The 57,671-nt window shown below is 49.5% G+C and carries 44 protein-coding genes (2 of these 44 running past the window's edge); 15 read left to right on the top strand and 29 right to left on the bottom strand.

Annotation, left to right across the window (positions count from 1 at the left end; all coding sequences use genetic code 11):
- Window positions 1-51: the 3' portion of a GntP family permease gene (locus J7619_RS05975; protein WP_291195486.1), read on the top strand. The gene continues 1,284 nt to the left of window position 1, outside the view; 51 of the gene's 1,335 nt are visible here — the last part of the coding sequence; the start codon falls outside the window, past its left edge; its stop codon occupies window positions 49-51.
- A gap of 589 nt (window positions 52-640) precedes the next feature.
- Here J7619_RS05975 and sucC read toward each other — a convergent pair.
- Complete coding sequence (sucC, locus tag J7619_RS05970; RefSeq protein WP_106597429.1) at window positions 641-1,864, bottom strand: ADP-forming succinate--CoA ligase subunit beta; 1,224 nt, start codon at window positions 1,862-1,864, stop codon at window positions 641-643.
- Between the two features lie 85 nt (window positions 1,865-1,949).
- Between sucC and J7619_RS05965 the strand changes: the two genes are divergently transcribed.
- Window positions 1,950-2,621: an ABC transporter ATP-binding protein gene (locus J7619_RS05965; protein WP_291195482.1), complete on the top strand. Its 672-nt coding sequence runs from the start codon at window positions 1,950-1,952 to the stop codon at window positions 2,619-2,621.
- Window positions 2,622-2,761: 140 nt separating this feature from the next.
- Here J7619_RS05965 and groL read toward each other — a convergent pair whose 3' ends face one another.
- Both groL and groES read right to left on the bottom strand, forming a co-directional pair.
- Window positions 2,762-4,393: a chaperonin GroEL gene (gene groL, locus J7619_RS05960; RefSeq protein ID WP_291195479.1), complete on the bottom strand. Its 1,632-nt coding sequence runs from the start codon at window positions 4,391-4,393 to the stop codon at window positions 2,762-2,764.
- 56 nt (window positions 4,394-4,449) lie between these two features.
- Window positions 4,450-4,746, bottom strand: coding sequence for a co-chaperone GroES (groES, locus tag J7619_RS05955; RefSeq protein ID WP_015812198.1), 297 nt, complete (start codon window positions 4,744-4,746; stop codon window positions 4,450-4,452).
- 227 nt (window positions 4,747-4,973) lie between these two features.
- Between groES and J7619_RS05950 the strand changes: the two genes are divergently transcribed.
- Window positions 4,974-5,681: a hypothetical protein gene (locus J7619_RS05950; protein WP_291195476.1), complete on the top strand. Its 708-nt coding sequence runs from the start codon at window positions 4,974-4,976 to the stop codon at window positions 5,679-5,681.
- A gap of 77 nt (window positions 5,682-5,758) precedes the next feature.
- Here J7619_RS05950 and secG read toward each other — a convergent pair whose 3' ends face one another.
- The 6 genes from secG to J7619_RS05920 form a co-directional block, all read right to left on the bottom strand.
- Window positions 5,759-6,166 (bottom strand): preprotein translocase subunit SecG, encoded by a 408-nt coding sequence (secG, locus tag J7619_RS05945; RefSeq protein WP_291195474.1) that lies wholly within the window; start codon window positions 6,164-6,166, stop codon window positions 5,759-5,761.
- 143 nt (window positions 6,167-6,309) lie between these two features.
- A complete protein-coding gene (locus J7619_RS05940; protein ID WP_291195471.1) occupies window positions 6,310-6,966 on the bottom strand; it encodes a hypothetical protein in 657 nt (218 codons plus the stop codon).
- Window positions 6,967-7,026: 60 nt separating this feature from the next.
- Window positions 7,027-7,548 carry an LptE family protein gene (locus J7619_RS05935; protein ID WP_291195468.1) on the bottom strand — a complete coding sequence of 174 codons (522 nt, stop codon included), beginning with the start codon at window positions 7,546-7,548 and terminating at the stop codon, window positions 7,027-7,029.
- Window positions 7,538-8,833: a sigma-54-dependent Fis family transcriptional regulator gene (locus tag J7619_RS05930; protein ID WP_291195465.1), complete on the bottom strand. Its 1,296-nt coding sequence runs from the start codon at window positions 8,831-8,833 to the stop codon at window positions 7,538-7,540. Before J7619_RS05930 ends, J7619_RS05935 begins: the two co-directional genes overlap by 11 nt.
- 83 nt (window positions 8,834-8,916) lie before the next feature.
- Window positions 8,917-10,380 (bottom strand): tRNA (N6-isopentenyl adenosine(37)-C2)-methylthiotransferase MiaB, encoded by a 1,464-nt coding sequence (gene miaB, locus J7619_RS05925; protein ID WP_291195462.1) that lies wholly within the window; start codon window positions 10,378-10,380, stop codon window positions 8,917-8,919.
- 93 nt (window positions 10,381-10,473) lie between these two features.
- Entirely contained in the window at window positions 10,474-12,936 is a 2,463-nt protein-coding gene (locus J7619_RS05920) for a BamA/TamA family outer membrane protein (protein WP_291195460.1), read from the bottom strand.
- Here J7619_RS05920 and J7619_RS05915 point away from each other — a divergent pair.
- A complete protein-coding gene (locus tag J7619_RS05915) occupies window positions 12,936-13,697 on the top strand; it encodes an RNA methyltransferase (RefSeq protein WP_291195457.1) in 762 nt (253 codons plus the stop codon). The two genes, J7619_RS05920 and J7619_RS05915, sit on opposite strands and share 1 nt — an antisense overlap.
- 4 nt (window positions 13,698-13,701) lie before the next feature.
- Here the strand turns inward: J7619_RS05915 and J7619_RS05910 are convergent, their stop codons facing one another.
- The 6 genes from J7619_RS05910 to J7619_RS05885 all read right to left on the bottom strand — a co-directional run bounded on the left by J7619_RS05910 (window position 13,702) and on the right by J7619_RS05885 (window position 25,540).
- The gene (locus tag J7619_RS05910; protein ID WP_291195454.1) at window positions 13,702-14,490 is read right to left on the bottom strand and encodes a queuosine precursor transporter; all 789 of its coding nucleotides are present in this window, start codon (window positions 14,488-14,490) and stop codon (window positions 13,702-13,704) included.
- 43 nt (window positions 14,491-14,533) lie between these two features.
- Window positions 14,534-15,778 carry a pyridoxal phosphate-dependent aminotransferase gene (locus tag J7619_RS05905; RefSeq protein ID WP_291195451.1) on the bottom strand — a complete coding sequence of 415 codons (1,245 nt, stop codon included), beginning with the start codon at window positions 15,776-15,778 and terminating at the stop codon, window positions 14,534-14,536.
- A gap of 164 nt (window positions 15,779-15,942) precedes the next feature.
- On the bottom strand, window positions 15,943-17,391 hold the full coding sequence (locus J7619_RS05900; RefSeq protein WP_291195448.1) for a SusD/RagB family nutrient-binding outer membrane lipoprotein: 1,449 nt from the start codon (window positions 17,389-17,391) through the stop codon (window positions 15,943-15,945).
- Window positions 17,392-17,420: 29 nt separating this feature from the next.
- Window positions 17,421-20,639, bottom strand: a complete 3,219-nt coding sequence (locus J7619_RS05895; RefSeq protein ID WP_291195445.1) for a SusC/RagA family TonB-linked outer membrane protein — start codon at window positions 20,637-20,639, stop codon at window positions 17,421-17,423.
- A 204-nt stretch (window positions 20,640-20,843) separates the two neighbouring features.
- Window positions 20,844-22,280, bottom strand: coding sequence for a SusD/RagB family nutrient-binding outer membrane lipoprotein (locus tag J7619_RS05890; protein WP_291195442.1), 1,437 nt, complete (start codon window positions 22,278-22,280; stop codon window positions 20,844-20,846).
- Between the two features lie 5 nt (window positions 22,281-22,285).
- Complete coding sequence (locus J7619_RS05885) at window positions 22,286-25,540, bottom strand: SusC/RagA family TonB-linked outer membrane protein (protein WP_291195439.1); 3,255 nt, start codon at window positions 25,538-25,540, stop codon at window positions 22,286-22,288.
- Between the two features lie 777 nt (window positions 25,541-26,317).
- On the opposite strand from J7619_RS05885, the gene J7619_RS05880 reads away from it, so the two are divergent.
- The 5 genes from J7619_RS05880 (at window position 26,318) to J7619_RS05860 (ending at window position 33,668) form a co-directional block, all read left to right on the top strand.
- Window positions 26,318-29,524: a SusC/RagA family TonB-linked outer membrane protein gene (locus J7619_RS05880; protein WP_291195436.1), complete on the top strand. Its 3,207-nt coding sequence runs from the start codon at window positions 26,318-26,320 to the stop codon at window positions 29,522-29,524.
- 11 nt (window positions 29,525-29,535) lie between these two features.
- Window positions 29,536-31,014 (top strand): SusD/RagB family nutrient-binding outer membrane lipoprotein, encoded by a 1,479-nt coding sequence (locus J7619_RS05875; protein WP_291195433.1) that lies wholly within the window; start codon window positions 29,536-29,538, stop codon window positions 31,012-31,014.
- A 25-nt stretch (window positions 31,015-31,039) separates the two neighbouring features.
- Window positions 31,040-31,672, top strand: coding sequence for a DUF5011 domain-containing protein (locus J7619_RS05870; RefSeq protein WP_291195430.1), 633 nt, complete (start codon window positions 31,040-31,042; stop codon window positions 31,670-31,672).
- 11 nt (window positions 31,673-31,683) lie between these two features.
- Window positions 31,684-32,166 (top strand): lipid-binding protein, encoded by a 483-nt coding sequence (locus tag J7619_RS05865; protein WP_291195427.1) that lies wholly within the window; start codon window positions 31,684-31,686, stop codon window positions 32,164-32,166.
- A 209-nt stretch (window positions 32,167-32,375) separates the two neighbouring features.
- Complete coding sequence (locus tag J7619_RS05860; RefSeq protein ID WP_291195424.1) at window positions 32,376-33,668, top strand: amidohydrolase; 1,293 nt, start codon at window positions 32,376-32,378, stop codon at window positions 33,666-33,668.
- Between the two features lie 45 nt (window positions 33,669-33,713).
- Here the strand turns inward: J7619_RS05860 and J7619_RS05855 are convergent, their stop codons facing one another.
- The 10 genes from J7619_RS05855 to J7619_RS05810 form a co-directional block, all read right to left on the bottom strand.
- A complete protein-coding gene (locus J7619_RS05855) occupies window positions 33,714-34,514 on the bottom strand; it encodes an SDR family oxidoreductase (protein WP_291195421.1) in 801 nt (266 codons plus the stop codon).
- Window positions 34,515-34,523: 9 nt separating this feature from the next.
- Window positions 34,524-35,456, bottom strand: a complete 933-nt coding sequence (locus J7619_RS05850; RefSeq protein WP_291195418.1) for an LD-carboxypeptidase — start codon at window positions 35,454-35,456, stop codon at window positions 34,524-34,526.
- An 83-nt stretch (window positions 35,457-35,539) separates the two neighbouring features.
- On the bottom strand, window positions 35,540-35,797 hold the full coding sequence (locus tag J7619_RS05845) for a Txe/YoeB family addiction module toxin (RefSeq protein WP_291195415.1): 258 nt from the start codon (window positions 35,795-35,797) through the stop codon (window positions 35,540-35,542).
- A complete protein-coding gene (locus J7619_RS05840) occupies window positions 35,788-35,982 on the bottom strand; it encodes a DUF2683 family protein (RefSeq protein ID WP_291195412.1) in 195 nt (64 codons plus the stop codon). Before J7619_RS05840 ends, J7619_RS05845 begins: the two co-directional genes overlap by 10 nt.
- Window positions 35,983-36,047: 65 nt before the next feature.
- Entirely contained in the window at window positions 36,048-36,368 is a 321-nt protein-coding gene (locus J7619_RS05835; RefSeq protein ID WP_291195409.1) for a DUF721 domain-containing protein, read from the bottom strand.
- 66 nt (window positions 36,369-36,434) lie between these two features.
- Window positions 36,435-39,413, bottom strand: coding sequence for a glycoside hydrolase family 3 N-terminal domain-containing protein (locus J7619_RS05830; protein ID WP_291195406.1), 2,979 nt, complete (start codon window positions 39,411-39,413; stop codon window positions 36,435-36,437).
- A gap of 33 nt (window positions 39,414-39,446) precedes the next feature.
- Window positions 39,447-39,923: a DUF3368 domain-containing protein gene (locus J7619_RS05825; RefSeq protein WP_291195403.1), complete on the bottom strand. Its 477-nt coding sequence runs from the start codon at window positions 39,921-39,923 to the stop codon at window positions 39,447-39,449.
- Window positions 39,907-40,161 carry a UPF0175 family protein gene (locus J7619_RS05820; RefSeq protein ID WP_291195400.1) on the bottom strand — a complete coding sequence of 85 codons (255 nt, stop codon included), beginning with the start codon at window positions 40,159-40,161 and terminating at the stop codon, window positions 39,907-39,909. Before J7619_RS05820 ends, J7619_RS05825 begins: the two co-directional genes overlap by 17 nt.
- A 75-nt stretch (window positions 40,162-40,236) precedes the next feature.
- Entirely contained in the window at window positions 40,237-41,379 is a 1,143-nt protein-coding gene (chrA, locus tag J7619_RS05815; protein WP_291195396.1) for a chromate efflux transporter, read from the bottom strand.
- Between the two features lie 58 nt (window positions 41,380-41,437).
- Window positions 41,438-42,394, bottom strand: a complete 957-nt coding sequence (locus J7619_RS05810; protein ID WP_291195393.1) for an isopenicillin N synthase family oxygenase — start codon at window positions 42,392-42,394, stop codon at window positions 41,438-41,440.
- Window positions 42,395-42,582: 188 nt separating this feature from the next.
- On the opposite strand from J7619_RS05810, the gene J7619_RS05805 reads away from it, so the two are divergent.
- The 4 genes from J7619_RS05805 to J7619_RS05790 all read left to right on the top strand — a co-directional run bounded on the left by J7619_RS05805 (window position 42,583) and on the right by J7619_RS05790 (window position 49,976).
- Complete coding sequence (locus J7619_RS05805; protein ID WP_291195390.1) at window positions 42,583-43,170, top strand: RNA polymerase sigma factor; 588 nt, start codon at window positions 42,583-42,585, stop codon at window positions 43,168-43,170.
- Between the two features lie 92 nt (window positions 43,171-43,262).
- Window positions 43,263-44,402 (top strand): FecR family protein, encoded by a 1,140-nt coding sequence (locus tag J7619_RS05800; RefSeq protein WP_291195387.1) that lies wholly within the window; start codon window positions 43,263-43,265, stop codon window positions 44,400-44,402.
- A 165-nt stretch (window positions 44,403-44,567) separates the two neighbouring features.
- Complete coding sequence (locus tag J7619_RS05795) at window positions 44,568-48,065, top strand: TonB-dependent receptor (protein WP_291195384.1); 3,498 nt, start codon at window positions 44,568-44,570, stop codon at window positions 48,063-48,065.
- A gap of 15 nt (window positions 48,066-48,080) precedes the next feature.
- Entirely contained in the window at window positions 48,081-49,976 is a 1,896-nt protein-coding gene (locus J7619_RS05790; RefSeq protein WP_291195381.1) for a RagB/SusD family nutrient uptake outer membrane protein, read from the top strand.
- A gap of 121 nt (window positions 49,977-50,097) precedes the next feature.
- On the opposite strand, the gene J7619_RS05785 is transcribed toward J7619_RS05790, so the two are convergent.
- Genes J7619_RS05785 through J7619_RS05775 form a run of 3 tightly spaced genes read right to left on the bottom strand, consistent with a single transcriptional unit; the run spans window position 50,098 to window position 53,738 of the window.
- On the bottom strand, window positions 50,098-50,955 hold the full coding sequence (locus J7619_RS05785) for a sugar phosphate isomerase/epimerase (protein WP_291195378.1): 858 nt from the start codon (window positions 50,953-50,955) through the stop codon (window positions 50,098-50,100).
- 60 nt (window positions 50,956-51,015) lie between these two features.
- Window positions 51,016-52,392, bottom strand: coding sequence for a pitrilysin family protein (locus tag J7619_RS05780; RefSeq protein WP_291195375.1), 1,377 nt, complete (start codon window positions 52,390-52,392; stop codon window positions 51,016-51,018).
- 23 nt (window positions 52,393-52,415) lie between these two features.
- Window positions 52,416-53,738 (bottom strand): pitrilysin family protein, encoded by a 1,323-nt coding sequence (locus J7619_RS05775; RefSeq protein ID WP_291195372.1) that lies wholly within the window; start codon window positions 53,736-53,738, stop codon window positions 52,416-52,418.
- A gap of 159 nt (window positions 53,739-53,897) precedes the next feature.
- Between J7619_RS05775 and J7619_RS05770 the strand changes: the two genes are divergently transcribed.
- A complete protein-coding gene (locus J7619_RS05770; RefSeq protein ID WP_291195369.1) occupies window positions 53,898-54,695 on the top strand; it encodes an endonuclease/exonuclease/phosphatase family protein in 798 nt (265 codons plus the stop codon).
- On the opposite strand, the gene J7619_RS05765 is transcribed toward J7619_RS05770, so the two are convergent.
- Entirely contained in the window at window positions 54,682-56,409 is a 1,728-nt protein-coding gene (locus J7619_RS05765; protein WP_291195366.1) for a VRR-NUC domain-containing protein, read from the bottom strand. The two genes, J7619_RS05770 and J7619_RS05765, sit on opposite strands and share 14 nt — an antisense overlap.
- A 299-nt stretch (window positions 56,410-56,708) precedes the next feature.
- Between J7619_RS05765 and J7619_RS05760 the strand changes: the two genes are divergently transcribed.
- Window positions 56,709-57,671, top strand: partial view of a phosphoglycerate kinase gene (locus tag J7619_RS05760; RefSeq protein ID WP_291195363.1) — the 5' portion only. Its footprint extends 228 nt past the window's final position; the window shows 963 of its 1,191 coding nt (coding positions 1-963); the start codon lies at window positions 56,709-56,711; its stop codon lies beyond the right edge, outside the window.

The raw sequence follows: 57,671 nt of genomic DNA, 5'->3' as shown, positions 1-57,671 counted from the left end.
GGCGTTGCAAGTTTTGCGGCGACGATGGTTTTGTACTTTATTATCGGATAGGACACGGGAGGCAGGAGGTTAGGTATTGTCGGGCATGGTCGGATGTTGCTTTCTTGCGGTGCGCTGCACCTGGGCGTTGGGGTTAATGATTGGCGTCTACAATTATTACGGTGCGCTGCACCTGGGCGTTGGGGTTAATGATTGGCGTCTACAATTATTGCGGTGCTCTGCACCTGGGCGTTGGGGTTAATGATTGGCGTCTACAATTATTGCGGTGCGCTGTACCTGTGCCTCGGGGTTAATGATTGGCGTCTACAATTATTACGGTGCTCTGCACCTGGGCGTTGGGGTTAATGATTGGCGTCTACAATTATTGCGGTGCTCTGCACCTGGGCCTCGGGGTTAATGATTGCCGTCTGTTATTGTACAAATATTGTGGCGCGCAGTACCTTCATGCATGACGAAAAGGTGCAGAGCACCATAATATTTGTAGAAATGGGATGATTGTTGGTTTTTTGGAGAAGTTGCAGGCACACCGTGAGAATGGTAACCAAAAAATATGTGCGAAGACATTTAAAGCAAATGTCCCCTGAGCACAATGGCGCCAGGGGACATAAACATTTGCACTTATCAGCCGAAGCTCTGTTTCTTAAACGCCCAGCTCAGCCAGCACCTCAGAAACCTTTGCAGCAGCTTCTTTGAATTCGATCGCTGAATATACTTTCAGGCCGGATTCGTTGATGATGCGTGCGCCTTCTTCTGCATTGGTTCCTTGCAGACGAACGATGATAGGTACAGGAATTTCGCCGATAGCTTTATAAGCTTCTACCACGCCCGCAGCAACACGGTCGCAACGAACGATACCACCGAAGATGTTGATCAGGATCGCTTTTACGTTCGGGTCTTTGAGGATGATACGGAAACCGGCTTCTACCGTGCGTGCATTCGCGCCACCGCCTACGTCGAGGAAGTTGGCGGGCTCACCGCCCGAAAGCTTGATCAAGTCCATGGTAGCCATCGCCAGACCGGCTCCGTTTACCATACAACCTACGTTTCCGTCCAGTTTTACGTAGTTCAGGTTGTTGGCGCCTGCTTCTACCTCCAAAGGATCTTCTTCGTTGGTGTCGCGCATTTCAGCCAGTTCAGGGTGACGGTACAATGCATTGTCGTCGAGGTCAACCTTGGCATCTACGGCGAGGATTTTGTTGTCAGATGTTTTCAAAACCGGGTTGATTTCGAACATCGACGAGTCGCTTTCCGCGTAAGCTCTGTATAGTGCAGAAATGAATTTCACCATTTCCTTGAACGCGTCACCTTCCAGACCCAGCGCGAATGCCACTTTACGTGCCTGGAACGGCTGCAATCCAACCTTAGGATCGATCCATTCTTTGATGATTTTCTCAGGAGTATGCTCTGCTACTTCTTCAATGTCCATACCGCCTTCGGTGCTGGCCATGATCACGTTGCAGTTTCTGCCACGATCCAACAGGATCGACAGGTAATATTCTTTCGGCTCGGTTGGGCCTGGATAGTATACGTCTTCTGCAATCAGGACTTTGTTTACTCGCTTGCCTTCTGCACCGGTTTGGTGCGTTACCAATACTTTGCCCAGGATGTTGTTGGAGATGGTCCTGACATCTTCAACCGACTTAGCCAACGCCACACCGCGCTGCTCGCTGCCGACGATACGGCCTTTACCGCGACCGCCTGCGTGGATTTGGGATTTTACAACATACCACTTGGTGCCTGTCTGCTGGCTGAGCTCACGTGCAACTTCTACCGCCTTATCCGGAGTGTCGGCTACGAGGCCTTCCTGAATACGCACACCGTATTTTTTAAGAACGCTTTTGCCTTGATATTCGTGAATATTCATGAGTATAAAAGTAAATTGGTATTTTCACGGCAAATTAAGGAATTAATCAAAACGGGCGAGTTTTCGACGCAATTATCTTTTCAATATGGAGCTACTTCGGGCGAGCGGGATCAGGCGTACTTATGGGTCATTGCAGGTTTTGAAAGGCATAGATCTGGAAGTTAAAAAGGGGGAAGTAGTGGCAATTGTAGGACCATCGGGAGCGGGGAAGAGCACCTTTCTGCACATCCTCGGAACACTCGACCGACCGGAGCAGGGAGAGGTGTTCATCGAAGGTGAAAATGTCTTCAAACAAAAGGATAAAGAGCTCGCGCGCTTCCGAAATGAGAAGATCGGTTTCATTTTCCAGTTCCATAACCTGCTCGCAGAATTCACCGCATTGGAAAATGTATGTATGCCGGGTTATATCAATGGAAATGTGAATGAAAAGGATATTCAAAAGCGTGCGAAAGAATTGCTCGAACTGCTCGGACTAGGCGGGCGAATGGACCATTTGCCTTCACAACTCTCCGGTGGCGAACAGCAACGCGTCGCCGTCGCCCGTGCATTGTTGAATCGGCCCGCCATCGTACTAGCCGACGAACCGAGCGGTAACCTTGATTCACATAATGCATTGGATTTGCATCAGTTATTCTTCAAGTTGCGTGATGAGACGGGGCAGACGTTCGTGATCGTGACGCACAATGAAGAGTTGGCAGAAATGGCTGACCGGAGGTTGGTGATGCAGGATGGGTTAATGGTCCAGCATTCTGTTTAGGAGGGCACTCTGTGGCCGCGTTGACCAAAATCAAACATCCTATCTCTACTAACAGAGGGCCGCTGTGCGGCCATATAAAAAACGGGTTGCCAGTTTCCTGACAACCCGTTTTTTATATGTTCCGAAGAAACGGAGGCTGATTACATCATGCCGCCCATTCCGCCGCCGTGGCTGTGGCCACCTGCCGCAGGAGCTTCTTCTGGTTCGTCAGCGATCACGCATTCTGTTGTCAACAACAGACCAGCGATAGATGCTGCGTTTTCAAGAGCCAGACGAGATACTTTCTTAGGATCGATGATACCAGCTTCCAAAAGGTCTTGGTAAGTGTTGTCTTTCGCGTTGTAACCGAAAGCACCTGAACCATCTTTCACTTTGTTGATCACTACCGAAGGCTCGCCACCAGCGTTAGACACGATCGTACGCAATGGAGCTTCCAAAGCAGCACGGATGATGTTGATACCGGTTGTTTCGTCTTCGTTAGAGCCTTTCAGGCCGTCGAGAGAAGCAGTAGCACGGATGAACGCTACGCCACCACCTGCAACGATACCTTCTTCAACCGCAGCACGGGTTGCGTGAAGGGCGTCATCAACGCGGTCTTTTTTCTCTTTCATTTCAACCTCAGTAGCAGCACCGATGTAAAGGATAGCTACACCGCCTGACAGTTTCGCCAGACGCTCCTGCAATTTTTCGCGATCGTAGTCAGATGTAGTGTTTTCGATCTGCGCTTTGATCTGGTTAACACGAGCCTGAATGTCTTCAGATGCACCGCTACCATTTACCAAAGTAGTATTGTCTTTGTCGATAATCGCTTTTTCGCAAGTACCGAGGTAGTCCAAAGTAGCGTTTTCCAGTTTGAAACCACGCTCTTCGCTGATAACGGTACCGCCAGTGATGATAGCGATATCTTCCAGCATTGCTTTACGACGGTCACCGAAACCAGGAGCTTTAACAGCCGCTACTTTCAATGCACCGCGGATTTTGTTTACTACCAAGGTAGCCAATGCTTCTCCGTCAACATCTTCTGCAAGGATCAGCAAGGGACGGCCGGTTTGTGCAACTGCTTCCAACACAGGAAGAAGCTCTTTCATAGAAGAAACTTTCTTCTCAGAGATCAGGATGAATGGGCGCTCGAGTTCAGCTTCCATTTTCTCGGTGTTGGTTACGAAGTATGGAGACAGGTAACCACGGTCGAACTGCATACCTTCCACAGTTTTAACTTCTGTTTCAGTTCCGCGCGCTTCTTCCACGGTGATAACACCTTCTTTACCTACTTTTTCCATCGCTTCGGCGATCATGTTACCGATCTCCTCGTCGTGGTTGGCAGAGATAGTTGCAACCTGAGCGATTTCTTTGGAAGTAGAGATGTTTTTCTTTTGGCCTTCCAGGTCTTTCACGATGGTAGAGACAGCCTTGTCGATACCACGTTTCAGGTCCATCGGGTTAGCGCCAGCCGCTACGTTTTTCACACCGATCGAGTAGATCGCCTGTGCCAAAACGGTAGCAGTAGTAGTACCATCACCTGCTGAATCAGCAGTTTTGGACGCTACTTCTTTCACCAGCTGAGCTCCCATGTTTTCGATAGGATCTTTCAGGTCGATTTCTTTGGCAACAGTAACGCCATCCTTTGTGATGCTTGGAGAACCGAATTTCTTGTCGATTACAACGTTACGACCACGTGGGCCCAATGTAACCTTAACGGCGTCAGCCAGGGTGTCCACACCGCGCTTTACTTTATCGCGTGCTTCTGTGTCAAAAAATATTTTCTTAGACATAACTGATTTGAATTTGAAAAACTTTAAGAGAAACTATTGAATCTGAGTGTTTTAGATTAACCTACGATTGCGTAGATATCCGACTCGCGCATAATCAGGACGTCTTTTCCTTCGTATGCCAATTCAGTGCCTGAGTACTTACCGTACAATACGGTATCTCCAACTTTTACTGTAAGAGGCTCGTCTTTTTTACCAGGGCCTACTGCCAATACGGTTCCGCGTTGTGGCTTTTCCTTTGCAGTATCAGGGATAATGATACCAAATGCTGTTTTTTCTTCGGCTGGGGCAGGTTCGATCAGAACGCGGTCAGCTAGCGGTTGTACATTCACTTGTATTTCTGCTAAAGTTGACATAAATATTAAACGTTTATTTTAATTGTCAGTAATGATTAGACTTCCATCCCGATAGCACAATCTGTGCCAGCCGGTTTGCTCTGACATTTTTTCCTGCCAGTGTGACAAATTTGTACTCCTGCGTGGCGTTATAGTACTATAATGTCATTTGCGTGTCAGGAATGCTGAAATCTTGCTTTCAGCGATGGAATTCACTAAATTTTATCGGCACCAAATTGAAAGCCCCTATGTCAGAGCTCGATAAAAACTGGCTAACCGAAGGAATTTTTGATTTTGAATACAAAAAATATGTGCTGATGGCGTACTTCCAGCACGTTCGGGACCAGTTCACACACAACCGATTGCACCCCTGTCTGCCAGAATTGAAGCTGCACCTCGACGCCTGTGTCAGCATCCAGCATAATAAAAGTAGGATCAGGACCAGTTTACCCAAAAACCTGACAGGTATTGATGTCAAAACCTGGCAGTTGCAGTACGAAGAGACGCACCAGGACGATCCGTTCATGTCCGACCTGAATTACATTCTGGACTTTGCGATACCGCGCTTTTCGAAATCCATAGAAGAAGGATCGGAACGGTTTTCAGAAGTGGAGGAGAATGTGAAGGTTTCGCCGGTGGGTATTGTGCCGTTGCGTTTGCAGGAAGGCTACCTGCTGTTTTTGCACACATTCCAGCCACTGGTGAGCATTTTCCAGTACCAGCTTGCATTGTACAATGCATTGAAGGAGCGGTATCTGAAAACGGTTTACGTCGATACCGTGCGGATTGGCCTTGGGAACACCATTTCGCAGCTTAAAGTCGATCTTACAAAACGGAACCGCACTATGCCGAACCCGGCTACGTATGTCGTCGAATCCAGATATGACTATCCTTTGCACGAGACGCTTTTGCCGGTGGCGGAGCGGCTCATGCTGCGGGAGATCAATGTAGCTTAGTTGTGATCTTAAAATGTAAGGCATAAAAAAATCCTGCGATGTTAGTCGCAGGATTTTCTTTTAGGCAAATGCCTCCATTATTTCTTAGCAGTGTCGGCAGGCGTAGCAGCTGGTGTGGTTGTTCCCGCAGGTGTAGCTTCGCCCGCAGCCGGTGCAGCGCCCTCTTTCGCAGGTGCAGGAGCGATTTTTCCGCCTGGTACCACTGCATTCTGAGCTCTTTCTACGTTTACGCTGTTAATGCCGGCGCCGGCGTTAGAACCGCCCACCATAATATAAGAAGCCAGTGAAATGACGATCACCGCGCTCGCCAGACCCCACGTGATTTGTTCGAGAAGGTCGGTAGTCTTTTTAACACCAAACATCTGGGTAGTTCCTGCGCCGCTAAACTCGCTTGAAAGCCCTCCACCTTTTGAATTTTGGACGAGAACGACCAAAATCAACAATACTGCAACAATGGCAACCAGAATAATTAAACCCAAATACATGCTTTAATGAATTTTGAATGACTGAATTTTGAATGACTGAATGTGTGAATGAGTGAATGCGAATAATTGAATGACGAACTACACTTGACCTAATGACTTCCTGACTCCTTGACTCTTAACTTTGAACTCCTGAACTCCTGAACTCACGACGTCCGTGCGTATAATTCGCTCAATTTTTTCGCAAAGTAATTCCTTTTTTCCGGTTTTTTCAAAATCAATTTTTGATAGACGTCTATCGCCTTTTCAATTTTGCCCTGACGAATGAGGATATTGGCAAATGCTTCGGTTTCAATGCCTCCTTCCGATCCACCGGCCAACCGACTGCTGAGATCGATGCTGACAGGTTCCAGGTTGTTGTCCTGACGCGCGATGCGCGGATTCTTTTTCATGAAGCCCTGGATAATTTGCTGCTGGCGACGCTGCTCTTCTGTGCGTTGCAATTCGGCGGAAGCCTGCTGCTCGACGGTACTAATTAATATGTCGTCGCTATCGAGCGGTTCGGGTGCCAGTTGTGGTTCGAGAATGTCGTCTACGTCCACGGTAGCATCGTAACGCTCATTGTCGCTTTCTACGAGCTGCTGCAATGCCACGCGGCTGAGCGCGTAGGCGGCCGCACGAGGACGGGTTTCTTCCAGTTTTTCGGTACTGGCAAGGCTCGACGCCTTGGCCAGCATCGAGTAGGGGATCTGGCAATAGGGAAATGCCTTGATGGTGGCTTCCAGCTGCGGGATCACATCTGCCGTAATCAGGCAGGGGTTCTTCACCAGCTGATCAAATGTTTCCTTATCGATGAGCGCCATATTCCGGGTTGTGTTGAGAAATTCGGGTAGTTGAAATTGAAAGTTCGGGCAGGGCTTTTCCTACCAGTCTGCTGCCGATTTATTAAAAATCTGCTGCACAAGGTTTTCGCGGATTGTCGGCAGAAGTCGTGCTTCGTTCTGGTTAAGAGTTTGATCCTGAGGAAAATCGGCGTAGTAGGTAAAGGACTGGTCGAAGTTCTTAGTTTCGTCTTTTCCGTTCGTGTAGCGCACCTGTACGGTCACATTGAGGCGGTTAAGGCCGGCCTGGTCGTTCGCGGTAGGAGCTGCGGGCGTAACGTCATAACCCGTAATGGAACCTTCCAGTACCAGGTCGCCACCGCCGGGCTGACTTACAAGACTCGTATTTCTTTGAAAATATTCTTTCAAATCCTCGGTAAGGCGTTGCGGAAGGTCTGCCGGCCCACCTGCCGTGCCCATCGTAAAATTCAGCACGCTGAATGTCTTGATATCAGGAGAAAGGTTGGTGCCCGTAAACGAATACACCCCGCATCCCGACATGAAAACCGGGCAAATCAGTATCAGGAATGCCCAAAATATCCGGGCGTTACTATTATTCTTCAATGTCGTATTGTTTGATCTTCCTGTATAACGTGCGCTCGGAAATGCCCAATGCATTGGCGGCGTATTTTCGCTTGTTATTGTTCTTACGAAGGGCCTTGATGATCATTTCCTTTTCCTTGTCTTCCAATGAAAGCGATTCTTCCTCGGCTGTCACGTGTACCACGTCTTCAATCTCGTCCCGCTCGTCGGAATAGCGATCGAGGTCCACGGTACGTGACGGAGGGGGCGTGAGCAGGCGAGCCGGTTCGATGGTAGGCGTGGTAATGATCGGCTCCACGTTATTGAGCGAACTGAACAACTCCTGATGGTCTTTCAGGATATCGCCGCCATACTTTTCGTTTTCGAGGACGTTCCTGACGAGTTTTTTCAATTCCGTCATATCCCGCCGCATATCGAAAAGCACTTTATACAACAGCTCCCTTTCCGAAAACGAAGTGCCGTCGCCATCATTGGATCGGAGTGGTACCAATGCCTTGCGGCTGGACGGCTGCACAGGATTCAGGTAATGGTTGAGCGTCTCAATGCTGATAGGCAGCTCCTTATCCGTTTCCAGGATGGTAATCTGCTCCGCAATGTTTTTCAACTGACGGATGTTGCCTGGAAATGAATATTGAAGCAAAAGGTCACGAGCTTCGCTGTCAAGCCTTACGGGTTTGGTGCGGTACCGCTCGGAGAAATCATTGGTAAACTTCCTGAAAAGCAGCAGGATATCTTCCCCGCGGTCGCGCAACGGCGGCACGTAAATGGGGACGGTGTTCAACCGGTAGTACAAGTCTTCCCGGAACTTTCCATGATTGACCGCATCGAGCAGGTTGACATTCGTGGCCGCTACTACACGGACATTTGTCTTCAAAACCTTGGACGATCCTACACGAATATATTCCCCATTTTCCAATACGCGGAGCAACCTTGCCTGCGTGCCCAGCGGCATCTCGCCTACTTCGTCCAGGAAAATCGTTCCGCTGTTAGTTGTTTCAAAATAGCCTTTTCTCGCGTCCAATGCGCCGGTAAACGCACCTTTTTCATGCCCGAACAATTCGGAATCGATCGTTCCTTCCGGGATCGCACCGCAGTTAATGGCGATAAACGGCCCGTGCTTACGTGCGCTGAGGCTATGGATGATTTTGGAAAAAGATTCTTTTCCGCTACCGCTTTCACCGGTGATCAAAACCGTCAGGTCTGTCGCAGCGACCTGCACGGCCACATTGATCGCGTGGTTCAGGCCCGACGAGTTGCCGATGATCCCGAAGCGGTTCTTTATGGCTTGTATTTCCGATGAATCCATGAAATATCTGAGGGCTTCCGGCAAGCCGAAAACCTTAGTTAATTGTCAAAGTGGTTCTAAAAGAATAAGTCAAGGCCTTATTCCTATACCGGCTCGGGCTGCAATACGCGCCCCAGCAGGGTTGCGGCAGTGCATTCGGTGATCAGCACATTCACATACTGGCCTTTTTCAAAGTTTTCGCGGGGGAATACCACCATTTTGTTCTGGTCATTACGCCCGCAAAGATCATCTTCCGATTTTTTGGAAGGACCTTCAATGAGCACTTTCTGAACCGTTCCCAGCAGTCGCTGATTGCGTTCCAGAGAAATACCGCGCTGTACTTCGATGATTTCCGCAAGCCGTCGTTTCTTGACGTCCTCCGGAATATCGTCCTTGTATTTCTTCGCGGCCAGTGTTCCGGGACGTTCGGAATATGCGAACATATAACCGAAATCGAAATTGGCATAGGTCAGCAACGAAAGCGAATCCTGGTGCTCCTGCTCGGTTTCGGTACAGAATCCGGCGATCATATCCTGCGAAATACCGCATTCGTCACCCAGAATCCGGCGGATCGCGTCAATGCGCCCCATATACCATTCGCGGGTGTAAGTCCGGTTCATGATTTCCAGTACGCGGGTGTTGCCGCTCTGCGCAGGAAGGTGAATGTATTTGCAGATGTTGTCATACTTTTTCATGGTATACAACACTTCGTCTGTAATGTCTTTCGGGTGCGAAGTACTGAAACGGATGCGCAATTCGGGACTTACTTTGGCGACCATTTCAAGCAGGTTCGCGAAGTTTACAACCGTGTCATTGGCCACCTCAACTCCTTCATTCACCTCGGCCTTCCATTTATAGCTGTCGACATTCTGTCCGAGCAGCGTTACCTCGCGGTAACCATCGCGGAAAAGGTCTTCCGCTTCTTTGACGATCGAATACGGGTCGCGGCTGCGCTCACGCCCGCGTGTGAAAGGCACGACGCAGAAGCTGCACATATTGTCGCAACCGCGCATAATTGAAATGAAGGCGGTTACACCATTGGAATTCAGTCGGATAGGTGAAATGTCGGCATAAGTTTCTTCCCTCGAAAGGAATACGTTGACGCCTTTCTGACCGGTTTCGGCTTCGTCTACCAATCGTGGTAAATCCCGGTATGCATCCGGGCCTGTCACGATATCGACCATTTTTTCCTCTTCCAGGAACTTCGTTTTAAGGCGTTCGGCCATGCAACCCAATACGCCGATCAGCATGCCGGGTTTATTTTTCTTAATAAAATTGAGCTGTTTCAGGCGGTTCCGTACCTTTTGCTCCGCATTATCGCGGATGGCGCAGGTATTCAGGAAGATCAGATCGGCATTGTTCACGTCCGAGGTGGTTGCAAAACCGGCGTCACGCATGACAGACGCCACGATCTCACTGTCCGAGAAGTTCATCTGACAGCCGTAGCTTTCGATAAATAGTCTTTTCTTTCCTGAAAGCGGTTCGTTTTCCGAAACCCGTACTGTTTCGCAGGCTTCCTTATCCGCCTCTGTCAATATTTTTAATGAATCTGCAATTCTATGCTCCATGAGAAGGAATTCTTAAACGCACAAAGTGCAAAGATAGGAAAAATTGGAAGAAAACTGACAAACTGTCATATGTTGGTAACCGCCGGAATGCGATCAGAATGGGTAACCCACACCGAGGTTGATATTCAGTGAATTGGCCTCCGTGCGTCTGAAAAGGCGTTTAAGTTTGAGGTCATCCAGCACGAAGCGTTCCCCGCTGTCCTGCGACGGATCATATACTTTGACCCCGAAATCGAAGCGGAGAATAAAGAATGATAGGTCGTATCGAATACCAAAGCCGGTCCCGACGGCGATTTCCCGCAAAAGTTTATCAGCTTTGAATTTTTGGTCGTCGCTGGTGGCATTGCTACCCAGCCGCCACACATTTCCAGCGTCGATGAACAACGCATAGTTGATATCCCCAAAGAATTTTGCCAGAAATCCCCGCCATTCCAGATTCCCTTCCAGCAGGAATTCGCCGGGGGATTCGATCGACAAGTTATTATAGGTAACCGGTTTGGCTGAACCGGGCCCGAGCCTCCTCGGCAACCAGGCGCGGACGCTGTTGGATCCCCCCGCGAAGAAGTACTTTTCATAGGGAGGGACTTTATAATCGCCGTAGCTGTAAATGGCGCCTGTATTCACACGGGCAACAAATGCCGATTTTCTCCCGGCGGGCCAGTAGCGGCGATAATCGGCATTCCAGCGGATATATTTGTAAAATTGAAGGCTATCACCAAATGCTTTCTTGATCACCTCCTGTTGCCGGGGAAGGAAATTCAATGTCGTGCCGCCGGATTCGAGCGCAAACCGGAAATACTGCGCTTTCTTCTGAGGGCCTATCAATGAATTGGTGTTGTAAACAAAATTCGCGTTAATATCTGAAACGAAGGATGGCTTGAAGCTATAAATCAGATTGTTCCCCCGCTTTACCAGGTCGGTCAGAAGTGTATCGAATTGAGGATTTATATTCCTGGTATTCAAAATATTAAGGTCTATCAGGGAGACGTTAACCAACGTCGTTCGGGAAGGCTGCCAGGAATAATTGGTACTGATTTTCACGTTGGTACGGGTATATTCCGGGCGGTTGACGTAGTTATAACCCAAACTCAACTGTGTCCGCGGATTGCTATTCGCTACCCGTTTTTTGAACAGGTTTTGTGGTGTGAGCAATCGGGGGAACGTGAGTGAGGCGGTCAGGCCAATCTCTTCACTCTTGTAAATCTCCCGGTTTCCTACAAAGTTCGGCACGAGTTCAATACCTCCCCGAATGTTGGTTTCAAAGTTTTCCATACCATTGAACACATTCCTGATCTTGTACGATAAGTTGGCAAACGGTCCGGGCGTGCCTTGCAGCTGGATCACATTTAAGCCGACGTCGGTAGAAATCTGGTATTTGTCAAGCGGGATCGCTTTAAAATAGCTGTTAATGCCCCGCCCGGTCGAGTCGAGCGTGTAGTTGTAGTTGACAAACCGGAATTGGTCGGTCAGTGATAATTGTTGCTGCGTATCGCGCTCCCGTTTTTGGCTGTACCAGGTATGCGGACGCACCTGCATTTTGGTGTCGAGTGCTTTCCGCGAGAATTTCTTATCCGAGAACACATATTTAATGCCCTCAAACATGCTGGTATCCTTCCGGAAAATCGAATCCGGCACACCGGAAGGAGGAAGTACTTCGAAATTGACCGAATTGACCGAGTAACGTTTGTTGGCCGGCGCCGGCATGTCCACCCTTACCCGCACATCCACAGATTTGAAAAGGCTGTCGGTCGGCCGGTTGGTGATCGTGTCGTTGACGATGTAACTGACATTCTGCCGCGAAAAGCCCATGTAGCCTTCGTTCCGGAGCAGTGTTTCAATGCGTATACGTTCCTCCTCGAAGGCGTCGCCGTCGTAGCGCTTGTGGGGTAGCAATGCGGCGTTTTTCGAATCGGCCCTGATCAGGCTGTCGGCCAGCTCATTACCGATCTGATAATGGATATTGCGGATCATTGTCGCCCGGTTTTCAGTCACCAGGTAATTGACCCGGATTCTTTTAAAGATCGTATCGGGGTCAAAGGTCACTTTCGCATCGAAAAAGCCGTTGTTGTACAGGTATTTCTGCATCTTCTCGGCATTCAGCGCCACATCGGCCTGGTGGTAATATACCGGTGCTTCGCCCAATACCCGCATCCAGAAGTTGCCCTGGGTAGCTCGTATCTGCGCTTTTTCGAGCTTTTTGGCATACCGCGTGTTGATTCTTTCAAGCTTTCGGGGGGAATCTGCGTGTTCCTGGGATTCTTTCTGGTAATTTTGCGTCACCTCGATCACCCTGCGCTGTTTTTCCTCGCGGTTGTAAAACAATTCGCCAAAGCGGTAAAGGCCAACGTAAGGAAATATGGGGAAGCCAAGCAATCGCCGGTTCGGTTTTTGCGGGATTAACGCATCCAGTTCCGAATCACTGATTACGCGATTACCCTTGATAGCGGAGTTGCCGAGTAAGTAGCCTTTGGAAGTGGGTTTGGGTGCGCAGGAAAACAGTCCCGTTAGAATCAGGAAAATCAACCAGCCGTATATCGTCCTACAATTAATATTCAATGTTGTCAAAAAATCGTATCAAGTATATTAACTCGCTTAAAATCAAAAAGTACCGGCAGCTTCACGAGGCTTTTGTGATAGAAGGTGCCAAAAGTGTACTGGAATTGCTGGATTCCGACTTTAAGATTGAGTTTGTACTGGTAACACAGGAATTTCAGCAAAAATACTCAAGTATTTTAACCCGCCATAACGTAGCCTTCGAAACGGTGACCGCGCAGGAACTGGAAGGCCTGGGATCGTTCCAAACCAACGATTCGTGTCTCGCTGTGGCTAAAACGAAGGAAAATACATTCTTGTCTCCCGGGCAAGGGGAATATATGCTCATGCTCGATGACGTGCGTGACCCGGGTAACCTGGGTACGATCATTCGCGTTGCCGACTGGTACGGCATGACCAAAATCGTCTGCTCGCGCGACACGACCGATGTTTACAACCCCAAGGTGATTGCAGCCGCCAAAGGGTCATTTACGCGCGTAAAACTCTACTACACCGATTTGACCCAATATTTTGAAAAAATACAGGATCTGAAACAACCGGTCATCGGGGCATTTCTGGGAGGGGACTCATTGTATGAATTTAAATATCCCACCCGTGGGGGGGTCATCGTGATGGGCAATGAATCCAATGGCATCAGCGGAGAGGTGGAGCGATTTGTGACCCATAAAATCATGATTCCACGTTTTGGGGAGGCCGAATCACTCAATGTCGGTATCGCGACCGCCGTGATGCTGGATAATATGCGCAGACAGGTGCCGCTGTAAGATGCTACTCGTGCGCGGCATGGTGGGAGAGCTCTTCTGCGTACTCCTTGCCGAGGTAATTATCGATGAAATAATGCGCTATGTACAAAAGTGGGGTCAGAAGGATCGCCACCACGCCTTTATAAAGGTAGTTAATGGTGCCTACTGAAAAGACCAGTTTCAAATCCCAGTTCCCGAACACATAAAACGCGATACCAATCACGACGAAGCTGTCGATCAGCTGTGAAAACATAGTAGATCCGGTGGCGCGGAGCCAGATGAAGCGGCTGCCGGTTTTCCGGCGGAGCCAGGAGAATACCAGGATGTCCAGCAATTGCCCCAATAAAAAGGCGGTGATTGATCCGATCATGATGCCCAGGCCCTGGTTGAAGATTTTGGAGAATGCGTCGTTGATATTGAATGTGTTACCCTGGGTGTCGGTATTGTTGAGTTCAAGCCAGAATTGCGCAGGCGGCACCTTGGTAGCCACGTAAATGATCAGGAATGTATAGACGATCAGCGCCGAGGTAACGTAAGAGATTCTTTTCACGCCCTTTCGACCGAAATACTCATTGATAATGTCGGACGTGATAAATACGATGGGCCAGCTGATCACCCCTGCCGTCATGTTGAAATCCAGCTTCTGACCACCGATCGGTAACTGGGCCGGCGCGATACCCAAAAGGGTCTCCACTGAAAATATTTTACCGCCGATAATCTCCGCGATGAGCGCGTTGGTAAGAAAGATACCGCAAAGGAGGAGGAACAGCCGTTGGCGTTTGGCCTCCTGAATGGTTCTGTCGGGTATGGTCATCGGGCGATAAGTACTTTCAGTGGAGGTTTAGGTTAAATATTACTTACGCAATCATATCTTCAACTGTACGGGTCGACATAATGCGGCGGTTGGTCAGGAAGAATTCCAGCTTGTCCATCGCCTGGTTCAACTCGTCGACGGTCGGCAGGAACACAATCCGGAAATGCGGATCCAGATGGTAATTGAAGCCCGTTCCGGCGACTACCAGCACTTTCTGGTCGGAAAGCAGCTCATATACAAACTGGTCGTCGGCTTTGAAACCAAACTTTTTCAGGTCGATTTTTGGGAACACGTACAATGATCCTTTCGGCTTCACACAGGTAATGCCCGGAATGGACGTCAGTCTGTCGTAAACGAGGTTCATCTGTTTGTACAACCTGCCTGTCGGTACCACGTGTTCTTTGATACTCTGGTAACCGCCCAGTGCCGTTTGGATCGCATATTGCGTAGGCACATTCGCGCACAGGCGCATGCTTGCGAGCAGGAGCAGGCCTTCCGCGTAAGATTTGGCTTTTTGTTTCGCGCCACTGAGGATCATCCATCCGCCACGGAAACCAGCTGAGCGGTAGTTTTTCGACAGTCCGCCATAAGACACACAGAGCGTGTCGGTAACAAACGAGCCCATCGGATGGTGTACAGCTCCATCATAAAGGATCTTGTCGTAGATCTCGTCCGAGAAAACGATCAGGCCATGCTCTTCCGCAATCCGTGCGATGCGGGCGAGTACTTCTTTATCATACACCGCACCCGTCGGGTTGTTAGGGTTGATGATTACGATCCCTTTGGTACGCGAAGTAATTTTCTTTTCGAGATCATCCAGATCGGGGTTCCAATCAGCCTCTTCGTCACATATATAATGTACTGGTGTGCCGCCGCTGAGCGAAATGGCAGCTGTCCAGAGGGGATAGTCCGGGGAAGGTACGAGTATTTCGTCACCAGGATTGAGCAATGCCTGCATAGAGAGCAGGATCAGCTCGCTCACACCGTTTCCGATGAAAATATCGTTGATTTCAACGTCTTGAATACCAATTGTTTGTGTGTAGTGCATGATCGCCTTACGCGCCGCGAACAAGCCACGAGAATCCGAGTAGCCTTGCGCATTGCGGATGTTCATGATAATGTCGTGGACGATCTCGTCAGGCGAATCGAAACCGAACGGTGCGGGGTTACCGATGTTCAGATTATGGATTTTGTAGCCCTGACTTTCAAGCTCTAACGCTTTTTGGTAGGTAGCACCGCGAATCTCGTATTTGAGATGATTCAGACGGTCACTTTTTAAAAATTCCATTTTTTCAAGAGTTGAATAATTCTCAAAGTTAAAGAAAATCAAATGACGCAACGATACAATGGCATTGTTTTGAAGGTTTTGTGTGGATTTTTCGTAAAAAAAGTTCAGCCACGTGAAGCACGTGGCTGAAAATGTACTATTGGGAAACTTGTAATTTATCATGGTCAGGGTTTGTCCCACCACACTCTCGTGTAATGGTCATCCTTACCCTGGCTACTTATGACGGCCTGGTAGTTATCGTGGTTAATTGTGTTTTCCGTTACGGGGTAGGCGAGGCGACGGGGAATTTCGGTGCCTCCGTTGAGCGTCGTAGCAGCTGGTTTCAGGATAGGAAAACCTGTTCGTCGCCATTCCGACCATGCTTCCGTACCCTGAAAAAAGAGTGCGATCCACCGCTGTGTGCTGATGTGTTCGATGGCGGAATTGGCGGAGTAAGTTACTTCTGGCTGAGCGAGATAGTTTTTCAATGCATTTTCGGTATAGCTGCTGCCCATCCACTGCTGTAATGACGCCTCCACAGCAGATTCGTACAGCATTTTGGCATTTCCATTGGTCCAGCCCAGCGCGGCTGCTTCCGCTTGCGCGAATAGTACCTGTGCATAGGTGATAATGTTTACCGCAGAATTTTGCTGAGAAAGTGCCGTGCCGATTAGGGATAAATCCTGTGCCTTTGCGCCGCCTACCGCATAGGGAACGCCCACATATTCCCCCGAGACGTTCTTGCCTGCCAGAAAAGGAAGCCGCGGATCGGATGTTTTTTTCAAATAGTTGACAAATACGTCGCTCAGCGCGTAATCTTTTCTATTACTCACTACATAATTGGTGTAAACAGGGTTTTCATTGGTCGATTCAGCGAGAAACTTGTATTGAACATTGTCGGCGGCTGAGCTGATAACTCCATCGTCCAATGCTGCCTGAAATTCTTTTTTACCTAAGTCTGGCTTGACTTTCGAAAGTCGCAATGCGGCGATGAGCCGGAGGGAGTTGGCGAATTTCTTCCATTTCGCTGCATTTCCGTTCAAAAGAATATCACCCTGAACCGCTTTGCCTTCGTCGAATTGGCCGGCGGCTTCTTTCCATTCTTTAAACAGGTCCGTGTAGATGGCTTCTTGTTTGTCGAATGCCGGGGTGAAGTCGGCGTCGCCTTTCAATGCTTCGGAATAAGGGATGTCGCCCCACCGGTCGGTGATCCATTGAAAAAAGTAAGCTTTGAGGATTCGCGCGATGGCGATCTGATTGGCATTGGAACCAAATGTGGATGCATTAACCTTGCTTTTTTCGTCGGTGTTAAGCTGGATGATGTGTTGCAGATTAACAAGCGGGCCGGCATACCAGCCATTGTAGTTGAAGTTAATCGTTTTGTACTTCGAATCTTCGATATAAATCACATCTCCGAACTGTTGCACATACATCGCCGGGACGATGTTCGCCCCGCCTGGACCTACCTGCGAGTTGACGATGCCTACGTTGCGCAGTGCGCCGGTAAGCAGGCCGGCTGTACTCGGGGTGGACGGATTGTTGGGGTTAACATTGATATCTCCGAAGTCGCTGCATCCGGACGCCAGCGTAAGGAGGAGAATTGTGATGATAGATAATGCCCGATATTTTTTCATGATGACACGGAATTGAGGTAAATGGGTACTTAAAAACCGACTCTGAGTGTGGCGCCTACGGATCTTACCGGCGGGAGCTGCCCGCCTTCATACCAAAGCGTTTCCGTTTCCGATATATCGATTCCGCCGCCAATGGCACTGTAAATCAGCAACAGGTTGCGGCCGATCAGCGAAACGCTGGCTGACTTTAGATACTTGCCTAAATACCTTTTGGGGATCTTATAGCCCAGCGACAGCTCACGGAGTTTTACGTAGGTTTTGTCGTAAATCCATTCCTCATTGAGCGCGAAAAGCCAGTTTTCGTAGAGATTCTGGGTATCGACCCGGTGCGTGTTCGGCTGGCCGTCTTCCGTGACTGCATCCAGTAATACACCGCCCCCTTTGTCGGGATCGTCGCGCTTGGGGTTACCTAATTCGTTGTTTCCGGCAGTTTCCGCGGCAAGGCCAGATCCTGCGTTGAACATACGGGTTACTGAAAAGAACTTGCCGCCTACTACAAAATCGGTACTGGCTTGCAGTGTGAGCCCTTTGTACTCGAATGCATTGATCATCCCACCTTTGAACTTGGGTAGGACATTGCCCAAATTGACATTGTTTTCTTTTACATATAATCCCGCTTTACCGGCTTTGATGTTTTCAGGAGTGGGGGAGTAGACCACTTTCCGGCCATTCGCATCCTTCTTGATTCCGACGCCTTCCAGCATTCCCCAATCCTGGCCTACACGCGCATTGAGCGTAAGCGCCCGCCATTGCGGGCCGTCAAGGCGATAGTTATTGCTTTGTTCGGTCAGTTCGACCACTTTGGATTGATTTCGGTCGGCATTGATATCCAGCTCCCAAATGAAGGCGCCCGTTTTGACCGGCTGAGCTGAAATGTGAAGTTCAAGCCCTTTGGTGGTAATCAAACCTGCATTAACGACCGCATTGTTATAGCCGCTTGTGGATGCCACCGCCAGGGGGATGATCTGATTGCTGTTGTCGTTTTTGTACGCCGTAAATTCCAATCCAAGGCGGTTACCAAAAAATTGCAGATCGATTCCACCTTCATAGGATGACGACATGCCCGGTTTCAGACTGGAATTGGGGAGGGTGCCGGGGAGCGCCATTGAAGGGTTTGTTCCATAAAATGTTCCGACCGTGTAACTCAACGCAGTCTGATATGGTCCGAGGTCTGTCCCAACCTGCGCGTAACCCGCTCTGAGCTTTCCGAACGTTAAAATCCGATTCGTGGGGACAAATTCCGAGAACACCAGGCTCGTAGATATCGACGGGTACAGATAAGCATTGCTTGATGAGGGGAGTGTCGACGACCAATCGTTTCGTACCGATCCTTCGACAAAAAGAAATTCTCCGTATCCCAGGCTGGCATTCGCAAACAGGCTATTCACTTTCCGCTCAAACAGGTAGTTTGCCGTTGTCGGGCGGTCTTTCGACGCAGCTATATTGTAGTAACCTGGTGTGGTAAGCCCGCCGGCAGTGGCTTGAAGTGTTCCCTCCGTGCGATTGTAGCGTATATTTCCACCGGCATTTACAAGGATCGATATCTTATGGATCTCCTTGTTGAAGCTCACGATGCTCTCATAATTGTTTTCAAGTATAGCTCCTGTCAGATAAGCATATGCACCCAGCCCGCCTGCATTTAACGTTCCTGATGCGACACGTCCGTCCATGAAGTAAGTACCATAGTCGCGGCGGAATTTGCCTGTAATTTTCAGAAAGTCGGCGATGTGATAGGTGACGCCGGCGTCGCCGAAAATGCGTTGCTGACGGTTGACATTCGTGTTTTCGTAGGCTTGCGTGTAAGGGCTATCCCAATATTTAGGCCGGGCATCGGTTGGGCTTCCGATATTCCAGCTTCTGAAAGTGCCGTCTGAATTTTTATAATTTTTGAGGTCTTTGATATCCAACTGGCGCTGAAACCATTGATTGAATGACCCTGTGGTTTGATTGTAACCATTTAGGGTGGAATTGCTGGTGCTGAAAAGGTTCGTCCCCGACCCGGTACCACCCGAGCTGCCATAGCGGTCGGCGGGAGTGTTATCCGTTTTTGTTCCTGTGTAACTTACATTCAGTTCGGCAGTCAGTTTTTTTGCAAAAGTTACCGAGGTTTTCGCGCTGATGTAGTCGCGGAGTTGACGACTGTTCGGGACAATGCCATTGTTGACAATATGGGTGTAGGAAATACGTGAGGAGTAGCTGTCGCCGGCTTTGGAAAACGCGATGTTGGAATTATAGCTGACAGGCTTTTCAAAAAAATCGCGGACATTGTTCGGGTGTGCGATGTACGGCGTTTCCTTCCCGAAACCTTCTCCCGGCTGCCACGAGAAGGCCGATCGGTGCATCGAACCGTCCAGTTTAGGCCCCCAGCTCTCATCCGCGGAATAATCGAGTATCCGTTGTCCTTCAAAAGAAGCCCAGGCGGCGGGATGTATTTTGGGGTCAAATTTGAAAGTCTCCCATTCCTGTGAATAGCCACCGCCATATTCGTTCTGATATTTGGGCAAAAGCGACACCTGGTCCATTGTCATACTATGGTTGAAGGACAGTGAGGTTTCGCCGGTTTTTCCCCTTTTGGTCGTTACTACCACCACACCTGCCGATGCACGGTTCCCGTATAATGCCGTTGCAGAAGGGCCTTTCAAAACGGTCAGGGACTCCACGTCATCCATGTTCACCATGCTGATGTCGGTGGGTGTGCCATCCACTACATACAGAGGGTCGCTGCCCGCCAGCGAGTTGATTCCTCTTATACGAATGCTGGGTGTACCAAACTTCGCGGCGGATTGGCCAAGTACCTGCACACCGGCAATTTTCCCGGCGAGTGCATTACCGATATTCGGGTCGCGGGCGAGCGTGAGTTTGTCGGCTTTGATTTCCTGTACGGCATAGCCGAGTGCTTTCTTCTCGCGGGCAATGCCAAGCGACGTGATGACTATTTCCTGAAGTTGTGTTTCGTCACTGGTCAGGATAACGTCGAGCTTTGTTTGATTTCCAATCGGGACTTCCTTGCTTTTGAAACCAATGAAACTGAAAACAAGGGTAGATCCTGGTTCGGAAGAGATAGCGTATTGGCCGTTGCTGTCAGTAATTGTACCCTTTGTAGTGTTCTTCAAGGATATATTGACACCAGGAAGTGCAGATCCGTCTTCGGCAGTAACCTTGCCGGTCAGTTCGCGCGTTTGTGCGTAGGCGTTGTTGAAAAAGAGCACGAGCATACCGGCTCCGATCATGAGTAGCAGTGATTTCATCAAAGTCAGGTTTGTAGGTGGAAGGGTTTTCGAAAACCTTATGACTCTGAATTTACAATGACTAGAAGCGCATATTCGGAATGCATCCAGCGTCCGGCCGGGTTGAGCTTTTAATCGGTATAATATCCTCCAAGAGATTATGATTGTTACAAAAAAAGAAAGGTGGACCGAAGCCCACCTTTCCACGTATCGCTGGTTTGGATATCAGAACTTATCCCACCACAATTTGGTCGATGCAAGGTCGCCGCCGATAGCGCTTGCCGCTGCTTCGCGGTTAGCACCGTTGAGGGTTTGCTCCACGATCGGGTAGATCATGCGCACTGGGATCGCCAGACCGGCCGGTACGTTTCCACCTGACGGAGGAGACAATTTAGGGTAGTCGAGTCTTCTCCATTCAACCCATGATTCCCAGCCTCTGTTGTAGAGCGCAATCCATTTCTGGAAACCGATTTTCTCCTTCCAGGTCGGGGCAGCCGTTGCATAGGCCACTTTCGGTTGCGCCAGGTATGCTGTCGCCTCCGCTGCAGTACCGCCCCAGTAAGTGATTGACGCAGTAACAGCCTTGTTATAGTGGTCAGCCGCCGAGCCTGCGATGAAACCTCTTTCAACAGCCTCCGCAAGCAGGAATTCTACCTCCGAGTAGTCGAGTAGAAGACCTTCGAAAGCAGGATCGATGATCTTGTCGCTCACGTGTGAGAATGCTGAATAGGTATTCAGAAAACCGTACTGTCCACCTACGTATTTATCGTTGATCGTTGTAAAGAAGAAAGGTCTTCTTGGGTCGCTCAGCTCGTTCATTGGGGTCACGATGGTTGCCGAAGGAATGAAGTCCTGACGACTCGTGTAAAGCGAGTTCATATTTTGAGCGACCGGGTTATAGTTCGGCGGCGTGGAAATGTAAGGGAAAGCTGCTTTATCGGCATTGCTGGTAAATACCTTCGGAGCTGCTTCGGCTACCAGCTTTTTAGCTTTGTCCGGGTCGCTGTCGGCGATGATCATCGCCAGTTTCAGTTTTAGCGAGTTGCCGAATTTTACCCATTTCGGAATATTGCCTTTGTACAGCAGGTCACCACCACCGAAAGGCGTTCCTTTCGATTCGAGCTTTGGCAACGCTGCGTCCAGACGAACCAGGAGCGCATCATAGATGGTTTTCGCATCATCGTATTTAGGCAGCGGGTTTTCCGGATTCATCGCCTCAGAATAAGGGATGTTACCGAAAGTGTTTACCAATGCAGCCCAGGTCAGTATCTCCACGATTTCGATCTGCGCAAGCTGCACGTCCTTGCTAGGTTGTGACAGAAGGGCATCTGCGTTGATAAGTCTTCTCGACTCATTCAAATCAGAAATGACACCTTTGTATAATCCGCGCCAGAATGATTCCGGAATGATCCGGGCAGTAACATTATAACGAGGTTCGTCCAGGTAAGTGGTGGTCGTCCACTGTTGAACATACAAACGGTAGTTGTTTACATTGACGTTCGGGCTGGTAAGTGTATCGGCCAGGCCTTTCAATGCATTCGAGAACAGGGTAACAGGCGGTGCCGTAGAAGGGCGCTTGGTATCCACATTATAATCGTCCAGGCTGTCGACGCACGACGTCAGCATCAGGAACGGGAGGAAAAGTATGAGTAATTTTTTCATATCGCTTAGAAACGGAATTTAACATTGAAACCATAGTTTCTTACAGCCGGGTAAGCACCGCTTTGGTAACCGCCCGCACCATTCAGCAAACCTGAACCAAGACCTTCTTCCGGATCCTGGAACTCCATGTTTTTGTGAATGATCCAAAGGTTACGGCCGATTACTGAGATGTCGATCTCTTTGAATGCACGCAGTTTGCTTACGATCGCCTGTGGAAGCGCGTAGGTCAATGCTACCTCTCTCAATTTGATGTAGCTCGCGTCGTAGATGTACATTGCACGCGGTGGGTTACCTGGGTAGCCGTATGCGGTAGCACCGTTTCCGTCTACGTTCGCAGCACGTACCGTATTAGGTGTTCCGTCGGCTTGTACACCTGGGAACAATACGCCGCCGCCTTGTGCAACAGGAGATCTTTTTGGATTGCCCAACTCGTTCAAACCAGCGGTGATCGGGTAAAGACCGGTTCCTTCACCATACCATTGATCCAATGACCATACATCGCCACCGTGACGGATGTCAAGCAGGAAACTCAATGACAATGTTTTGTATTTCAATGTGTTGCTTACGCCGCCGATCCAGTCCGGGTTAGGGTTACCGATGATTTCGGAAGAGCTGGCGGTTGCCGCATAAATACCGTTGCTTTTAACCACCTTCTGGCCGGTTCCTTCGTGGTAAACGAAGTTCGTTCCACGGATCACACCAAATGGCTGTCCTTCGGCAGCGTTGATGGAAACGCCTCCCTGAAGACTTGCGATCTGTACGTTGGTTACTTTGGTAGCGCCTTCACCGTACAGACTGATTACTTTGTTGCGGTTTCTCGCAAAGTTCACATTCAAGGTCCACGAGAAGTCCTGAACTTTGATTGGCGTTACATAGGCAGAGATTTCAATACCCTTGTTCTGTACTTCACCAGAGTTTACATAACGGAACGCGTAACCAGTTGCAGCGGTAATCGATACAGGTAGGATCTGATCGAGGGTCGACGAGCGGTAGTAAGTAAAGTTGAAACCTACGCGGTCGTTCAGGAATGCACTTTCAAGACCAAATTCGTAGTTTTTGGTTCTTTCCGGTTTCAGATCCGGGTTGTTTTTGGTATTTCTCAGCGTGAAGTAAGGAATGTTGCCGAGGCCTGTTGGCTTGTCGTAAACGTCCAATGTACTTCCCCATGGCGCATCGTTACCTACTTCCGCATAGTTGGCGCTCAGTTTCGCCATGGTCAACCAGCCAAGTCTTTTAAGACCTTCCAGGTTCGAGATGTTGAAGTTCGCACCGATAGCCGGGTAGAAATAAGTGTTGTTGTTTTTGCTGAGGGTGGTCGATTTGTCCTGTCTTGCGGTCAGGTCAAGGTTTACGAGGTCTTTGTAACCAAATGACGCCTGTGCATAAAGACCATCCACACCGATTCTTCTGTATGTTTCAGTCGGTGCTTCGATCGGGTTAGCCGAGTTCGAAAGAGAGAACAGGCCCGGAACGACCATACCGCCATTCGTTTGTGCGCGGATCGAGTTTTCTGTCGAACGACGCATGCTTCCACCTGCCAAACCGGAGAAGTTGATGTCCTTGGTAATGGCTTTGCGGAAGTTGAAGATCACATCCAGGTTGGTTTCGTTGAAACCTCTGTTGAAGCGCTTGTACTGTGCAGGATCGGAGCTGCCGAATGCGATGCGCTCTTCCTGCATATCCTGTGTTCCGTTATAGGCGAAACGCGTTGTCAGGTCAATCCAGGGAGCGATTTTATAAACCGCTGCGGCGTAGCCGAAGAAGTTGTCACGCGAGTCGTTCGAGTAGTTCTGGTAACGTGCGAAGTATGGGTTTTCCGAGTAAATCGGACCGTTGTCGTCGAAAGGAGCGGTTGGATCTCCCCAGTTCCAGGTTACATCCTGTTTGTTTCTGAAATAGGCCGCTTTCTGTTCGAGAAGGTCAACGTTGGTTTGGAACCACTGTCTGAACTGCTGGTTAGGGTTTTTGCCATCGTAACCTGTACCGTAACGTCCCATACCTTTCACTTGTGAGTAGTTGGCGTTTGCAGAGATCGTCAGTTTCTTGGTCAGGTCAAATGAAGCCGAGAAGTTGAAAAGGTTTTTACCCAGTTTACTGTTTGGAAGAACACCTTTTTCGTCGCTACGGGTATAACCTACTTTAAATGTGGTGTTTTCGCCACCGCCCAGGATGCTCACGCTCTGGTTGGATGTTACGGCTGTTTCGAAGAACGCGTCAGGACCGTTTTTAGCGGCGACCCACGGAGTCATTTTGCCAAAAGTGGGCGATGAAGGGTCAATAGCATCCCATTGGTAAACCATTCTGTTTGGATCGAACTTAGCGCCGAAAGAGGCATCCGCGTCAAATACGGCAATATCGCCTTCGCCTGAGCCCAGGTTGCCGCGGTAGAACTGGTCCTTAGCGCCATCGCCGCCATAACCCGCACCATATTCTTTCTGATATTTCACATAAGTGGTTTTGTCGATCTTGCCCCAGGTAACACCGCTGTTCACGGTTACGTCGAAGCTGTTTTTACGACCTTGCTTGGTGGTAACGAGGATTACCCCGTTGGAAGCACGCGAACCGTAAAGTGCGGTAGCCGCAGCACCTTTCAATACGTTGACGGACGCAATGTTGTCCGGGTTGATATCGGAAGCGGCATTACCGTAGTCCGTACCGGCGCGACCGGTCTGCTGATCGGTAGAGTTGGTGTTGGCATTGGTAACTGGCACACCGTCGATTACCCACAATGCCTGGTTGTTACCGGTAATGGACTTGTAACCGCGGATGATCGCGCTGGTCGAACCGCCCATGTTGTTGTTGGTTTTGATATCAAGACCGGCGATTTTACCTGCGAGCGCGTTCATTACGTTCGGGTTACGCGCCTGTACGATCTGCTCATTGTTGATCTGCTGGGCCGCGTAGACGAGCTCATTTCTTTTACGCTCTTGTCCAAGGGCCGTTACTACAACCTCCTGAAGCTGGCTGACATCGCTTTTTAGCGTTACGTTGATGACGGACTGGTTCCCAACGATCACTTCCTGTGTTTGAAAACCGATAAAACTAAAAACAAGTGTAGCACCGGTTGAGGAGGTAATTGTGTACTGGCCCTGGCTATCGGTGGTGGTACCGCGAGTAGTACCTTTCAAAGAAATGTTAACACCCGGAAGTGTCGAGCCATCGTCCGCGGTGACCTTGCCGGTCACGGCGAGATCTTGGGCGTGAAGCTGCGACAGAAATAGCAGCAAACACCCCATTAAGGAGCATAAAGTCTTCCTCATAAATTAAGTTTAAAGTTAGGTTTGTTATGTAAACATACTGTTGCAAAAATAACTATTAGTTTAACCAGTACAACCTTTTCATTGCGAAATTTCAAAATTTACTTTGGCTGGACTGTGCGATATGGAGAATTTTCTATGTAGAAGTAGCGATTTTTTGCAATTTTTTCAAATATGTGAAATTTTCAAAAAACGGCTTGATTTTAACTAAATGTTAACAATAGATGTCTTTTTTTGAGGAATTTACATTTATTGGGAAAAACATGCCCGATGGTGAAAATGCAAGCACCTGAATTACGGTACCCGTATACGCGATGTGATTGAAGAATGAATCTAAATAAAGCGATTCTGAAAAAGAGCGTGCATTAAGAATGCCCGCCTATCGAGGAATTTTTGATAAATATTTGCATTATTTTAATATTGTTTGTAGCTTAATATAAATTTTCAAGCCCCAAAAAAGGTCATTTCTGACCTGAAAAATACACCCTCCACAGTAAGCTAACTTTTAGTAAATATTTGAATTGTTTGAAAATCATCTAAGGAAAGGAAGGAGGCGTTGCAATTTTGATTGCTAATACGCAGAAAGCATGAAGTTCTAACAAATACGTTTATGGAGGCAATTTCTCCGTTCCTGCTAACAAACTGACAATGAAACCCAGTTTATGCCAAATTATATTCTGGGCATTGATTTGCAGGGCATTGTAATTGATTGAAACAAGAATTAGTTTTGTAACCTTGACGCAATTAATATCCTATTTAAACAAACTTTAAATCCTTTGTATGAGAAAGACTCTACTGTTTCTATTCTTAGGGTGCTTATTGATTCCTGGCTGGCAGGCTTTCGCCCAGGATAAACAAGTATCGGGAGTTGTAACCGCCGACGACGGAAGCGTACTCCCCGGTGTAAACATCACCCTGAAAGGTACAACCAGAGGTATCACCACCGATATCGACGGAAAGTACACCATTACAGCCCCCTCTTCCGGAACACTCGTGTTTTCATTTGTGGGTTATCTCAGTCAGAGCATCGTGGTCGGTTCCAAATCTACGATTAATGTAACGCTCGCGGCAGATGCTCAACAATTAGGCGAGGTGGTTGTAACTGCACTCGGTATTTCGCGCGAACGTAAATCGCTCGGTTACAGTACCGCCACCATTGCCAATACGTCCATTACAGAAGCCCGTAACACCAGCCCGCTCGATGCGCTTAACGCGCGCGTGCCCGGTCTGTCTGTTAATACCGCGTCAGGAGCACCGGGAGCGTCGACCGTCCTGAACATTCGTGGTTTCAACTCTGTGACCGGTAATAACCAGCCATTGTTTGTGATTGACGGTGTGCCGATGAACAACCGCGGTAACACTTCTTCAACCAATGCGCAAAACGGCAACGATGACTTCAACCGTTCGATGGACTTCGGTAACCAGATGAACGATATCAACCCTAACGAGATCGAAAGCATTACCGTACTGAAAGGTATTTCGGCATCCGCATTGTACGGTAGCCGCGCAGCCAACGGTGCGATCCTGATTACGACCAAAAGAGGTAAATCAGGCAAGACTCAGGTTGACATTTCATCCTCTTTTGCGAGATCACAGGTATTGCGCGTTCCACACCTGCAAAACACCTATGGACAGGGATGGAGCGGCTTGTTCGACCGCATTGAAAACGGTTCATGGGGACCACGACTCGATGGCAAAACACGCCTCTGGGGCAACGTTGTGGATAACTCCCAAATGCTGAAACCTTTCTCGGCGCAGGAAGACAACCTGAAAGATTTCTTCGACAAAGGTTACGAATGGAACAACAGCATTGCGGTATCCGGTGGTACTGAAACAGCCAACTATCGCGTAGCATATTCCAATGCGACAGCTGACGGGGTAGTTCCGAGCAATGCCGACTCTTACAAGCGTAATACACTAAGCCTGAATGGTGGTTTGAAGCTGGATAAGTTCTCGGTGAACTCCAACATCAACTACGTTCACAAAAATCAGAAAGCGGTTGCTACCGGGCAGGGCGATGACGCAGGCGGCGGTAAGGTGGTATGGCAGGAGATCATCCAGATCCCGCGCGACCACTCGATCGTTGATTCGAAAGCATTGCTGGATCCTAACAGCCCTTACTACAAGTTCATGACGTTGGATAACTATTTTACACCATACGCTCAGAACCCGTACTGGACATTGTACAACCAGGGTAACAACTACGACGAAGACCGCATTTTCGGTAACATCGAATTCGGTTACCAGTTGCTGAAAAACCTGGATGTGAAATATAGAGTGGGTGGTGACTACTCCGATGCATTCCAGAAAGACTGGGGTAACGTCGGTAAAATCTCTGACAGCGCTCCTAACAGCACAGCTAACGACGTTTTCGGAGGGGTTTCGCAACTGGCACGTCAGAACCGTCAGTTCAACAGCGACCTGATCTTCAATTTCAAACATAATTTCGGGTCGCGTTTCGATGTGCAGGCATTCCTGGGCCATAACCTCAATGAAAGAACTGCGCAAACCAACTTTGCGAAAGTTACCAACCTCGACCTTCCTGGGTTTTACAGCCTTTCCAACAGCTCTGTGACACCTACCACGTTCGCTACTACAAGCAAACGTCGGCTCGTAGGTGTTTACGGTCAGGCTACATTCGGTTTCGACAACTGGTTGTACCTCACGGTGGGTGCTCGTAACGACTGGACCAGTACGCTGCCAAAAGGCAAAAATTCTTACTTCTATCCAAGCGCCAGCATCAGTGCGGTGTTGTCGGATGTATTCAAATTGCCGGCGGAAATTCCTTTCGTGAAAGTACGTTTTGCAGCAGCATCGGCGGGCAACGATGCCGATCCTTATCAGGTATATTCAGTTTATGTGCCGGGTTCTGTTCGCGCAGGTGGTTTTGGTAATATCAACTTCCCCTTCGGCGGCCTGAATGCTTACGAGGTTTCAAACAACCTTGGAAACCAAAATCTGAAACCGGAGATTTCAACCGAATACGAAGGTGGTCTTGAACTGGGCTTCTTCGGAAGACGCATCGGACTCGACCTGAGCTATTATAACAAGCTGACCAAAAACCAGATTATCAGCCTTGCTCTTGAACCTGCAACAGGTGCCACAACCCAGACGGTCAACCTGGGTAGCGTGAGAAACAAAGGGGTTGAACTTGCATTGAATTTGATACCGGTTCGCACGGAGAAACTGGAATGGGGTGTTACCGTGAACTACAACAAGATTTGGAACGAGGTAGAATCACTCGGCCTGGAAGGTGGTTCAGGAAACATCCTGCTCAACAGCAGCTACAACGTGAAACTGCGTGCCGTAGTAGGCAAGCCGCTGGGCGCAATTTACTCACCGGATGTGCTGCGTGACCCAAGCGGAAACATCGTCGTGAACCCGACAAACGGATTGCCGCTTGTTAGCTCCGAAGAAACGTACAGAGGTTCGATCAACCCGAATTATACTTTGGGGGTTTCGACTTACCTGGATTATAAAGGATTCAAATTCAGCGCGAATGGCGACTATCGTAATGGTGGGGTATTCTACTCTTACACCGCCCGTCTGAATTACTTCAACGGAAACGCTTACATGTCACAATACAACGACCGTGAGCCGTTTGTTGTACCGGGTTCTGTTGTAAAAGTAGGCGAAGACAGCTACGCACCTAACACCACTCCGGTGTCACGTGCTGACGTATTCACTTACTATGGCGGATCGACCTCGGCGAACGAATACAACCACGTGTTGCCGAAGACATTCTTCAAACTGAGAAACGTGTCACTCACTTATTCAATACCTAAGAAGGCGTTGACAAAACTGCCGGTAAGAGGTGCATCTGTGGGTGTGTTTGGTCGTAACCTCGTACTGTGGACGCCCAAAGCCAATCACGTTGTTGACCCGGAAGCCAATACGTTTGGAACCAGCCTGAAAAACCTTTATGGTGAATTTGCGGCGGGTCCATCTACTGCAACGTATGGTGTTCAGTTAAATCTATCATTCTAATTAGGCTTCAAATGAAAGGTATTATAAAAAATAGTGTTCTGCTGTTTGCAGCACTTTCACTGGGCTCCTGCAACGATTGGCTGGATGTGAACGAAGACCCGAACAACCCGACCAATGTGGCGCCGGAGTTTGTGTTGCCGGCTGCACAAGCGTCTATCGTAGCTTCTGTCGGAAGTGATATGGCTATTATTGGCGGACTTTGGTCGCAGCACTGGACGCAGTCCAATGCAAGCTCCCAGTACCGTAACATCGACTCTTACGATCTCAACGCTTCCGATTACAACAACATGTGGACGGAGTTTTACGCGGGAGGATTGAATGACCTCGAGGATGTCAAAATTAAAGCCACCGCTACCGGTAATAACAATATGGTGTTGCAGGCAGTAGCCGTGCAATCCTTCGGTTACCAGATGCTGGCTGACTTTTTTGACAAGATTCCTTTAACGGAAGCCTTGCAGGTAGAAACCATTAAGGCGCCTAAATACGACGACGGCCCTGCGGTATATGCCGAGTTGCTGAAAAGACTCGATGCTGCCCTGGCGCTCGACTTTAACAACGGCAAATCCACGGCGGTATCTTCCGACCTGATTTTCGGAGGAATGAGTGCCGATAACCAGATCGATCACTGGAAGCGCTTCGTGAATACGCTGAAATTGAAATTGTACCTGCGTCAGACGGCGAGCGCTAATTCTGCTCAGGCGATTGCGGCAATCAAGGCCATGCTGGATGCGAATACGCCTTTCCTGCAAGACCATGCTGCATTGACCAAATTTGTCGATGAGCCCAACCGCAGTAACCCATTGTATGAAACCAACGTCCGCCAGCTTAACACAGGAACCAACCTGCGTCTTAGCCTTACGCTGATGACCTATTTGCAGGAGAATAAAGACGATGCACGTCTCGCGGCGTACTTTACGCCGGGCCCAACCGGTCAAAGCGGCTTGGAACAGGGTGATTTCAACAACGCGGTTATCGCTCCCGCCACTCCGAGCGTAGCCAAAATGACTGCGACTGATCCATTCTATTTTTTCAGCATCGACGAGGTCTACTTCTTGCTGTCGGAAGCATACCTGCGTATCGGCAATGACGCAAAAGCGAAGGAGTTTTACGAGAAAGCTGTTCCTGCTGCTTATGCGAAATTCAACGTTGCATTTGATGCCAAGAAGATCGCTAAGGGTGGTGTTTACGAGTACCCATCAACCGGAACCGTGGAAGCAAAGCTGAAAACGATTATGTACCAGAAATGGGTGGCGATGTTCCGTCAGGGATACGAATCCTACCTGGATCAGGCGCGCACAGGCTATCCTGAAAAATCTCCCGTACGTTCAACAGCCAATAATTATGTACCAGGTCAGTGGACGGTGTCGGAGGAATCTGTAATTGGAAACGAGTTGCCTAAACGACTTCCTTACACTTCCGCTTCGCGCGATGGTAACATTAACGCACCTGCTGCCGTACCTGTTACGGCCAAAATTTGGTGGATGAAGTAAACACAGGTCATTGATAACAGAAACTATGAAAAGAGGAATAAAACTGATAATGATAGCCCTGACCTTGTTTGCAGCATTTTCGTGCGAAGAGGATAAGGTGACAGAAGGTATCTCGAGCATTACCTATTATCCGGTGATCACCTTGAAAGGTGAGCAATGGAATCAGGTAGCGGTGGGAGGCACTTTTACAGATCCTGGCGCTACTGCCAAGGAAGGAGACACGGAGATTCAGGTGAAAGTGTCCGGAACGGTGGATACAAAAACACCTGGTATTTATGTGCTCACTTACGACGCTGTGAACAAGGATGGTTACTCATCGACCGAGTACCGCTACATAGGGGTGATTTCTGCTGCGGCGACCGCCGATATTACAGGAAGTTATCAGCGCAATGCTGGTGCAAACGGCGTTTCAAAAGTGACGAAAGTAAGCGGAAACCTGTATAAGGCGGATAACGTCGGCGGTGTTGCGGTGCCTTCACCGGGCGATGCCGTTTTGTTCTACTATTTCGATAAAGGCAAAATAGGTGTTCCTTACCAGCTCACTCCCGGTAATGCATTCGAATGCACCAACGCGTCGATTAAGGAAGGAGTGTCTTATAGCTGGGTGGTAATCAACCCGGGCTTTGGTACAGCGCTACGTACTTTTGTAAAACTTTAAAATTGCGGTTTATGAAATATATAAAGTATTCTCTGATATTATTGGTGTTCGGCCTTTTGTCTTGTGATCTGGGCAGCGAACCGACCATCGAAGGGACTAAGTTGAAGGCTATGTGTGGCGAGTGGTGGATCAACATTTTGGTTGATGGTGAGGACATAGGCGCTGGCTTCCACCTTGTGACGACATCTAACACGGCTGCCAATAATGAGACAGATCTGATCCTGGACGACCATGAGACATGGCCCGCCAAAATTGTCACGAAGGTTAACCTTCCTGCGATGACTTTCGATCCGGCAAAAGATCTTGCGAACGCATATAGCGATAAGATTAAGGTGTCGGTTATCGAAGGTAAAATCCTCAAAGGAGCGGCGACAACACCCGGGGGCAACAAAACAGACTCGCTTTACGTGAAGTTTGAGTTTTCGGATGATCCCGGTACACAGTATGAATATGCCGGCTACCGTCGTACAGGCTTCCTCGAAGACGAGCATTGATTCGAGCTATTTGCTTATTCAAGGCCTTATCCATAACGGGTAAGGCCTTTTTTGTTTTTGGTCTGGAAAGAACCGATAAGTAGTAGGCTGGCAAACCGATTTTGCAAGCCTGGAATTTCTTTCCGATCTTGAAAAACCTGATCTTTTATTAATTCCATATGACAACTCCTTTTACAAGTAAGATCTCAAATCAATTTTGTCGGATATCCATGGCAGTGCTCGTAGCCGCTATGACCGGCCAATCGGCATTTGCGCAATCATCACTGGCCAAATCGATCGACCAGAAAGCGCCTGCGCTGGAAAAGAAGCTGGTAGCATGGCGGCGTGATTTTCATCAAAATCCTGAGCTCGGCAACCGGGAATTTAAAACAGCCGAGAAGGTTGCAAACCATTTGAAGCAGCTGGGCATCGAGGTAACAACCGGCGTTGCGCATACCGGTGTAGTAGGCATTCTAAAAGGAGGAAAGCCTGGGCCTGTGGTGGCCCTGCGGGCCGACATGGACGGCTTGCCGGTAGCAGAGCGGGTGGATATTCCGTTTAAATCAAAAGTAACGACGGAATATAAAGGACAGAATACCGGCGTCATGCATGCTTGTGGACATGATACGCACATAGCTATACTCATGGGCGTCGCGGAGGTACTGGCGTCGGTGAAGAACGAGCTTCCGGGGACCGTTAAGTTTATATTCCAACCGGCCGAGGAAGGTGCTCCGGAAGGCGAAGAGGGTGGTGCCGAACTGATGGTGAAGGAAGGAGTTCTCGAAAATCCGAAGGTCGATGCAATTTTTGGCCTCCATATCGACTCCCAAATCGAAGTAGGGAAGATTTCTTACCGCCCCGGCGCAACGATGGCTGCCGTGGATTTTTTTAGCATTGACGTAAAAGGCAAACAAACGCACGGCGCCTATCCTTGGTCGGGCGTTGACCCGATCGTGACCTCTTCGCAAATTGTGACTGCATTGCAGACGATCGTAAGCCGTAATCTCGATCTCACACACGCACCCGCGGTCGTGACCATTGGCGCAATTCATGGCGGCGTGCGGCAGAATATCATTCCCGAGTCGGTGAAAATGATTGGTACCATCCGGACTTTCGACGAAGCAATGCATTCATACGTGCACAAGCGGTTGAATGAAATTTCATCCAACATTGCGGAAAGTGCAGGGGCGACAGCGACGGTCGATATCGATATCATGTACCCCGTCACGCATAATGACGAGGCATTGACGGCCAAAATGATCGGTACCCTGGAAAATGTAGCCGGGAAAGAGAATGTAAATGTAATTCCGGTCAAAACTGGTGCCGAAGATTTTGCTTTTTACCAACAGAAAGTCCCTGGCTTCTTCTTTTTCCTGGGAGGTATGCCAAAGGGCAAAAGCGTTGCAGAAGCCGCACCGCATCACACACCTGATTTCTATGTCGATGAAGGTAGCCTGGTGCTCGGCGTGCGTTCCATTGCCCGCCTCGCGACGGATTATCTCGAAAAGGCGAAAACGAAATAAAGCCTATTCCATGGCGGCTATTCCATAGCGGCTATTCCATAGCGGCTATTCCGGAATGTTCTTCCTGACCTGATCAAACAGCAGGCTCGGGAAGAACCTTTTGAGGTAAATAGCGGCTACTTCTTTAAACCCACCAATGTAGATCTCCTTTTTATCTTTCCTGACGGCATCGAGTATTTTGTCGGCGCAAACGTCTGCCGGGATGCCTTTGGCCTGGTTACTATCCATTTTACCAAATTTATCACCCGATGCATTCAAGGCATTCAAAGAGATATTCGTACGAATGTAGCCGGGGCAAATGGTTGTGACTTTGATATTGTGCTGGTAACCCTCGGCGCGTAGCGAGTCGTAGAAACCCTGCAATGCGTGTTTGGCAGCATTGTAGCCCGAGCGCATGATCGTACCGATCTTCCCCGCGACGCTGCTCATGACGATAAAATGCCCTGATTGCTGCCTCATCATATGCGGCAAAACGGCTTTCGTAAGCGCTACCGTGCTGAAAAAATTAACATTCATCAGGCTCTGGTAAACTTCCAGGTCGGTGTCGTCGATGTAGGAGCGCTGGCTAACACCCGCATTATGCACCATGACATCGATCTTTCCGAAACGGGCAATTACTTGTTCCGCGGCAGGTCCGGCCTGCTCGAATTGTGTAACGTCCAGGGGCAATATCAGCACATCCGGGTCAGGCAATGCCGTTTGCCGTTTTACTCTTTCCAATTCCTCACGTCGACGTGCGGTAAGCACCAGTTTTGCGCCTTCTTTGGCAAAAGCCATGGCCAATGCTTCGCCGATACCCGATGACGCGCCTGTTATCCAGACAACTTTATCCTTGAAATTTGTCATATCTCTAAGCTAAACAGCTGTGGAATTTGATAGAAAACGGAGCTCAACGGCCTGCTCCGATACTTTGAATGCAGCCCGCATGCCCACACCCATGGCGCGGTTGTCGCCCACGTGGCCCACGGGGAAATCGTAGCAGGTCGGATAATCGAACTCAGCCACATGCTCGGCGATAATTTCGTAAGAATCTTTCCCGAATGTGGGACTGTTATTGTCCTTCATGTCTGTAAACTGGCCCACGACCAATCCTGCCAGTTTGTCGAGTTTCCCCGACCGTTTCAGCTGGATCATCATTCGGTCCAGGTTATACAGGTACTCATTGATATCCTCGATAAAAAGGATCTTACCGTCCGTGTCCGTCTCTGTCTCCGACCCGATCATATGTGCGAGCAGGCAAAGGTTACCGCCTACCACCTGTGCAGTCGCTTGTCCTGTGCGGTTTAAGCGATGAACAGGCACTTCATAACCGGGCAATTCACCGAAAAGCATCTGCCGCAGCGATTCTGCCGCTACCTCAGCGCCGGCACACGTAATCGTCTTAGCCATTGGCGCATGAATGCTGGCATAGCCCAACTGAAAAGTTCGGGCAAGAAAGGCTGTCAGATCGCTGAAACCGACAATCCACTTCGGGTTTTTGAGGAAATTATCAAAATTGAGGTTATCCACGATCCGGGAGCAGCCGTAGCCGCCGCGGGCGGCGATAATGGCTTTAACGGAAGGATCGTCGAGCATTCGCTGCATATCCGCCAGTCGGTCTTCGTCGGAAGCCGAAAACTGGTTAAATGAAGTCCTCAGCGTTTTTCCCTCGACCACTTCGAGTCCCCACTGCTCGGTAAACAACCGGATGCCTGGGACGACGTCTTCATACTTCACAATACTGGCCGGAGCCAAAACCCCGACACGGTCGCCGGGTTTCAGAAATGCAGGAAATAGGATTGGATTCATTCAATTGGATTGTGGGAAGTTACCTGCGTCAAAACTATTTTTGGCTCAAGTAACCGCAAATGTTCATTTTTGAAGGCAGAATATCAATAGTGACCTTTAAGGGAAAGAATATGAATCACATCTCCGATGATTTCATAAACTATTCGATGCTCTTGGTTGATTCTTCTGGACCAGCATCCTGCAAGGTTATGCTTTAACAATTCTGGCTTCCCAATTCCCGCGTAAGGATTTTCTGTAATTGATTCTATTAATGCCCTCAATTTTTTCAAAATGACTACATTATTTGTTTTCTTCCAATGTGCCAGATCTTCCTGTGCCTCAGTGGAAGATACTACTTCCATATATCGTCAAGATCAATCTTAACGGTTTTCCCCTCCCGGACTTGTTGTCTGCTTTTCTCTATTTTGGCTACAAACTCAGGATCATAGGGTGATGCCTCTTCAAAAGCAACTTTAAACCCGTTCAGAAGAGCTCTGACAGCATTCATCACTTCCTCGCTCTCAGTTTTTATTGTCAGCGTAGTCATGTCCCTTAATAGTTTAATCCAGACTTGAATTTACATCTTTTCTCAAAAGAACTGTCCTGATAACTTCAGACAAAAATCACATCCTGCACCAACGTACTTCCCATTTCGCGGTTAATAAGCTCGATGATCTTGGCCTTTGCACGGAAAAGCTCGTTGCGGAGCGGAGCGGATTCGATTTGAAGGAACAGGATGTTGTCCTTGATATACACTTTTTGGGTGCGGGTCGCGATGGCCGAACCCATGATCTTGTCCCAATGCGCAACCACATAGGATTGGTCGAAACGGCTACGCAGCTTGTACCTATCGAGCATTTGATCGATAGCCTCCTTCAACGGCGTTATTCCGGGCCGCCGGGATGCTTTTTCTTTATCAAATCGATAGTACATAGTAATAACCTGGTTCGTGAGTAACACAAAGGTAGCAAGTTCAGGGCTCGGTGCGGGTAACCCGGGTTACTTTTTTAAAAGCTGCTCGTAAACGACATCCATGATCGACGTACGGATATTCAGCGTCGAGATCTTGTTGTTCTCACGCGTCGGGTACACCCGGTTCGACAAAAAGACGTAATTCAGGCCCCAGGCCGGATCCGCCCAGGTCATAATGCCCGTATACCCCGTATGGCCGAAGCTCGACGGGCTCGCATACCTCGGTGCGTTACCGGTGTATTTGAATGTAGGCTTGTCAAACCCGATACCGCGACGGCTTCCCTCTTCCGGGTACTGATAGCGTGTAAACTCGATCAAAGCATCTTTGCTCAGTAACTGCTGTCCGCCGTAATAGCCATCCTGCAAATACATCTGCCATACCTTCATCACATCATTGGACGTGCCGAAAAGTCCGGCATGACCGCTTAGTCCGCCCAGCATAGCAGCCGCTTCGTCATGTACCTGGCCGTGCAACTGCGTCATCCGGAAGAACGTGTCACGCTCGGTAGGCACGATGTCGTCCAGTTTGTAAAAACGTTTCGGGTTGAATGTGAGCGTATTCGCGCCCAGTTTGTGGTAATAGTGATTTTTGATATAATCTTCAAAATTCTCACCGCTCAACCGCTTCACGATCTGCGGATAGAGAATAAAGGAAAGATCGCTGTACACGTAGCCTTCCTTTTCGTTCAAAGGAGAATTGCGGATGGATTTGAAGATCGTTTTGTCGTAATTTTTGAAAATAAACAAGCTGTCGCCCACCACCGAAGTAGGGTAGCGCTTCGACTGTTTGGTACTGAATGTTTTCTTTTTCCAGCTTCCATCTGCTTTCTGCGCCTCTTTCCATAGCACGATAAACGCTTTCAGGCGCGCACTGTGTGTAAGCACGCGGCGCCAATGCAGATCGGCCTTGTTGGAACCTTCAAAGTCGGGGAGATAATCCTTCATCGTCGCGTCCAGGTCAAACTTTTTCGCGTCCCAGAGGCTCATTAATGCCAGTGTAGAGGCGGTAATTTTGGTCACCGAAGCCAGATCGTACAAATCCGTCAGTTTTACAGGATGATTGCCCTCATAGGTATGTTTGCCGTAGGCTTTGCGGAAGAAAACTTTGCCGTCCTTAGCCAGCTGTACTACGCAGCCGGGTGTCGCCTTTTGCGTTACCGCGGCGTTGGCAATGGAGTCTATTTTAAAGGTAATGACCTTCGAATCCAGTCCGAGTTCTTCGGGAATGGTGTACTTTAATCTGCCCAGCGCAGGCGTTCCGATGCCTGCCAGGTAGGGATATTGTGCATTTACAGTCACGGGCAGCTTGCCCACTGCCGGAATAGCGCCGAAAATCAGCTGAGCCGACAAATCCTGGGTGTAGGGGGTGAGCTGGTATGCCATGATCAATGCTTTCGCATCGTCGGTTTTGGGCATTTTATTCAGGGCATATGGATTCCCGAAAACGGAAACAACCGCTTTTTTAGTGGCGATCAATTCCTGCAACACGGCGCTCATGGGTTCGGTGAGGCCATAACTTGTACGCGGGGAAATGCTGCCCAAATGCACGCCTACCAGTAATAGGTTGTAAGCACTCAATTTCGAACGTACCGCCTCGATCTGCTCCGCAGTTGCCTTAGCAGGAATATAGAAATGGTCGACAGTCGTGTACAGACCTAACGTGTTCTGGAAAGTAGTGACTGTATCGGCTCCCACGGAAATGGAGGCAATTTTGAGCGTATCCAGCTCGCGAAGCGGCAGAATGCTGTTGTCGTTTTTTAGTATTGTGAGGGCTTTTTCGGTAAGCAAGCGGTTGGTTAGCTCCGCGGCTTTGGGATTCAGGTCTTCGTATAAATTGTTGAGATCGACCGGTTGGTAGTGGTTAAGACCCGCCCAGGCCTTTGCTTCCAATACTTTACGGCAGCGGTAATCGATCTCCGCCTGCGTGATTTTGCCCTCGGCGATGCTTTTTTTGATCTCGGCAATGGATTTATTCACGTCCTCGGTAAATTCCAGCAAGTCCATGCCCGCTTCGAGCCCCATGGCGTCGGCTTTGCCGTCGGGGAAATATTTGGTCACCCCCTTCATATTCATCGCGTCGGAATAGATAAGCCCTTCAAATCCCAGCTGGTCGCGGAGAAGACTCGTTACAATGGGTTTGGAGAGTGTGGAAGGCAGATTAGGCGTTTTGTCAAGCGCCGGAATGCTCAAATGTGCGATCATCATACCGCTCAGTCCGTTGTCGATCAGCGCACGGAACGGGTAAAGTTCCAGTGAATCGATGCGTTGTACGGAATGTGAAATCAGCGGCAGGTCATAATGCGAGTCGGTACCGGTATCGCCGTGGCCGGGGAAATGTTTTGCGCTCGTGAGCAAGCCGTTATCCTGCATTCCGCGCATGTATGCGACCGCTTTTTCGGCAACCTTGTATTTGTTTTCTCCAAATGACCGGAAGCTGATCACCGGGTTACTGGGGTTGTTGTTCACATCGGCAACCGGCGCGAAGTTGATATGCATGCCCAACCGCCGCGCTTGTTTCGCAACTTGCGCACCCATTTCGTAAATCAGGTCATTGTTGCCCTGAATAGCGCCCAGAGTCATTTGATACGGGTAACGGACGGTGCTGTCGATCCGCATCGCCAGACCGAATTCCGCATCCATTGCCACGAGCAACGGCACCTTCGAAATGGATTGGTAATAGTTGGTCAGTCGCGCTTGCGGCATTGGTCCACCCTGGAAAAAGACAATCCCGCCCACTTTATTTTCACGGATCAGCTTCCCGACTGCCGCCGGGCTGCTGGTTTTGGGGTCGATCAACGCACGCTTGGTATCCGACACCGCCGCGACCATAATCAGCTGTGCAATGCGTTCGTCGGGCGTCAGCGTCGCAAATACCGAATCGACCCATTGGCGGGATGCGTTCGTCTTGTTTTTTTGCAAAAAGCCCGGGGGAGTGCTGATTTGGGCTTTTGTTGTAAATGCTGTCAGGAAAAGGAGTGTAAATAGGGTCAGGTGGTGTCTGGTCATTGGGTTTTGGGAATGCTTATTCTGGTACTATTATTATTCATTTACTGATTTTAATACTCTTTCAACTAGGCTAGGCTTGATCCAAAACCCGCATTGGTTTACTAATATGTCAATCACCGGCTTCACTGAGTTGATGTAGTTTTTCTCCTTTGCTTCCACCAGAGCGCCCAAGGTTCCGATCACAGATAAACCCATCTGCGTAGCAATTGCCCGGCCCTTTCTTTCATCGATTAAAACCAAATCCGCACGGAGTTCTGTTGCGAGCACAATTGCTTCCGCCTCGCCAGGGTCAAGAAGTTCGGTTAATTCGTTCAAAAGTGAGGTACTCGAAACTTCTCTGATTTCGATCCAATCCAATGCAAGTTTCTGCTGGAATGCAACATTCAAATCCTGTAATTCCAGGTATACCTGGTTCGGTATTATTATCCTCTCATAGAGATTTTGGAGGACATCTAAATGCCCCGACTGCACAAGTCCGCTGATAACAGAAGTGTCACTTACTACGATCACTCGAAAACTTTCTTAGTGTTTCCAAATCTGCTTCAAAGTCCTCGACATCATAATGCCATGCAATTTTACGCTTTCCGAGTTCTTGCTGGAAGCGAATGCTTCCCAGTCCGGTCATCCTGCCTCCCTGCCCGACAGTAATTTTCTCGTCCTCATACAAACGTACAGCAAGCTCGATCCTTAACTCCTGTTCGCTAAGTCCGGTGCTGTTGATTACGTTATCGTCCAATTCCAAAAGCATATGCTTCGATATTAAGTTTTTGAATGAAGTCTAAGTAAATATACACAACCTTTCCCGTTCTCCCAGCGAAATGAGCTAGAAGAGCAACCCCAGCAACAACCCGGCCAGAATGATCAAATACGAGGGGACCTTACCGAATGCGACGACAATGAGTGTAGCAATCACGGTTACGACGGGCTGAATGTTCGTCATCATCGGTTGAAAGAGCGAAATGGCGGCGGCAATGGTGAGGCCGCAGCTGGCGGCATGGATGCCTTCAAGGGAGGCGCGAATGCCGCGGTAGCGTTTCAACTGGTCCCAGAAAGGGTAGGCGAAAAAGATGAAAAACGTGCCGGGAAGGAAGATTCCGGCAGTTGCCACAAACCCTCCGACAATCTGGCCAAACCAGCCGTGCGTTTGCAGCGACACACTTCCGACAAATGTGGCGATGGAAAATACAGGTCCGGGCACGACCTGCGTAAGCGCCATCCCTGCCAGGAACTCCTGCTCGGTCAGGTAATGCTTAAACTCCACAAACTCGTTGTACAAGATCGGGATCAGCACCTGCCCACCGCCGAAGACCAGGCTGCCGTTGCGGTAGAAGTTCTCGAAAAGCCTCACGGGCAACGAATTCGTGATTTTACCGATGATAGCCGCCGTAATCAGCACGGAAATCCAGAAGATAATCGGCCGCCATTTGATGCGGATCTCGCCCTTCTCCATTTTCTCGTGCTTCTTGAAATTGAGCGAAGCTGCTACACCACCGCAGACGATGAGCACCGGCGTCATGTACGGGGACGGGTACATGTATGCAAGGATCGTCGAGATAACCAGAAGTGTCCAGCCTTGCGTGTTGTGAATCACCTTTCTCGCAATGGACGAGGCACCATACATCAGGAATGCAACCGCCATTGGCCCCACAAATCGTGTAAAGTCCAGTGAAATCGCATTCCTTTCGAGGTAATGGATGCCGATTGCTGCGAGCGTCATCAGGATCATCGCCGGCAGCGACCATACGAGCAGGGTCAGGTAGGCGAGCGGTTGCCCGCCTATTTTCAATCCGATAGCCGTAACGGTTTGCGTGGAGCTCGGGCCAGGTAATATCGAACAAAGGGCTTGTAATTCAAGTAGTTCCTCCTCGGTGACGTACCTGCGCTTGTGCACCAGCCGCTCGATCATCATCATCAGGTGTACCTGCGGTCCTCCGAATGCCGTGAGCGACAGCAGGAGGATGTCCATCAGGTAAATGATGTAACGAAATCGACGGATAGGTGGGTAAGACAAGCTGAGGGTACTTTTATTTTTTCAAACCGAGCTCCCGCAAACGTTCATCGAGAAACTCACCAGCCGTCATGTCGGTGTAAAGCTTCGGATATTCGGCAGTAACGCAGCTTTCAAGGCTGGTCAGATCCATGTCTGCGCGCGGGTGCATGAAGAAGGGAATGGAATAACGCGATGTCCCCATTTTCTCACGTGGCGGATTCACCACCCTGTGAATGGTCGATTTGAGCTTATGATTCGTCAATCGGTCGAGCATATCACCCACATTGACGACGATCTGGTCGGGTAATGCGGTAATGGCTATCCACGCACCGTCCCGCCGGAGCACTTCGAGGCCTTCCGCGCTGGCGCCCATCAGCAGGGTAATGAGGTTGATATCCCCATGCGCCGCGGCCCTTACGGCACCTTCCGGCACCAGTTCGGGGTTGGGGATCGGGAAGTAATGCAATGCGCGGAGCAGGCTGTCGCCGTTTTTTACTTTGTCCTCAAAGTAATCCTCCGGGAGGTTAAGGTAAATGGCGATGGCGCGCAGCAGCGTTTTACCGGTATTTTCGAAAGTTTGGTAAACTTCGAGCGTATATTTTTTGAAATCGGGGAATTCGTCAGGAAAGATATTGGACGGCATTTGTCCGACCGGCTCGGGCTGGCCTACGTGGTAAAACTCCTTCAAATCGGCCACTTTGAAACCTTTTGCAGTTTCTTTGCCTTTGCCGATATAACCGCGCTGACCGAACAGCTCGGGGAACTCGTACTTTTTCTTGACATCGTCCGGCTGCGAAAAGAATTCCTTTACACTTTCGTAAAGATCATTGCGCAGGGCATCGCTTAACCCGTGATTTTTAATGGCTACAAAACCGATGTTGGTAAATGCGGCGCCCAGGTCTTTAACAAACTGCTGCTTGCGTTGGGTATCACCCGATGTAAAATCGGCCAAATCGAGCGACGGGACTTCATTCAATAGTGCTGGTTCCATGTTGATTGCTTTTTTGATGCAAAGTAAAAAGTATCTTCAGACTTGGCAAGCACGCCGGCCCTACCAAATAGTCGGGTATAAAAATAGGGGGAACAAACAGGAGATATTTAATAATTTTAATAGATACTCATTACATTTAATGCCCGTTTGGTGAAACGTTTTGGGAAATATGCATTGAACTTTGCGCTATGACACATTCAGACCCGGACCATGATACCTGGTTACGCTTCATTTCCGGCGAACCCGATGCGTTTAGCGACCTTTACGATCAGTACACCGGCGTGCTGTACGCATTCGGTATGCGGTACAGCACCGACCGGGATCTTGTAAAGGATTGTATTCACGATCTGTTCATCGATTTGCATGGCTATCGGAAAAATCTGGCGCGGGATGCCAATGTGAAATTCTATCTCCTCAAATCTCTCCGCCGGAAATTGCATTTGGCGCACCGGAAGTCGTCGATGCTGCGATTCGACCGATGGGATACCGAGGATTCGCTGGCGATCAATACATTCAGTTTCAGTATCGAGGAAGAGTTGATTATCAGCGAGAAAGAGCGGGAGATACTGCAACATCTTGCGGCGGAGATCAACCTGCTTCCCGACCGCCAGCGCGAGATATTGTACCTGCGTTTTCACCAGGACCTCGACTATGACGAAATCGCCGCGATCATGCAGATTTCCGTTCCTACCTGCCGCACATTCATATACCGTGCCCTCAAACAGCTGCGCGGGAAACTTGAATTTGGTGCTATCTTATTGATAATGTGTTGTTAGAGAATATTTTCTATTTTTTGTTAAAATAAATCCTTTCAGAAGTCTATATCCGGGACCGGTTGCGCTCTTGTAGTTTAAACAAGCGCATCTCCATGAAAAGAAAGAGCAACAAGCAGGAACCGAAACCGGATCCGGAACACCTGACCGAAGCGGAAAGAGTGGCTGGCGAAAGGGCGAAACTGCTGTTCAAGACCCTCCGTAACGAAACCTTTTCAGCGGATGAGAAGGATGCACTCTGGAACCAGGTAGAAGAAACGGTCTCTCAGAGAAAGCAAAGATCATTTAACACATTCTGGATCGCTGCGGCGGCTTCGGTGACATTGCTGTTGCTGGCGGGCGTAGGCTACCTGGTGTTTTACAAGAACACCGCCCGCACCATGCAGGAATTCGCAGCCCGCGGTGCGAACGGACCGGACGAAACCCAGCTCATCCTCGGCGATAAACGCGTGATCAGCTTGCGTAAGGAAAATTCCAGTGTCGTTTACAAGGAGAATGGTGCGCTCATTCAGGTTGACTCTTCATCGACAATAGACCAGCAGGTGGCCGGGGATCAGCAGTTTAATACATTAGTTGTGCCTTATGGTAAGCGGTCGGTGCTGACGCTTGCCGACGGGACGCGTATTTGGCTGAACTCCGGCTCTAAGCTGGTATATCCGTCGCATTTCGATAAAAGGCAGCGTGAGGTATATCTTGAAGGCCAGGCATACTTCTCGGTGAAGCATTCAGATGACGTGCCTTTTCATGTCTATACCCGCGATATGGAGGTGAAAGTGCTCGGTACGGAGTTCGATGTAAGTGCCTATGCCGATGACGATTACACTGCTACCGTGCTCGCAACCGGCAGCGTGGAGCTGACGAGCCAGAGCCAATCGCTCTTCGGCTCGAAAAAAATGAAGATCACGCCGGGGACCCGGGCGGTGTACGACCAGCAACGTGCCGCATTGCAAACAGAACAGGTGGATGTGCAGGAATATGTATCGTGGAAGGACGGCTACCTCGTGCTGAATAGCGCACCGCTGACCGAGATTTTAAAAAAACTGTCGCGGTATTACCGTGTTGATATTATTCTAAAACAACCGAAACTCGCGGGTGTGCGATTTGGCGGCACGCTGGATTTGCAGGAAAACATTCGCGATATACTGGAAGCGGTCTCGGTAACTACGGGGCTCGATTACAAACAACAACCTAACGAAAGGAGGTACGTATTGGAGGAAAGCGCTATCAGACCATAAAAAACGGGAAACGCGGCAACGTTTCCCGAATCTTCACACTTGCCGGCAAGCAAGTGATCCTTAAACCATTGTATCAACAAAAGTCAAATCAAATTTATGAAAAAATTTGACCAGAAAGGGTATTGCCCTTTGGGAAAATTGCACCCATCAAAACTGCTGAGAATCATGAAACTGACAGTTATGCTGTTATGGATCGGGATGATGAGCGTGCATGCAACGGGGTATTCCCAGAAAAGCAGGATGGATGTCAAAATCCGGAACGGAAATCTGGGCACGCTGTTCAGGCAAATTCAGGAACAAACCAGTTATCGCATATTTTACAGGGATGATCTTTTTTCGGGAAAGCAGGAGGTCAGTATTACCCTGAACCTGAAAAACGAAACCGTGCCGGCTATCCTGAACGCCGCGCTCAAGGGAACAGATCTGACGTATAAGGTAATAGGTAAGCAAATCGCGATCTACAAAAAGGAAGAAATTGACGGGGCGGGCCCCGTGCCGGGCATTAAGATGCCGGTAGTGCCCGAAACGGTTATCCGGGAGATCACCGGTACCGTTGCCGATGCGAAAGGGAATCCGCTGCCAGGGGCGACGGTGATCGTAAAAGGGACGGATAAAGGTACGTCGGCCGATGCTACCGGGAAATTCACGGTGGAAGCGGAGGCGGGCGACATTTTGGTAGTCTCTTTTATCGGTTATCTCAAAAAAGAGCAAACCGTTGGTGCCCAGACGACGCTCAGCATTCAGCTGGAAGAAGATTTAAATGGATTGGAAGAAATCGTGATCGTAGGTTACGGCTCGCAGCGTAAAGCGACCATTACCGGGTCGATTGCCACGATTACCACCGAAGATTTGAAGCAGAGCCCAACCGCCAGCATTACCAATGCATTGGCGGGAAGGTTGCCGGGGTTGTTTGCGAACCAGTTCAGCGGCGGCGAACCTGGCGTGGACCGAAGCGATATTTTCATCCGCGGTACTGCGACCTATGGAAACAAAGCGCCTATTGTGATCATCGACGGCCTCGAACGGAGCATGGATTACCTGGCCCCTTCGGAGATCGAGACGTTCACGATTTTGAAGGACGCATCGGCGACCGCGCCGTATGGTGTGCGCGGTGCAAATGGCGTGATCCTGATCACAACCCGTCGTGGGAAGGTGCAGGATAAGGCGACGGTGAATTTCAAGGCGTCGGTTGGGGTGAACAGACCTGTGAAGTTTCCAACCTACCTCGGTTCGGCAGACTACGCGATGCTTTACAACGAAGCAAGGAGAAATGATAACCCGGATGCGGACCCGGCTACGTTGAACCTGTTTTCGGACCAGGCTATTGCCGATTTCCGCAAGGCGAAAGGGGATAACTCCGATGGACTGGGTTACAACTGGAACTATTTCGATTATGCATTCAAGCCGGGCGTACAGCATGATTACAGTTTATCTATTAGCGGTGGATCGTTGAGGGCCAGGTATTTTGTCCTGGCCAACTACTTCCAGCAGGATGGTAATTACCGCCATACCGATCTGACGGCCAATAATACCCAGGCGGTTTTCAAGCGCTACAACTTCCGTTCGAACATTGATATCGACATTACGGACAATTTTTACGCTAAACTCGACCTCGGGGCCCGCATTACCGATCGGAACGCACCGGGAACGACTGCCGCCCGCATTGTGGAACTGGCCAATACGCAGCCATCGTACCTGCCCATCGTCGTGGAATCGAACGATGATCCGGCAAACAAGGTTTTTCAGACCAACAACCCGCTCGGAATGCTGTATGGCGACCAGATCTATCGCTTCAACATTCTGGGAGAGCTCAGCCGTACCGGCTTTTTGAATGAGAAAAACACCTATCTGAATGGCTCGTTCTCGCTGGGGCATAAGCTGAACTTTATTACCAAAGGTTTGGCCATTGAAGGAATGTTCTCCTACGACGCCAACGATGGCGGCTGGATCGATCGCAAGGTAGGTACTTATTCGGAGGGTTATCGGGAGTATCCGGGTTATGCCACCTTCGTGCCGACCGCAGGAAGTGACATTTACCGTACACCGGGACATTACATCGGGGCATACAAGTCGGGGAACAAGTACAATATCGATCAGACGATCGGGAACGGGTACAATAACAACAACAACGAAAGCCGCGCCTATTTTCAGGCCAAGCTCGACTATATGCGCAACTTCGGATTGCACGATGTGACGGGAATGGTGCTTTTCAACCGATCGAAACGGGTGATCAACAACCAGGTGCCGTTCAGTTACCAGGGTGTGACAGCCCGTGCAACCTACGGGTACGACGACCGCTATTTGCTGGAAGTCAATGCGGCTTACAATGGATCTGAAAACTTTGCCAAGGGGAAGCGTTACGGTTTCTTTCCGTCGGTAGCAGCCGGCTGGGTGCTCACCAGGGAGCGTTTCATGACCAATACGCAAAACTGGTTGAATAACCTGAAAATCCGTGGCTCATTCGGATTGGTGGGAAGCGACAAGATACCGGATGACAAGCGCTTTATTTACCTGCAATATTTCGGTCGGCGGGATGGCGATTACAACTTCGGCACGGACAACTTCGGCTCGGGCGCGGGTGGCTTCCTGTCGGAAGGTGACCTGGCTAACCCCAACCTGACCTGGGAGAAGGCGCGCAAGACGAACATCGGTATCGATGCTACATTTCTGAAACGCCTCACATTGACACTCGATCTCTTCCGCGAGCACCGGTACGACATTATCACCAATATGGGTGGTGGTAACAAGTTGGGCTTTCCTGACATCGTCGGCAAAGATGCACCGTTCCTGAACTCGGGGATCGTGAATAACAAAGGTTTCGATTTCGAGATCGGATGGACAGGCAGCATTGGGAAGGACTTTACCTATTTCGTTCGTCCGAATATGACCTTTGCCCGCAATAAGATCATTTTTATGAATGAGATTCCCTATGCCTCACCGGGAAGGGCTAACACCGGCAAGCGGATCGACGAGCATTTCGACTACCTGTTCGACCGTTTCGTGGCGAACCAGGAGGAGGCCAATCAGCTGAATGCGATGAACAACGGCAGCGGGTTCCAGTCGTTTGGCACGCTGCGGCCGGGGGATGTGGTGTACAAGGACTTGAATAATGACGGCAAGATCGACGACCTGGGCGACCGCACCGCTGTGGGTAACCCGCGTAACCCGGAACTGATGTTCGGTTTGCCGGTGGGCGGCCGTTTCAAGAACTTCGATTTCAGTGCATTGTTCCAAGGTGCTTCGAGGGCGTCGGTACAACTGTCGGGTGCGGCCGTCTACGATTTCCCGCTTTTCAACCAGGATAAATATGGCAAGGTGAAACCCATGCACCTGAAACGCTGGACTCCTGAAACTGCGGCTACCGCGACGTATCCGGCATTGCATTTCGGAGACCACAGCAACAATAAGAACAATAGCAGCAGCTTGTTTTTGTATAATTCGAAATACATACGCCTGAAAACGGTGGAGGTGGGCTATAATTTGCCTAAAACGGCGATCAAGAAGATCGGGATCGACAGCTTTCGCATTTACGTGCAGGGTATGAACCTGCTGACCTGGGACGGACTCAAAGACGTGGATATGGACCCTGAGACCCGCGAGGGTTCGGGGGATTGGTACCCGATCCAGAAGGTGGTGAATTTTGGCGTCGACATTTCATTCTGATTTAACCTGACTTTTATGAATACCACAAAAATATTGACGAGCATCGCATTCGGCCTGGTAGTGTTGTCGGGCTGTCAGCAGGATTTCCTCGACCGCAAGCCCGATGACCAGGTAGATGCCGAGCAGGTTTTTACCCGATACAATAAAATGAACCAGTTGGTAACCGACCTGTATGACAATGCAAAAGGCTCCAACAGTCCGCTGGTCTTTTTCTCGCACTTCTCGTCAGCACCCGTGACCGACGAGGCAGAGGGCTCGACAGCGGAGGGAAGCCTTACGAACAAGTTCAACACCGGCGACTGGAACCCCAACGCCATGCCCGACCGTAGCAGCCGTGGGCAGTACTGGTGGGATTTATATGCCCGCATCCGCAAAACCAATGTGATCCTGGAAGGTGTAAGAAAATACAATACGCCCGATAACCCGCTGCAAGCCGGCGACCTCGACAAGCGCCTCGGCGAAACCTATTTCATGCGCGCCTACTTCCATTACCTAGCCGCGCGCATGTACGGGGAAGTAGTGTATGTTACTCATACCATTCAACCCACCGATGCGATGGATTTCAAGCAGGAATCTTTCCATGCCATAGCGGCAAAAATCAAGCAGGATTGCGACTCGGCATTTGCATTGGTACCGGGCAGCTGGGGAGGAGCGGATTTTGGCCGGGTGGACAAAGGTGCCTGTCTGGGCCTGAAAGCAATGATTTCCTGGATGGCCGCCACGCCCATGTGGAACGGTGGCACTTTTCCGAACGATACGCGCCAGTTTGCTTCGGAGTATGCTTACAATGTCGATCGCTGGGTGAAAGCCAAAGAAGCAGCCAAGGCGGTTATTGATTTCAAAGTCGATGGTCGCCAGCGTTACAGCCTTTACCAGGGCCACGACGCATCCGATTTTCGTGACGACGCCGGGAATAACAACAATAATTCCAAAGTGCCTGCGCGTCTCTGGGATTTGTATCACGACATGCAGGCATTCCAGAACGAGGCGGTTTTCTTCGTCACCCGCGACAAGGACAACAACTGGCAAGGCGATATTTACCCGCCAAGCTGGGGTGGAAGCTCGCGCCAGATGCCGGTTCAGGAGCAGGTGGATGAATATGAATACATCGCGCCCAATGGATTTGGCTACCCGGTCTACGGCAGTCGTGCCAAAAGCGACGGTTACGACGATGGTAACCCCTACGAAAGTGTGAAAAGAGATCCGCGTTTCTACCGCGACATCGTGTACCACGGTTCTACATTCAAAGGAAAGGTGATCAATACAGCCACCGGCCCGGACAAAATCGGCGCTTCCAACTCATCCACGACCGGCTATTTCCTGCGCAAGATCCTGCGCGAATCCTGGAACCGCGACAAGAGTTTCGCCATCAGCGGACCGCCGGTTTGGCGCTTGCCGGAGTTTATTTACATCTATGCGGAAGCGGTCAACGAATCGGCAGGGCCCAATGCGGAGATTTACCAAATGCTGAACGACGTACGGAAGCGTTCCTTCATGGCGCCGATCCCACCCGAAGCTCAGAGCAACAAGGCATTGATGGACGAGTATATCAAACGCGAAAGACGGGTGGAGCTCTTTTATGAAAACAACCGGATATGGTCATCGAGGCTGTACCTGGAAGCCAGCTCTCAAAAGGAACTCGCACGTGAGCAGGCATGGCAGAGCGCGGGCGCGACCAACGAGCAGCGTTCGCAAGGCTACTGGCCTTATCCCAAAACGCAACGGATGATCAATGGTATGAAGCCCGTTGAAGATCCGAACGGGAAAATAGAAGTGGACGGGAAAAAATACCGCATGCAACGCTATTTCGTAGAAAGCCGCGTGTTCGTAACGCCCAGGCACTATCTCTTCCCGATTATGCAGGACGAGTTGCAGCGCACACCGACCTTGAAGCAGAATCCGGGATGGTAATGTTTTAGGGAGGAAAGGAGGATGTTCAATGTCAGTCTGAGCGGAGTCGAAGACAGTCGGTACGGCAACATGTATTGTGCCATATCGCATTCGCTTCGACTTCGCTCAGCGTGACATAGCCCTACTCCTTAATACTCTTAATATAAGCAATCGTCACAGGAATCTGCTTCAAGTACGAAGGACTCTCATCCTCGATAAAATAATGCTTGATCCCCACTTTCTTAGCAGCCTTCAAAGTCGCCGCGATGTCGATCTGGCCGGTTCCCAATGCTACGTCGTTGGTCGTTGGCGTGCCGCCTGAGAGATCGCCTTTTACTCCTTTTTTCAGGTCTTTCAGGTGCATCAGTTTCCAGCGGGTCGGATATTTCAGCAGCAATTTAGCTGGATCTTGTCCCGGGAATGCGGTCCAGAGAACGTCCATTTCAAAGTTTACATATTCCGGATTGGTGTTTTTGACAATGTAATCGAACAGCGTACCGCCTTCGTAAGGCACGAACTCGTAACCATGGTTGTGGTAGGTGAGCGAAATGCCCGCTTCTTTCAGTTCTTTTCCGGCTTTGTTGAAATCCGCTACTGCTTTTTTCGCAGTTTCGAGGTTGAAATTGCCTTTTTCGTGAGGAATCCAGGCTACCATCACATATTTGGCGCCGAGGATTTTTGCGTCTTTGATCGTCTGCGCAGTGCTTTCGCTGAGCTTTTTGTAGTCGGCACCGATAGAGCGCATGGCGATACCGCGTTTGTCGAGCTGCTTGCGGAGTTCTTCGGTAGTCATGCCGGCGATGGGGCCGCCTTCCATTTCAGTAACGCCAAGGGATTTGATGGTGTCCAGCGTCGCTTCGATGCCTTTGCCCCAACTCCCGCGGAAAGTATATGCCTGTAAGCCGATCGGCGCAGTGTACACTGGCTTACCCTGTGCAAAAAGGTCTCTTCCGCCCAGCAATGCAACCGCCAGACAGCCCAGACCGATTAGTTTTTTCATTGTCATCTCGTTGAATGTTTTAGATAGGTATTGCCAAAAGCAACACCCAGGATTGATATACTAAAACCCGTCGGCCTTGATCTGCTTTTCGCTCAACTCTCCGTATTTTTTGACCTGTTCCTTAATCTCGGAGGCCTTGCCTACGAGCACGAATTGCAGCTTGTCTTTCAGGAAATAGGTTGCAATAATGTTCTTCGCCTGAGCGATCGTCAGTCCGTCGACTTTCGATTGGAAAGTATTAATGAAACTTTCATCGAAATTATACGTGAACATATCCGTCAGCAACCGGGCCAATGCGCCGGATGATTCGTAATCCGGCGGGAAATCGCCCTTCACGTACGCCTTCGCGGATGCGAGGATTTCTTCATTGATACCGGTTTTATGCAAACTATCCAGCACGTTCAGCGCCATGTCGATCGCCGGAACGGTCGTGGAGTTTTTGGTAAATGTGCTGATTCCGAATGTACCCGCATATTTGTACCGGGTAAAACGGCTGCCAGCTCCATAAGTAAGCCCCGAGTTCACACGTAATGCGTCGTTCAGCCAGGAAGTAAACCGGCCTCCCAGAATGGTATTAATGACGACCACGGGCACATAATCCGGTGAATTGTAATCGATTCCCTTGCCACCAATCATGAAAGTGGTTTCGCGGGCGTCGTCTTTGTTTACCAGCAACACCCGGGCTTTGTCAAATTCCAGGTTAGGCGCCACGCGTTTCACCATTCTGGCGGGAGCGGTTTTCCAGTCACCGAACAATGCGGTCACTTTTTTCTTCATATCCGCCGCTTTGAAATCGCCGACGATCGAAATGGCGCCCTTTCCGGTAGTATAATTGCTTTGGTAAAATGCCTTCACCGCCGCCACATCGATTTTCTCGACAGTTGATTTGCTGCCCGTTGTCGGCGTCGCGTAAGGAAAATTGCCGAACAGGAACGCGTTGTAATAGTTTCCGATCACAGAGCGAGGGCTTTCTTTCGCCTGCGCGAGTTCGAGTAGCGTTCGTTGTTTGTGTTTGTCAAATTCGGTGGCATCGAAAACCGGATGGATAAGCACTTGTTGGATCAGCTCAAAAAGCTTCTCCTGATCTTTTACAGCAAATGAAGCTGCAAGGCCTGCGTTGTCTTTGGAAGCATAAGTGGAAAGACTGGCGCCGACGTAGTCCGTCATTTCCTCGATCTGCGCCTTGGTGTATTTCTGCGTGCCGAAGAGCAACGCGTCGGCTGTGAGGTTGGCAAGGCCGTAACGCTCACCATCGTTGATCGCACCGGCATCGAATACGGCCGAAACGTTGATCAGCGGTACCTCGTGCTGTTCCATCAGGTACACCGTCAGCCCGTTTTTAAGTTTGAATGTCTCGTAAGGAGGTACTTTGAAATTATTCTGCGCCTTAGCCGCGAATGCGCATAGGGCGAGTACCAGAATCAGGATATTTTTCATTCCAATTTGAATTTGAATGGCTGTTATTTCGATTTTTCAGGAAGCAGGTAGCCTACGGTGCGGTTGCGCTCGGTGAAGTACTGGGCAGCCACACGTTTGATATCCTCCACCGTAACTTTCTTGTAGTTCTCTGGTGCTTCGAACATCTTTTTATAGTCACCAAAAAACACATCATAGGTCCCTAGGCTATTGGCCTTGCCATTGATGGTTTCCAGCGTATGATAGAATTCCATAAGTTTCTGATTTTTCACCTTCTGCAACTCGGAATCCGTGACACCGTTCTGAATGATCATATCGATCTGTTTTTCAATAGCCTTTTCCAGGTCGGATGCGGAAACATTATCGCCGGCCACACCAAAAATAGCGAACAGGGTTGGGTCGAACCCATTGTCCAGGCCAGCCGAAACACTGGATGCGATGGTCGTATCCATCACCAGCGATTTCACCAGTCGCGACGAATTGCCCGAGCTCAGCAGGCTGCTGAACAGGTCCAGCGCATAGTAATCCGTATGGGCGGTTTCAGGCACGTGATATGCGAGGAGAATGTTGGGCGTCGTAATATCCTTGTAAGTCGTTACGCGGCGCTCGCCATTCTGCGGAGGCTCAATGGTGCGAATCTTAGGTGGCAGGCCTCGCGCAGCCAGTGGCGCCATATATTGGTCGGCCAGCTTTTTGACCTCATCATACTTAATATCACCCACTACCACGACAGTCGCATTATTGGGTGAATAGTAGGTTTTGAAATAGTTTTCCAGGTCTGATTGCGTCCAGCTTTTGATGTCGGATTCGAAGCCGATCACCGGGAACATGTAGGGATGCTCCTGAAAGGCAACGGACTGCACCTGTTCGCCGATCAGCCGGTAGTTGCTGTTTTCCAAACCGGTACTGCGCTCCGAAAGCACCACGCCGCGCTCGCTTTCGACCATTTTCGGGTCGATGGTGAGATGGCCGATACGGTCGGATTCGAGTTTGAAAATCGTTTCCAATGCGTCTTTCTGGAACCAGTCGGTGTAGACGGTTACATTTTCGGTGGTGTAAGCATTGTTGGAGCCGCCGTTGGCTTCCATCACGCGGTCGAACTGTTTCGGACCGTAGTTTTTGGAACCGTTGAACATCATGTGTTCGAAGAAGTGGGAGAGGCCGGTGATACCGTGGACCTCGTTCCGCGAACCGACCTTCCAGAAAAGGTACATATTCGCAGTGGGGATCGAATGGTCTTCCAGGACGAGGAATTTCATGCCGTTGGCCAGCGTGAAAGTTTTCACATCCTCCGGCCTGGTTTGCGCATGCGCGACGCCGAGGCCCGTGAACGCGGCCGCAGCGAATAGGAGTTTTCTTAGCTTCATGAAGCGAGGATTGTTAATGAATGTGTAATGATAATGAAAAATGCCCTTCGGGCTGAAATCTGACCGGACGATATACTTAAATGGGTTATCAGCCGGAATTATTTCCGGGTTTCAAACGCTATTTTTGGCGCATTATTAACCTTAATCTTCGTACCACCGATGAAAAAGCAATTGTTTTCTCTGTTCATTCTCCTGTCCGTCAACGTACTAGCCGGTACGTCGCCCGACCAGCCTGCCAAAAAGCAGCGTTTTAAAGTTATGACCTACAATATCCACCATTGTAACCCGCCGTCGGCCGGGGACAAAATCGATGTGGAGGCTATTGCGAAGGTAATCAATGCAGAAAAGCCCGATTTCGTGGCATTACAGGAAGTGGACGTGAATACCGAACGCTCGGGTAAGGGAAAGAACCAGGCGCAGCAACTGGCTGCATTGACGGGCATGAAATTCTATTTTTCCAAAGCGATCGATCACCAGGGCGGCGACTACGGCGTGGCGGTTCTGACGAAATTCCCGATCGTGGATTCGGCGAAGTTTGCATTGCCTATTCGCCCGGAATTAAAGGAAGAAGATCGCACGATTGCAGCGGTAACGGTGAAATTGCCGGATAACCGTAAACTGATCTTCGCCAGCACGCACCTGGGTTTGAAAGAACCTAACCGCCTGCTGCAAGCCGAAACCATTTTGAAGCATTTCGGCGATACGGAGCTGCCCATGATCCTGGGTGGCGATTTCAATGCAACTCCTGAAAGCCCGGTGATCGCTTATTTCGATAAATATTTTACCCGCTCCTGCACCGAATGCAAGCCGACGATCCCGGTGGAAGTACCTAAAAAGACGATCGATTTCATCATGCACAAGCAGGGTAGCAAATTGAAAAGTGCTAACACGAAGGTAATCGACGAGCAATATGCTTCGGACCACCTGCCCGTAACGGCCGAATTTACATTAGACTAATATTCTCCTTAATCCAGTTCACCCGCACAATACGGCTCTGTACGCCATGCTCGGCGAAGAAATGCTGCCAATGCAGCTGCCGCGACGAAAGGTGGTCGGTAGGGGACTTGATTTCGATGAATGCATAATCATCGTCGTTCCAAACCAGCAGGTCGGGAAAGCCGCGGGTATTTTCGCGGAGGTTCAGCGCCATTTCGAGCATGATCTTGTGGATTTTCTCAGGGCTGAGCAGGGAAGTGAGGGTTAATACCTTTTCCAGTGCGCCGTCATACCACGGCACGAGCACATTGGTAATGCCGTATTTATCCGCAAAAGTCTGTGTCACGAGCTCGTCGATGATCTCGCGCGAATGCGCGGCGGCGAGCCGTTCCTTCAATTGCTCCGACCGTTTGAAATAGAAGTCGGGCAGGAAGAAATCCGACGGAATGCGTTGCAGCGGGTTATGGATCGTCTGGACATTGGTATCATAGATAATATCCCAAAACAGCAATCCGAACAATGCCCGCCACGGCTCGTTTTCGCTGAAAAATGCATTGTAACCCTGCTCCTGATAGTAAGCGATCGCACCGAATTCCACGCGGAAACGATACGAAATAGGTACTTCAATCGCTTCGGCAGCCTTCAAAGCCTGGGTCGTCCTTTTGACGGTCCGGGCTTTTTTGTTTTTGATCTTTTCATAAAAATCGAGGCTGAAAAAGCGCTCGTCGGCATTTTGCGGACTTTCGGCGATTTCCTCGCATAATGCGAGCGCCTCGTCGATTTCACCAAGATTGTAAAGCAGTCGCACGCGCCGCTCGCGGGCGGGGGCGTCGTTGGTGAGCTGGTAAATGGTGAGCGCCTGGGAGAGCATTTTCTTACGTTCCAACCACGCGCTTACCTTTAATATAAATGAATTGAATGAGGGTAATGCCTTGTGGCTAAGACCAGTGCCGCTTGCGGCTTGCCAGTTCATAAACCAGTCGTAGATTTCTTCGGGCGGCAGGTCCTGCTTGATGACGTCGAAAGTTTCTTTCATCAACGATACCATTAATGTATCGTCCGCATCCTTCCGTGTATCGAACTGAATGGACAAATACTGCTCATCAAACGATTGGAACCGCACGTGGCCGAGGTCTCGAACGACAAACTCGGTCATATCGGCGTAGCGATTACCGAAAAAGAGGAATTTCATTAGCATCACCTCCGCTTCGAACGACACTTTCACGACCGGCTCCATTTCGCCGAGCACTTCACAAAGCACCCCAAAATCGTACTCATGCAGCAGCCAGCGAACCAGATCGGGCTTTTTGATGCTTTTGGAAGGCATTACGTCCGGTTCGAGCAGCTTGGTGACTTCGAGCAATTCAGGTTTGGTGAAAAGGTCGATTACTTCCCCGAAACGGCTTTCATGGACTTCGCAAAGCGTTTCGATGAAATCACGTTCGAGCAGTTCGGTGAGTACTGCAGGCATGTCCTCGATTTCTGAGTAGGAGAGGCTGTTGGTACGGAAAAACGATTTGCTGCGGTTGCTGAAACGGATGAAAAGGCATTGCGCATCCTCGGAAAGCGACTCGTAATGGTCCAGGAATTCCAGCTCGCTCTCGTGCAGGATATGTGCGTAGCGCTTGCGTACGAACGCGAGCACGTAATTGAAATATTCGAGATAGTACTTGGGGGGTAAATCCGTGGGGAACACCTGTTCCTGGGCGAACGGATCGGTCAGCTCGGCGGACAAAACGGTTACTTTTTTAGTTGATGAAGAAATAAAGTTACCAAAAAAATGATTGAATGAGTGAATGACTGAATGAGTGAATGACTGAATGAGTGAATAGAGGTTTCGACTGGTGAAAAGAGCAATGTCGGTAGGTGCGGGATGGTTTATATTAAAATTTGGTTAAATCCTGGTTTTATAGAAAAATGAAAGGTAAAAATAGGATTATAGCTATTATGGGCGCCGCCTTTTGTGAAAAGCGTAGTATATAATTAAGAAATTGATTTACATTTGCTCTCTATGGAAAACAATTTTACCTGCCCATGACAACATTAGATTCTTATGATTTTTCAGGGAAAAAGGCCCTGGTTCGCGTGGATTTCAATGTCCCGCTTAATGAAAAATTTGAGATCACGGACGATACCCGTATCCGTGCGACCATTCCTACAATCAGCAAGATTCTTAATGACGGCGGTTCCGTCATTTTAATGTCACACTTGGGTCGTCCCAAGGACGGTCCTACCGAAAAGTATTCCCTGAAACACCTGGTAAACCCGCTTTCCCTGATCCTGGGTAAGTCGGTAAAATTTGCCGACGATTGCATTGGCGCAAGCGCTACTGAGCTCGCTGCTGCATTGCAGCCAGGAGAAGTTCTTTTGCTCGAAAACCTGCGTTTTTATAAAGAAGAAGAAAAAGGTAACGAAGAGTTCGCTGAGAAACTTGCGAAACTCGGCGATGTGTGGGTAATGGATGCATTCGGTACCGCACACCGTGCGCACGCTTCCACAGCCGTAATCGGTAAGTTCTTTACAGACAAAGTTTGCGGTTATGTAATGCAAGCTGAGCTGGATAACGCGGAACGTCTTCTGGAACATTCGGAAAGACCTTTCACGGCGATCATGGGTGGTGCCAAAATCTCCGACAAAATCCTGATCATCGAACGTCTGCTCGACAAGGTGGATAACCTCATCATCGGCGGCGGTATGTCATACACATTTTCCAAAGCGCAAGGCGGAAGCATCGGTAAATCGTTGCTGGAAGCTGACAAGCAGGATTTGACACTCGAACTGATCGAAAAAGCAAAAGCGAAGGGTATCAACCTGGTATTGCCGGTGGATACGGTAATTGCCGATAAATTCTCCAACGACGCCGACCGCAAGGTGGTGGAGGCAGGTAGTATCCCTGACGAATGGGAAGGCCTCGACATCGGTCCAAAAACCGCCGAGATTTTCTCTGATATCATTAAAAAATCGAAAACCGTGCTTTGGAACGGCCCGATGGGCGTA

It is taken from the genome of Dyadobacter sp. (assembly GCF_017744695.1).
GTDB lineage: Bacteria > Bacteroidota > Bacteroidia > Cytophagales > Spirosomataceae > Dyadobacter.
This window is presented reverse-complemented; position numbering and strand designations above follow the sequence as displayed.

What these genes read in the sequence shown, in the direction of transcription:
- J7619_RS05800 (WP_291195387.1), top strand. Translation starts at nt 43,263, where the DNA reads ATGAAAAGAAAGAGCAACAAGCAGGAACCGAAACCGGATCCGGAACAC.
- J7619_RS05775 (WP_291195372.1), bottom strand. Translation starts at nt 53,738, where the DNA reads ATGAAGCTAAGAAAACTCCTATTCGCTGCGGCCGCGTTCACGGGCCTC.
- J7619_RS05905 (WP_291195451.1), bottom strand. Translation starts at nt 15,778, where the DNA reads ATGGAATTTTTAAAAAGTGACCGTCTGAATCATCTCAAATACGAGATT.
- J7619_RS05840 (WP_291195412.1), bottom strand. Translation starts at nt 35,982, where the DNA reads ATGACTACGCTGACAATAAAAACTGAGAGCGAGGAAGTGATGAATGCT.
- J7619_RS05830 (WP_291195406.1), bottom strand. Translation starts at nt 39,413, where the DNA reads ATGACCAGACACCACCTGACCCTATTTACACTCCTTTTCCTGACAGCA.
- J7619_RS05810 (WP_291195393.1), bottom strand. Translation starts at nt 42,394, where the DNA reads ATGGAACCAGCACTATTGAATGAAGTCCCGTCGCTCGATTTGGCCGAT.
- chrA (WP_291195396.1), bottom strand. Translation starts at nt 41,379, where the DNA reads ATGGACATCCTCCTGCTGTCGCTCACGGCATTCGGAGGACCGCAGGTA.
- J7619_RS05790 (WP_291195381.1), top strand. Translation starts at nt 48,081, where the DNA reads ATGAATACCACAAAAATATTGACGAGCATCGCATTCGGCCTGGTAGTG.
- J7619_RS05940 (WP_291195471.1), bottom strand. Translation starts at nt 6,966, where the DNA reads ATGGCGCTCATCGATAAGGAAACATTTGATCAGCTGGTGAAGAACCCC.
- J7619_RS05835 (WP_291195409.1), bottom strand. Translation starts at nt 36,368, where the DNA reads ATGTACTATCGATTTGATAAAGAAAAAGCATCCCGGCGGCCCGGAATA.
- secG (WP_291195474.1), bottom strand. Translation starts at nt 6,166, where the DNA reads ATGTATTTGGGTTTAATTATTCTGGTTGCCATTGTTGCAGTATTGTTG.
- J7619_RS05855 (WP_291195421.1), bottom strand. Translation starts at nt 34,514, where the DNA reads ATGACAAATTTCAAGGATAAAGTTGTCTGGATAACAGGCGCGTCATCG.
- J7619_RS05820 (WP_291195400.1), bottom strand. Translation starts at nt 40,161, where the DNA reads ATGCTTTTGGAATTGGACGATAACGTAATCAACAGCACCGGACTTAGC.
- groES (WP_015812198.1), bottom strand. Translation starts at nt 4,746, where the DNA reads ATGTCAACTTTAGCAGAAATACAAGTGAATGTACAACCGCTAGCTGAC.
- miaB (WP_291195462.1), bottom strand. Translation starts at nt 10,380, where the DNA reads ATGGAGCATAGAATTGCAGATTCATTAAAAATATTGACAGAGGCGGAT.
- sucC (WP_106597429.1), bottom strand. Translation starts at nt 1,864, where the DNA reads ATGAATATTCACGAATATCAAGGCAAAAGCGTTCTTAAAAAATACGGT.
- J7619_RS05860 (WP_291195424.1), top strand. Translation starts at nt 32,376, where the DNA reads ATGGCAGTGCTCGTAGCCGCTATGACCGGCCAATCGGCATTTGCGCAA.
- J7619_RS05950 (WP_291195476.1), top strand. Translation starts at nt 4,974, where the DNA reads ATGTCAGAGCTCGATAAAAACTGGCTAACCGAAGGAATTTTTGATTTT.
- J7619_RS05895 (WP_291195445.1), bottom strand. Translation starts at nt 20,639, where the DNA reads ATGAAATCACTGCTACTCATGATCGGAGCCGGTATGCTCGTGCTCTTT.
- groL (WP_291195479.1), bottom strand. Translation starts at nt 4,393, where the DNA reads ATGTCTAAGAAAATATTTTTTGACACAGAAGCACGCGATAAAGTAAAG.
- J7619_RS05780 (WP_291195375.1), bottom strand. Translation starts at nt 52,392, where the DNA reads ATGAAAAATATCCTGATTCTGGTACTCGCCCTATGCGCATTCGCGGCT.
- J7619_RS05875 (WP_291195433.1), top strand. Translation starts at nt 29,536, where the DNA reads ATGAAAGGTATTATAAAAAATAGTGTTCTGCTGTTTGCAGCACTTTCA.
- J7619_RS05885 (WP_291195439.1), bottom strand. Translation starts at nt 25,540, where the DNA reads ATGAGGAAGACTTTATGCTCCTTAATGGGGTGTTTGCTGCTATTTCTG.
- J7619_RS05845 (WP_291195415.1), bottom strand. Translation starts at nt 35,797, where the DNA reads ATGGAAGTAGTATCTTCCACTGAGGCACAGGAAGATCTGGCACATTGG.
- J7619_RS05785 (WP_291195378.1), bottom strand. Translation starts at nt 50,955, where the DNA reads ATGAAAAAACTAATCGGTCTGGGCTGTCTGGCGGTTGCATTGCTGGGC.
- J7619_RS05795 (WP_291195384.1), top strand. Translation starts at nt 44,568, where the DNA reads ATGAAACTGACAGTTATGCTGTTATGGATCGGGATGATGAGCGTGCAT.
- J7619_RS05915 (WP_291195457.1), top strand. Translation starts at nt 12,936, where the DNA reads ATGTTGTCAAAAAATCGTATCAAGTATATTAACTCGCTTAAAATCAAA.
- J7619_RS05965 (WP_291195482.1), top strand. Translation starts at nt 1,950, where the DNA reads ATGGAGCTACTTCGGGCGAGCGGGATCAGGCGTACTTATGGGTCATTG.
- J7619_RS05900 (WP_291195448.1), bottom strand. Translation starts at nt 17,391, where the DNA reads ATGAAAAAATATCGGGCATTATCTATCATCACAATTCTCCTCCTTACG.
- J7619_RS05805 (WP_291195390.1), top strand. Translation starts at nt 42,583, where the DNA reads ATGACACATTCAGACCCGGACCATGATACCTGGTTACGCTTCATTTCC.
- J7619_RS05870 (WP_291195430.1), top strand. Translation starts at nt 31,040, where the DNA reads ATGAAAAGAGGAATAAAACTGATAATGATAGCCCTGACCTTGTTTGCA.
- J7619_RS05930 (WP_291195465.1), bottom strand. Translation starts at nt 8,833, where the DNA reads ATGGATTCATCGGAAATACAAGCCATAAAGAACCGCTTCGGGATCATC.
- J7619_RS05865 (WP_291195427.1), top strand. Translation starts at nt 31,684, where the DNA reads ATGAAATATATAAAGTATTCTCTGATATTATTGGTGTTCGGCCTTTTG.
- J7619_RS05880 (WP_291195436.1), top strand. Translation starts at nt 26,318, where the DNA reads ATGAGAAAGACTCTACTGTTTCTATTCTTAGGGTGCTTATTGATTCCT.
- J7619_RS05890 (WP_291195442.1), bottom strand. Translation starts at nt 22,280, where the DNA reads ATGAAAAAATTACTCATACTTTTCCTCCCGTTCCTGATGCTGACGTCG.
- J7619_RS05850 (WP_291195418.1), bottom strand. Translation starts at nt 35,456, where the DNA reads ATGAATCCAATCCTATTTCCTGCATTTCTGAAACCCGGCGACCGTGTC.
- J7619_RS05770 (WP_291195369.1), top strand. Translation starts at nt 53,898, where the DNA reads ATGAAAAAGCAATTGTTTTCTCTGTTCATTCTCCTGTCCGTCAACGTA.
- J7619_RS05910 (WP_291195454.1), bottom strand. Translation starts at nt 14,490, where the DNA reads ATGACCATACCCGACAGAACCATTCAGGAGGCCAAACGCCAACGGCTG.